The organism is Mycobacterium fragae, assembly GCF_002102185.1.
Lineage (GTDB): Bacteria > Actinomycetota > Actinomycetes > Mycobacteriales > Mycobacteriaceae > Mycobacterium > Mycobacterium fragae.
This window is the reverse complement of the sequence record NZ_LQOW01000005.1, coordinates 1-57,671: the sequence shown is the minus strand read 5'-3', so window position 1 is coordinate 57,671 and position 57,671 is coordinate 1. Positions and strand designations below refer to the sequence as shown.

Genomic DNA, 57,671 nt, shown 5'->3' with positions numbered 1-57,671 from the left:
GTGTCGACCCGTGGTTCGTCGCCCAGATCGGCGAGCTCGTCGAGTTGCGGCGTGAGTTGGTCGACGCCGCTGTCCTCGACGTGGATCTGCTGCGGCGCGCCAAGCACAGCGGCTTGTCCGACCGCCAAATCGCCACGCTGCGACCCGAACTGGCCGGCGAGGACGGGGTGCGATCGTTGCGGAGCCGGCTCGGCATCCACCCCGTGTACAAGACCGTGGACACCTGCGCGGCCGAGTTCGAGGCCAAGACGCCATATCACTACAGCAGCTATGAGCTCGACCCGGCCGCCGAGACCGAGGTCGCCCCGCAGACCGAGAAGCCCAAGGTACTGATCCTCGGGTCGGGGCCCAACCGTATCGGCCAGGGTATCGAGTTCGACTACAGCTGCGTGCATGCCGCAACCACGCTGAGCCAGGCCGGTTTTGAGACCATCATGGTCAACTGCAACCCGGAGACGGTGTCCACCGACTACGACACCGCCGACCGGCTGTATTTCGAGCCGCTGACGTTCGAGGACGTGCTGGAGGTGTTCCACGCCGAAGCACAGTCGGCCGCCGGTGGTCCGGGCGTGGCCGGTGCCATCGTGCAGCTCGGCGGGCAGACCCCGCTCGGGTTGGCGCAGCGGCTCTCCGACGCCGGGGTGCCGATCGTCGGGACGCCGCCGCAGGCCATCGATTTGGCCGAGGACCGCGGCGCATTCGGCGATGTGCTGTCCACCGCCGGGCTGCCCGCACCGCGCTACGGCACCGCGACGACATTCGCGCAGGCCCGCCGGATCGCGGCCGAAATCGGCTATCCGGTGCTTGTTCGCCCGTCCTATGTGCTGGGTGGCCGCGGCATGGAAATCGTCTACGACGACGACACGCTGCAGGGCTACATCGCCCGCGCCACCGAACTTTCACCCGAGCACCCGGTGCTCGTCGACCGCTTCCTGGAGGACGCGATCGAGATCGACGTCGACGCGCTCTGCGACGGCGATGAGGTCTACATCGGCGGGATCATGGAGCACATCGAGGAGGCCGGCATCCACTCCGGTGACTCGGCCTGTGCACTGCCCCCGGTTACGCTGGGCCGCAGCGACATTGAGAAGGTGCGAAAAGCGACCGAGGCCATCGCGCACGGCATCGGCGTAGTGGGCCTGCTCAATGTGCAGTACGCCCTGAAGGACGACGTGCTCTACGTACTGGAGGCCAACCCGCGGGCCAGCCGCACGGTGCCGTTCGTGTCCAAGGCCACCGCTGTCCCGCTGGCCAAGGCTTGTGCGCGGATTATGCTGGGCGCCAAGATCTCTCAGTTGCGCGACGAGGGAATGCTGGCGTCATCCGGGGACGGCGGCAGCGCGGCGTCGGATGCCCCGATCGCCGTCAAGGAAGCGGTGCTGCCGTTTCACCGGTTCCGTCGGGCCGACGGCTCGGGCATCGACTCGCTGCTGGGCCCGGAGATGAAATCGACCGGCGAGGTGATGGGCATCGACCACGACTTCGGCAGCGCCTTCGCCAAAAGTCAGACCGCCGCGTACGGCTCGCTGCCGGTTCAGGGCACCGTGTTCGTCTCGGTGGCCAACCGGGACAAGCGGTCACTGGTGTTTCCCGTCAAGCGGTTGGCCGATCTGGGCTTTCGGGTACTGGCCACCGAGGGAACCGCGGAAATGCTGCGCCGCAACGGGATTCCGTGTGACGAGGTCCGCAAGCATTTCGAGGCGCCGCAGCCAGGCCGTCCGCCGGTGTCCGCCGTCGACGCAATCAAGGCGGGCGAGGTCGACATGGTGATCAACACGCCCTACGGCAACTCGGGCCCACGCATCGACGGCTACGAGATCCGCTCGGCGGCAGTGGCAATGAACATTCCCTGCGTGACCACGGTGCAGGGCGCCTCGGCGGCCGTCCAGGGCATCGAAGCCGGCATCCGCGGCGTCATCGGTGTGCGCTCACTGCAGGAGCTGCACAGCGCGCTCGGCAACGGCGGCAACTAGCCGTGCCCGGGTTCGGTGCCCGGCTGCGTGACGCGATATCGCGTCGAGGGCCCTTGTGTCTGGGCATCGATCCGCACCCGGAACTGTTGCAGGCGTGGAATCTTCCGCTCAGCCCCGACGGGCTTGCGGCGTTCTGCGACATCTGCGTGCAGGCCTACGCCGACGTCGCCGTCGTCAAACCCCAGGTGGCGTTCTTCGAGGCGTATGGCGCCGCGGGATACGCGGTGTTGGAGCGCACGATCGCCGCGCTGCGCGAGGCCGGCGTGCTGGTGCTGGCCGACGCCAAACGCGGCGACATCGGCTCGACGATGGCGGCCTACGCCGCCGCCTGGGCGGGTGACTCGCCGCTGGCCACCGACGCCGTCACGGCCTCGCCGTATCTGGGATTCGGGTCGTTGACGCCGCTGCTGGACAGCGCGGCGGCGCACGGCCGAGGGGTGTTCGTGCTGGCGGCCACCTCCAACCCCGAGGGCGCAACGGTGCAGCGCGCCCAGACCGACGGCCGCACGGTGGCCCAGTCGATCGTCGACCAGGCGGCGGCGGTGAATCGGGCGCTGCGTCCAGAACCCGGTTGCGTGGGCGTCGTCATCGGAGCGACGGTGAGCGAAGCACCCGATGTCAGCGCACTGGACGGACCGGTGCTGGTGCCGGGCATCGGAACGCAGGGCGGGCAGGCCGAGGCGCTTCGCGGATTGGGCGGGGCCGCCCCCGGTCAGCTGCTACCAGCGGTGTCCCGCGACGTGCTGAGGGCGGGACCCGACGTCGGGGCGCTGCGGGCGGCCGGGGAGCGGATGCGCGACGCGCTGGCCTACCTCGCGGGCTAGCCTTCCGGGATTTCGACGATGACGTTGGTGGCCTTGACGACGGCTACCGCGATGCTGCCGGGCGCGAGTTTCAGTTCGCGCGCGGCCTCGGTGCTCATCAGGGACACGACGGTGTGAGGCCCGCATTGCATCTCGACGTGGGTCATCACCTTGTCGGTGACCACGTTGGTGACCAGGCCGACGAAGCGATTACGCGCCGAGCTGCCGACGCCGAGGGGATTGCGCGGCAGCGGGGGCGCGTTGCTGCGCAGAAATTTGGCCAACACATCCCCGGCGATCACCTTGCGGCCGGAGGCGTCCTGGGTGGCCGACAAAGTGCCCTGGTCGATCCAGCGCCGGACGGTGTCGTCGCTGACTCCCAGCAGCTCGGCCGCCTCGCGGATCCGCATCATTGGCACGGCTAGATCCTAGGCGGATCGACCCCTACGACCGCTACTACAGGCCGTAGTTGACCGTCTGATGTGGCCGAACGCGCCGGCCGACACGCGCGACACGCCGTGACGTGCGTAATTGCCGAATTTTCTGCTTTGCGCGGCTCAGCGGCAATCGCGGAGACGTGTCGTGTTTAGCTGCACCGCCGGGTCGGCAGCCTGAAAACCCCTGGTAGACACCGGTATCCGGGTCGACGGCATGGTCCCGCCGCCGCCGAAACCGCGCCCCGCATATGCTCGGCCGCTGCCCTCACCGATGCCGCCGACCGAGCCCACACGCTGGGCCTTCATGGCCCCAACCAGGGGGGCGGGTTAGATTTCGTCTGACGGCGTGGGTACGGTCGTCTGCGCTGGCTGGAGTACCCGGCTAAGACAAACAAAGATCGATGAGACGGAGGAATCGTGGCCCTTCCCCAGTTGACCGACGAGCAGCGCGCGGCCGCGTTGGAGAAGGCTGCCGCCGCACGTCGAGCGAGAGCCGAGCTCAAAGACCGGCTGAAGCGCGGCGGCACCAACCTCAAGCAGGTGCTAAAGGACGCTGAGACCGACGAGGTCTTGGGCAAGATGAAGGTTTCCGCGCTGCTGGAGGCCTTGCCGAAGGTGGGCAAGGTCAAGGCGCAGGAAATCATGACCGAGCTCGAAATCGCCCCGACCCGCCGCCTGCGTGGGCTCGGCGATCGTCAGCGCAAAGCACTGCTGGAAAAGTTCGACTTCTCCTAATCCGGGAGGGTCGGTGACCGCCGACGGAGGACCGGACGGCGGGCGCGACGAACGCCTGAGGCCGCTGGCCACAGGACGCGTGGTCGTGCTGTCCGGTCCCTCCGCGGTCGGGAAGTCGACGCTGGTCAAGTGCCTGCGTGAACGGATTCCCGACCTGCACTTCAGCGTGTCGGCGACGACTCGGGCGCCGCGACCGGGTGAGGTCGACGGCGTCGACTACCACTTCGTCAGCCCGGCCCGATTTCAGCAGCTGATCGACGCGGGCGCCCTGCTGGAGTGGGCCGAGATCCACGGAGGGCTGCACCGCTCGGGCACGTTGGCCCAGCCGGTCCGCGACGCCACCGCCGCCGGGCACCCGGTCCTCATCGAGGTCGACCTGGCCGGGGCTCGCGCGATCAAACAGGCAATGCCCGAGGCGATCACCGTCTTCCTGGCCCCGCCAAACTGGGAGACGCTGGAGGCGAGATTGACCGGCCGGGGAACCGAGACGCCCGAGGTGATCCAGCGTCGGCTCGCCACCGCCCGCGCCGAGCTGGCGGCTCAGGGCGACTTCGACGAGGTCGTGGTCAACGCTCGATTGGAGACTGCGTGCTCTGAATTGGTATCCTTGCTGGTGGAAAACGCGCCGGGTACGGCGTGATCGCCATCCAGACTCGATTCACCACTAGTTGTTCACCGCTCGACCACCTTGCCCGAAGCCAGGAGAAAGTCTTACGTGAGTACTTCGCAAACCGACGCGCAGTTGGCCGCCGTCCCCGATCAATTCGACCCGGCGTCGGGAATGGTCGGTTACGACGCGCCGCTGGGCATCACCAACCCGCCCATCGACGAGTTGCTGGACCGCGTGTCGAGCAAATACGCGCTGGTGATCTACGCGGCGAAGCGGGCTCGCCAGATCAACGACTACTACAACCAGCTCGGCGAGGGCATCCTCGAATACGTCGGTCCGCTGGTCGAGCCGGGGCTTCAGGAGAAGCCGCTGTCGATCGCACTGCGCGAGATCCACGCCGACCTGCTTGAGCACACCGAAGGCGAATAGCGGGATCGGGCGGGCGGCTATGGACCGCAAGCGGATCATCGTCGGCGTCTCCGGAGGCATCGCCGCCTACAAGGCCGCCACCGTCGTTCGCCAGCTCACCGAGGCGGGCCACCAGGTCCGCGTCATTCCCACCGAATCCGCGCTGCGTTTCGTCGGAGCCGCCACCTTCGAGGCGCTCTCCGGTGAGCCGGTGCACACCGGTGTTTTCGAAGACGTCCCGCTGGTGCCGCACGTCGCGATCGGCCAAGGCGCCGACCTCGTCGTCGTCGCGCCGGCCACTGCCGACCTGCTGGCCCGGGCGGTCCACGGCCGCGCCGACGACCTGTTGACCGCGACGCTGCTCACCGCACGATGTCCGGTTCTGTTCGCACCCGCAATGCATACCGAGATGTGGCTGCATCCCGCCACCCAAGACAACGTGGCCACGCTGCGCCGCCGCGGGGCAGTGGTGCTGGAACCGGCATCCGGGCGGCTCACTGGGGCGGACAGCGGCGCAGGTCGGCTGCCCGAGGCCGAGGAAATCACCACGTTGGCTCATCTGCTGCTGGAACGCCACGACGCCCTGCCGTACGACCTGGCCGGCTGCAGGGTGCTGGTGACCGCCGGCGGTACCCGCGAGCCGATAGACCCGGTGCGCTTCATCGGCAACCGCAGCTCGGGCAAGCAGGGCTACGCGCTGGCCCGAGTCGCCGCGCAGCGCGGCGCCGAGGTCACGCTGATCGCCGGTCACACTGCCGGGCTCGTCGATCCCGCGGGCGTCGACGTCGTGCATGTCAGCTCCGCGCAGCAGCTCGCCGAGGCGGTCTCCAAACACGCGCCCGAGGCGCATGTGCTGGTGATGGCGGCCGCCGTCGCGGACTTCCGGCCGGCACAGGTGTCGGCGGCCAAGATCAAGAAGGGCACCAACCAGCCGCCCACCATCGAACTCGTCCGCAACGACGACGTGCTGGCCGCCGCGGTGCGCGCCCGCGCCGACGGGCAGCTGCCCAACATGCGGGCGATCGTCGGCTTCGCCGCCGAGACCGGCGACGCCAACGGCGACGTGTTGTTCCATGCTCGCGCCAAGCTGCGCCGCAAGGGCTGTGACCTGTTGGTGGTCAACGCCGTCGGCGAGGGAAAGGCCTTCGAGGTCGACAACAACGACGGCTGGTTGCTGGCGTCCGACGGGACCGAGTCGGCGCTGCAGCACGGCTCCAAGACGCTGATGGCCAGTCGTATCGTGGACGCAATCGTCGCCTTCCTGCAGGGCGGCAGCGGGTAACTGCACAGCATGTGACCGCCGTGCCGGCCAGTCGGGCATGGCGATATACTTCGCCTAACTAAGCTTTGAGAGGATGGGGTTGTGAGCGAAAAGGGTCGGCTGTTCACCAGCGAATCGGTGACCGAGGGGCATCCGGACAAGATCTGCGACGCCATCAGCGACTCGGTGCTCGACGCGCTCCTCGCCGACGACCCACGCTCACGAGTTGCGGTCGAGACGATGGTCACCACCGGTCAGGTGCACGTCGCCGGCGAGGTGACGACCTCTGCCAAAGAGGCGTTCGCCGAGATTCCCGACACCGTCCGCAGCCGCATCCTCGAGATCGGCTACGACTCGTCCGACAAGGGCTTCGACGGCGCATCCTGCGGGGTGAACATCGCCATTGGTGCGCAGTCACCCGACATCGCCCAGGGCGTTGACACCGCCTACGAGGCGCGGGTGCAGGGCGAGGCCGACCCGCTCGACGCTCAGGGCGCTGGTGACCAGGGCCTGATGTTCGGCTATGCGATCAGCGACACCCCTGAGATGATGCCGCTGCCGATCGCGCTGGCCCACCGGCTGTCGCGGCGGCTGACCGAGGTCCGCAAGAACGGTGTGCTGCCCTACCTGCGCCCGGACGGCAAGACTCAGGTCACCATCGCCTACGAAGGCAACACCCCGGTGCGGCTGGACACCGTCGTCGTCTCCACCCAGCACGCTCCAGAGGTCGACCTGGACAACATGCTGGCTCCCGACATCCGGGAGAAGGTGCTCAACACCGTGCTCGACGACCTGGCGCACGACACCCTGGACGCTTCCGACGTGCGGCTGCTGGTCAACCCGACCGGAAAGTTCGTGCTCGGCGGGCCGATGGGCGATGCCGGCCTGACCGGCCGCAAGATCATCGTCGACACATACGGAGGCTGGGCCCGTCACGGCGGCGGCGCCTTCTCCGGCAAAGATCCATCCAAGGTGGACCGGTCGGCCGCGTACGCGATGCGCTGGGTGGCCAAGAACGTCGTCGCAGCGGGCCTGGCCGAGCGGATCGAGGTGCAGGTGGCCTACGCCATCGGCAAGGCCGCCCCGGTCGGACTGTTCGTCGAGACGTTCGGCACCGAGACCGTCGACCCGATCAAGATCGAGAAGGCCATCGGCGACGTGTTCGACCTGAGGCCGGGCGCGATCATCCGCGACCTCGACCTGTTGCGCCCGATCTATGCGCAGACCGCCGCCTACGGCCACTTCGGCCGCACCGACATCGAGCTGCCGTGGGAGCAGCTGAACAAGGTCGACGACCTCAAGCGCGCGGTCTAACGCGAGCGCTAGGCCGTAAACCGGTAGTCGTCGAGGTCGAAGCGCCGGCTACGCCAATACGCCTCCACCGTGGTGGTCGGCCGCAGCGGCACGTCGCCGTTCTTGTCGAAGTAGTAGCTGTTGGCCTGCCGGCAGCTGTCCTGCCAGAACACCTGGCGGTGCCGGCGGCGCATCATCTCCGCGAAGTACCGATCGTTGGCCTCCTCGGTGACCTCGACGCGGGTAGCGCCGTCACGACAGGCCCGCTTCAGGCACCGCACAATGTGGTGGGTCTGCGACTCGATCAGGGCGAAATACGAGGACCCGACATAGCCGTACGGGCCGAACACGCTGAACAGGTTCGGGAAACCTGGAATGCTGACGCCCTCGTAGGCCTGCAGCCGGTGCTCGTCCCAGAACTGGCTCAGCGACCGGCCGCCGCTGCCGGTGACCGCGAACGTCGGCACGTTGTCGGTGTCCATCACCTTGAACCCCGTCGCCAGCACCAGTACGTCGATGTCGTGGCCGACGCCGTCGGCCGTGACCACCGCCGACGGCGTGATCTTGTCGATCGGCTCGGTCACCAACCGCACGTTGTCACGGTTGAACGTCGACAGGTAGGTGTTGTGAAAGCCCGGCCGTTTGCAGCCGACGGCATAACGCGGAGTGAGCTTTTCACGCAGCACCGGGTCTTCGACCTGTTGGCGCAGATAGGACCGCCCGGCCCGCTCCATCCACTTGGCCAGCGGGAACACCGTGAAGTACTGGGCCGGGATCGGGAACGTCGCCTCGACGAAGGCCTGGCTGAGCAGCCGCTGCACAGCCTTGCCGCCGGGCAGCCGCATGGCCCACCGCACCGGCCGCGGCAGCGGCACGTCGAACTTCGGGAAACACCAGATCGGCGTGCGCTGAAAGACGGTGAGCTGCTTGACAATCGGCGCGATCTCGGGAATCACCTGAACCGCTGAGGCGCCCGTGCCGATGACCGCAACACGTTTGCCGGTGAGGTCCTGGTCGTGATCCCAGCGGGCGGTGTGCATGGTGATGCCGTCGAAGGAGTCGACGCCGGCGATGTCAGGCAGCTTGGGCACGGTGAGTACGCCGCTGGCGTTCACCAAAAACCGTGCGGTGATCACGCCGCCGGGATCGGTCTGCACCCGCCACAGCGCGTGCTCGTCGTCGAACTCCGCGGACAAGACCTTGGTGTTGAAGCGGATCTTCGGACGAAGGCCGTATTTGTCGGCACAGTGCTCGGCATACGCCTTCAGCTCTTTGCCGGGCGCGTAGGTCCGTGACCAGTCCGGCCGCTGTTCGAACGAGAACTGGTAGGAAAACGACGGAATATCAACGGCGATACCGGGATAGGTGTTCCAGTGCCAGGTGCCGCCGACACCGTCACCAGCCTCGATCATCAGGTAGTCGCCCAGTCCGGCCTGGTCGAGCTTGATCGCGGTGCCGATGCCGGAGAATCCGGCGCCGACGATGATCGTCTGGTAGTCGGGTGTCATGCTCGCCTTCGTCCGATCATGTCCACCATCGTATCCGCCCGGCGAACCACACCGGGATCGACGTGAGCGCCAGGTTTGCCGAAAAATTCGGATCTAACGTCGATCTCGGTGCTGGCTTTACGCGCGCGAGTGCAGTGCCTTCTTCAGTGCGGCCAATCCGCGGTCCGTGGCCTCGGTGGCGGCGGGTACCACGCCGGCGTAGCCGACGTAGCCGTGCACCATCGTCTCGGCGTTGTGCACCTCGACGGGCACACCCGCGGCCGCGAGCAGCTCGCCGTAGCGGATGCCGTCGTCGCGCAGCGGGTCGTGCCCGGCCACGGCGATATAGGCCGGCGGCAGGTCGGCCAGGTTCTTCGCCCGCCCCGGCGCCATCCCGGGCGGTGGGTCGGAAAGGTCGACTTCGCCTGCGTACCAACGAGAAAACATGGCGACCTCATCGCGGCCGAGGATGGGCGCCGAGGCATTTTCGCGAAAGGACGGCAGCGACGAGTCCCACAGCGTGGATGGGTACCACAACAACTGGAAGGCGATCGGCGGGCCGTCGTTGTCGCGGGCCCGCTGCGCGACGACGGCAGCGATCGTGCCGCCCGCGGAGTCCCCGGCCACCGCCAGTCGGGTGCTGTCGGCGCCGAGCTCGTCGCCGCACCGGGCCACCCATTGCGTTGCCGCCCAAGCGTCATCCACCGCGGCGGGATACGGATACTCGGGGGCCAGCCGATAGTCGACGGACACCACTACCGCGTCGGCGCCGACGGCGTGCTGGCGGCAGGCGGCGTCGTGGGTATCCAGATCGCCAACCACAAATCCGCCGCCGTGGAAGAACACCACCAGCGGTAGTACGGCATCCGTTGGGGGCCAATAGATCCGGAGGCCGATGGGGCCGCCCGCGCCGTCGATGGCGCGGTTTTCCACTCGCACCTCGGGGTGTACCGAGCGGCGCGGCAACTGCCGCAGCCGTCGGCGCGCCTCCTCGACGCCGGCGTCAAGCGACATTTCGTACGGCACCTTATCCAGTACCTTCAGCAGGATGGGGTCAATGGCGGGTCGGACGTCGTCGGGCATGCAGACACCCTATGCACCGCGCATCGTGGTCGGAGGGTGGGTGGTCGCGGGCTGGGCCGGGGTCGGCTACGGGCTGTTCCTGACCGTCACAGCGTTACGCTCGCCGCCGGGCGCCGAGCTGACGGGGCAGTTCGGCGCCCAGCCGGCGTTCAAGGCGTCGATGGCGCTGCTGCTGGCGGCCGCGGCGGCGGCACATCCGAATGTCCGCGAGCGGCGCTGGTTGATGCCCGCGCTGGTGTTGTCGGCGCTCGGCGATGCGCTGCTGGCCATCCCGTGGTGGACGATGTCGTTTGTGCTCGGCCTGGCGTCGTTTCTGTTGGCGCACCTGTGTTTTCTGGGCGCATTGATTCCGCTGGCGCAACGGTCGTGGCCTCGCCTGGTGGCGGTGGGCCTCACGTGCGTGGCGTGCGCGGCGCTGCTGGTGTGGTTCTGGCCGGGGCTGGTCCGCGAACGGCTGGTGGTGCCGGTGATCGTCTACATCGTCGTGCTGGCCGCCATGGTGTGCGCGGCGTTGCTGGCGCGGCTGCCGACGATCTGGACGGCGGTGGGCGCGGTGTGTTTCGCGGGGTCGGACGCGATGATCGGCATCGGCCGGTTCGTGCTCGACAACGAGGCGTTGGCGGTGCCTATCTGGTGGGCGTATGCGGCGGCGCAGATCCTGATCACCGCCGGGTTCTTCTTCGGCCGCGCGGACACCGCCGTCGAGCCGTGAGCACCACCCGGCAGCGCGCCGAGCACGAGCCGATCGCCCGGGTGCTGCCGATGTTGTCGGTGCCGCACCTGGACCGCGAATTCGACTATCTGGTGGGCGCGGACCAGTCCGACGACGCCCAACCCGGTGTGCGGGTTCGGGTCCGCTTCCACGGCCGCCTGGTCGACGGGTTTGTGCTGGAACGCCGCACCGATACCGACCACATCGGCAAGCTGGCGTGGCTTGACCGGGTGGTATCACCCGAACCGGTGCTGACTGCCGAGGTCCGCCGCCTGGTCGACGCGGTCGCCGCCCGCTACGCCGGAACCCGCGCCGATGTGCTGCGCCTGGCGGTGCCGGCCCGGCACGCCCGGGTGGAACGTGAAACCATAACGGCCCCAGGCAAACCCGTCGTCGGGCTGATAGACGCGTCTGGCTGGGAGGTATACGGCCGGGGTGAGAAGTTCCTCGCCGCGCTGGCCGAGTCGCGGGCGGCCCGGGCGGTCTGGCAGGCGCTGCCCGGCGAGCCCTGGGCGGTCCGCTTCGCCGAGGCCGCCGCCCAGACGGTGCAGGCCGGGCGCGGGGTGCTGGCGATCGTGCCCGATCAGCGCGACGTGGACACGCTGTGGCAGGCGGCGACGGGACTACTGGATGAGTCCGGGGTGGTGGCGTTGTCCGCAGGCCTGGGACCTGCGGCACGCTACCGGCGTTGGCTCGCGGCGCTGCGCGGTGGCGCACGGATGGTCATCGGCACCCGCAGCGCGGTGTTCGCCCCGGTGACCGACCTGGGCCTGGTCATGGTCTGGGACGACGGCGACGACACGCTGGCCGAGCCGCGGGCACCGTATCCGCACGCCCGCGAGGTGGCGATGCTGCGCGCCCACCAGACCCGCTGTGCGGCGCTGATCGGCGGTTATGCCCGTACGGCGGAGGCGCATGCGCTGGTGCGCAGCGGATGGGCGCATGACGTGGTCGCGGCGCGCCCGGTGGTGCGCTCCCGCACGGCGCGGGTCGTCGCGCTCGAGGACGGCGGATACGCCGAGGAACGCGACCCGGCGGCCCGCACTGCGCGGCTGCCGTCGGTGGCGTTGAGGGCGGCCCGCTCGGCGTTGGAGGCCGGTGCGCCGGTGCTGGTGCAGGTGCCGCGGCGCGGCTATGTGCCGGCCCTGGCCTGCGGGCGCTGCCGCGCGATCGCGCGTTGCCGGCACTGCACCGGCCCGCTGTCGCTGGACGAGCGCGACGGCTCAGGGCCGGTCTGCCGGTGGTGTGGCCGGGTCGATCCCGCCCTGCGGTGCGCACGCTGTGGGTCGGATGCGATACGCGCGGTCGTCGTCGGCGCGCGGCGCACCGCCGAGGAACTCGGCCGAGCATTCCCCGGGACGACGGTGATCACCTCCGGCGGCGACGCCGTCGTGGCTGCCGTCGGCGCTGGTCCGGCCCTGGTGGTGGCCACCCCGGGGACCGAACCGGTGGCCTCCGGCGGATACGGCGCAGCGCTGCTGCTGGACAGCTGGGCACTGCTGGGTCGACAGGACCTGCGCGCCGCCGAGGACACGCTGCGCCATTGGCTGGCCGCCGTGGCGCTGGTGCGCGCCCGCGGCGACGGCGGAGTGGTGGCGGTGGTCGCCGAGTCGTCGATCCCGACCGTGCAAGCACTGATCCGGTGGGATCCGGTCGGGCACGCCGACGCCGAGTTGGCCGCCCGTGCCGACGTCGGCCTGCCGCCGAGTATGCACATCGCCGCGCTCGACGGCAGTGCCGACGCGGTCGCGGCGCTGCTCGACGAGGTCCGGCTGCCCGACGGTGCCGAGCGGCTCGGACCGGTGCAGTTGCCGCCCGGCGCGCGCCGTCCCGCCGGCGTCGACGCCGGTGTCCCGGTCACCCGGATGTTGGTGCGGGTTCCGCGCGACCGGGGTCTGGCGTTGGCGGCGGCGCTGCGCCGCGCGGTGGCGGTGCTCAGCGCACGCCAAGACCACGAGCCGGTCCGGGTGCAGATCGATCCGCTGCACATCGGCTAGGCGGCGCGGCTCAGCGTTTACGTGCGGTGAGGACCAAGTACTCCCACTGCATTACGCCGTCGCTGATGTGATGCTCCGCGAGCTCGACGAGCTGGGCGTCGAGTGTGTCGGCCAGCACGCGATTGTCTCCGATGCACTGGTATGCGTTAATCGTTGGGCCGTAATGGTTTTTGAAGTACTCGTGGACTGCTTGGGCGCTGCCGAAGCGGTTGACCGGCAACATGCCCCGCCGCGCGCTGACCTCGCTGACCCGGTCACCCAGCAACCCGACGGCATAGTCGGGCCGTCCCCACAATGCCTCCGGCGGCATGCCCGGCAGAACGGTCGGCCGATACGGACGGAGGGTGTCGAGCATCCGGCCGAAAAAGCCGTCGGGGGTCCAGCTGATCACCCCGATCGTCCCTCCGGGCCGGCAGACCCGGACCAGCTCGTCGGCCGCACGCTGATGATGCGGCGCGAACATGACGCCGATCGCGGAGATCACCGCGTCGAACTCACCGTCGGCGAACGGAAGCGCTTCCGCGTCGGCTTCCAGCCAGTCGAGCGTCACACCTTCTGCTGCGGCCCTGGCTCGGGACCGGACCAGCAGTTCCGGAGTCAGGTCGCTGGAAACAACACTCGCTCCCGTCCTGGCGGCAGGGATCGAGATGTTGCCTGACCCGGCGGCAACGTCGAGCACCCGATCGCCGGGACCGATTCCGGTGGCACCCACCAGGACCGGGCCGAGCGGGGCCATCAACTCCTCGGCCATGAGCGCATAGTCGCCCAGCGCCCACACCGCTTGAGCGGTGGTCGCCATTGCGTGGTGGGTGTCGGTGGTCATCGGGCCTCCAGAATAGAACGGATGATGACGCGATAGTATCATTAGGAAACAATTGATGGAGTCTATAGTAGACGTCTGCTATAGTTGGTCCTCCGGACAAGCGGAGGAATCAATGCCGGCCGAAGACCCGACGGCAACCGACGAGTCACTCGACGCGATCACCGACGCGCTGCTCACGGCGTCTCGCCTGCTCGTGGCGATCTCGGCCCATTCGATCGCTCAGGTCGACGAGACCATCACGATTCCGCAGTTTCGGGCCCTGGTGATTTTGTCCAACCGGGGTCCGATGAACCTCGCCACACTGGCGGGCGTGCTGGGCGTACAACCATCGGCAACCGGCCGGATGGTCGACCGGCTCGTCGGCGCCGGGCTGATCGACCGCTTGCCGCATCCGACCTCGCGACGCGAACTGCTGGCCGCGCTCACCAAGCGGGGACGTTCGGTGGTGCGGCAGGTCACCGAGCATCGGCGTGCTGAAATCGCGGCCATTGTGGAGCAGATGCCGCCGGCCGAACGCCGCGGGCTGGTGCGCGCGCTGACCTCATTCACCGCTGCCGGAGGCGAGCCCGCGGCGTACGTGGAGGACGTCGACGCATAAGTGCCGGCCCAGCGGGGTACGCAGATGTTCGGCCAGCGAGCCAGGAGTAGGAGCCAGGTATGCCGCTCAACGTCGCCCAGAAGCTGATCGACTCCCACCTGGAATCCGGTGAGATGACGCCGGGTGAGGAGATCGCCATACACATCGACCAGACGCTGACCCAGGATGCGACCGGCACGCTGGTGATGCAGGAACTCGAGGCGCTGGGACTCGACCGGGCCCGCACCGAGGTGAGCGTGCAGTACGTCGACCACAACCTGTTGCAGACCGACGAGAAGAATGCCGAGGACCACGAGTACCTGCGCACCGCCGCACAACGGTTCGGGCTCTGGTTCTCCAAGCCCGGCAACGGGGTGTCGCATCCAACGCACATGCAGCGTTTCGGGATTCCCGGCAAAACCATGGTGGGGTCGGATTCGCACACCCCGGCGGCGGGTTCACTGGGCATGCTGGCCATCGGTGTGGGCGGACTGGAGGTCGCGCTGGCCATTACCGGGCGACCTCTGCACATACGCATGCCGGAGGTGTGGGGCATCCGCCTGGAAGGCGAGCTGCCCGAGTGGTGTTCGGCCAAGGACGTGATTCTGGAGATGCTGCGCCGCCACGACGTCAAGGGCGCAGTGAACCGGATCATCGAGTACTACGGGCCCGGGCTGGCCAGCCTGACCGCGATGGACCGCCATGTGATCGCGAACATGGGCGCCGAACTAGGCGCTACCACAACGGTTTTCCCCAGTGATGAGGCCGTCCGTGACTTTCTGCGCGCCGAGGACCGTGAGGACGCCTGGGTTGAGCTGGTCGCCGACGACGGCGCCGGCTACGACGTCGAGGACAGCATCGACCTGTCGAAAATCGAGCCGCTCATCGCGAAGCCGTCCTCGCCGGGCAACGTCGTGCCGGTCCGCGAGGTCGCCGGTGAGGAGATCGCGCAGGCGGTGATCGGATCCAGCGCCAACCCCGGACTGCGCGATTTCGCGATCGCCGCCGCGATGGTGGCCGGACGCCAGACATCGCCGCAAGTCAGCTTCGACATCAACCCGACCTCGCGGGAAATCCTGACCGACCTGACCAAGATGGGCGCGACGACCCAGCTGGTGATCGGTGGTGCGCGCATCCATCAGGCCGGCTGCATGGGCTGCATCGGCATGGGCCAGGCACCCGCCGTCGGCCGCAACTCGCTACGCACGATGCCGCGCAACTTCCCGGGCCGCTCGGGCACCAAGGAAGACTCGGTATGGCTGTGTTCGCCGGAGACCGCCGCCGCATCGGCGTTGACCGGCGTGATCACCGATCCCCGTGACTGGGCGCGCGACGTGCAGATGGACTATCCGAAACTCGAGCTGCCCGAAAAGAGTTCGGTCAATACCGCGATGCTGGTGCCGCCGCTGGAAGCCGAGGAAGCACAGCAGGTCGAGCCGGTGAAGGGGCCCAATGTATCCGAGCTGCCAGAACTTTCGCCGTTGCCCGACGAAATAGAGGTGCCGGTCCTGCTGAAGGTCGGCGACAACATCTCCACCGACGAGATTTCTCCGGCCGGCGCCAGGGCGCTGCCATTTCGCTCCAACATTCCCAAGCTGGCGATGTTCAGCTTCACCCAGATCGATGAGTCCTACCCGGAACGGGCACAGGAGGCCGGCGAGGCCGGTCACATCATTGTCGGCGGCGACAACTACGGGCAAGGATCCTCACGCGAACATGCCGCGATCGCCCCGCGTTACCTTGGGCTGCGGGTAGTGATCGCCAAATCATTCGCGCGCATCCACTGGCAAAACCTCGCCAACTTCGGTGTGTTGGCGCTCGAGTTCGACAATGCCGACGACTACGACGCCATCGACCAAGACGACACGCTGCGCATCGCCGAACTTCGTGACACCCTGGCCGACAAGGACACCTTGCAGATCGAGAATGTCAGCAAGAAAAAGCATTTTACTGTGCGGCACCGGCTTTCACCGCGCCAAGTCAAAGATGTGCTCGCCGGCGGTCTGATCCCGCGACTGGCCGAAGACGACCAATAGGCGCCGATCACTTCACCTTTCGGCCAAGGAACGCGGCCAGCTGATCGGCCACCGGGCGGTCCGATGCGCACGGCTGTTCCTCGCCGAAGGGCTTCCCCTGACCGCGGAACTCGGCTTGGACGAATTGACGGGTGAAGGCCAGCTGCTCAGTCGCCAGCTCGGGATCGAGATCGGTGGCTTGGCCGGTGGCAGTTGCGAGATCCCATGCGTGGGCCAGCACATCGCTGGTGCGCATCGCGATGAACACCGCTCCGGGGATCTGCCCGAACGGCAGCTGGAACATCGTTGTCATACCGTCCGGACCGGCGAACACCTCATGGGCGGCGACCGCGCTGGCTTGGTGCGCTTCGGTCAGTTCGTCGGGTCGGGCGGGGGCCTGCTCGTAGCGGCCGGCCAACTGCGCCACGTGTTCGTTGCCGCCCACAACGTGCTCGATCAGATCCCTGACTTTCCATTCCGAACAGGGCGTCGGGTCGTCGAGCTGATCGGGTCTGACGTTGGCAAGAACGTTCGCGAACGCGTCCTGAGCACGTTGGTGAGCCACGAGCGGATCCATGTCCTGCCATGTTTCACCATCGATCGTCGGAGAATCAGCGGTTTCTCGCAATCCGACCGTCGCTCCCTACACTGTGCCCGTGCGTCTCGTCTTCGCCGGCACTCCCGAACCCGCGCTGCCCGCGCTGCGCCGGCTCATCGACTCGTCGCGCCACGAGGTGATCGCGGTGCTGACCCGACCGGACGCCGCCTCCGGGCGCCGCGGGCATCATCGTCCATCGCCGGTGGCCCGCCTGGCACTCGAGCACGGCATCCCGGTGCTGCGGCCCCCGCGACCCAACACCGCCGAGTTCGTCGGTGAGTTGTCCGAGTTGGCGCCGGACTGCTGCCCGGTGGTGGCCTACGGGGCGCTGCTCGGCGAGGAGTTGCTGGCGGTGCCGCCGCACGGCTGGATCAACCTGCACTTCTCGCTGCTGCCCGCCTGGCGTGGCGCCGCCCCGGTGCAGGCTGCGATTGCCGCAGGTGACACGGTGACCGGCGCAACCACTTTCCGGATCGAGCCGAGCCTGGATTCCGGACCCGTCTACGGCGTCGTCACCGAGGCGATCCACCCGAGCGACACCGCCGGCGATCTGCTTGCGCGGCTGGCGATTTCCGGCGCTGCATTGCTGGAGACCACCCTCGACGGCATCGCCGACGGGACAATCACGCCGGTGCCCCAGCTGGCCGACGGGGTCAGCATCGCCCCCAAGATCACCGTCGAGCAAGCCCGGGTGCGCTGGGACCTGCCGGCCCAGGCCATTGAACGGCGCATCCGAGCCGTCACACCGAGCCCTGGAGCGTGGACGCGCATCGGCGACGTGCGGATCAAACTGGGCCCCGTGCACGTCGACGCCGACGGGCCGAAGCCCTTGCAACCCGGTGAAATTCACGTGGACCGCCAGAGCATATGGATCGGCACCGGCTCGGATCCGGTGCGGCTGGGTGAAATCCAGCCGCCTGGAAAGAAATTCATGAACGCCACCGACTGGGCCCGCGGCGCCCGGTTGGACTCGGCGGCGAGGGCGACATGACCCAGAAGTCGCGCAGCCGGCCGCGACGCAAGCCGCTGGACCCGGCGCGCCGGGCCGCGTTCGACGTGCTGCGGGCGGTCACCGAGCGGGATGCGTATCCGAACCTGCTGCTGCCCACACTGTTGCGCGAACGCGAGATCACCGGTCGCGACGCCGCTTTCGCCACCGAGCTGACCTACGGCACCTGCCGGACCCGCGGCTTGCTCGACGCGGTCATCGGTGCGGCCGCAGGCCGGTCACCGGAGGCCATCGACCCGGTGCTGCTGGACCTGCTGCGACTCGGCACCTATCAACTGTTGCGTACGCGAGTCGACGCCCACGCCGCCGTGTCCACGACCGTCGAGCAGGCAGCAATCGAATTCGACTCCGCGCGTGCCGGTTTCGTCAACGGTGTACTGCGAGCGATCAGCGCCCATGACGAAAAGGCCTGGGTCGAGCAGTTGGCGCCGGACGCGGCGGCCGATCCGATCGGGCATGCTGCGTTCCGCCACGCCCACCCGCGCTGGATAGCGCAGGCCTTCGCCGACGCGTTGGGTCCGGCGGCCGGCGAACTCGACGCGGTGCTGGCCAGCGACGACCAGCGCCCGCAGGTGCACCTGGCTGCACGGCCCGGTGTGCTGACCGCTCAGGAGTTGGCCGACGCGGTGCAGGGCAGGGTCGGCCGGTATTCGCCGTACGCGGTGTACCTGCCCGCCGGCGACCCCGCCCAGTTGCCGGCGGTGCGCGACGGCCGAGCGCTGGTTCAGGACGAGGGCAGCCAGTTGGTGGCCCGCGCGCTGACGTTGCTGCCGGTCGATGGCGACGGCGGCCGCTGGCTGGACCTGTGCGCCGGGCCGGGCGGCAAGACCGCGCTGCTGGCCGCGCTGGGCGCGGCCTCGGGTGCTCGGGTCACCGCGGTGGAGCCGTCGCCGCACCGCGCGGATCTGGTCGAGGAGAACACCCGCGGGCTGCCGGTCGACGTGCTGCGCGCCGACGGCCGAAAGAGCGGCCTGGACCCGGGTTTCGACCGAGTGCTGGTCGACGTGCCGTGCACCGGGCTGGGTGCATTGCGCCGCCGGCCCGAGGCCCGTTGGCGGCGTCAGCCGGCCGACATTCCGGCGTTGACCAGGCTGCAACGCGAACTGTTGGGCGCCGCGATCACACTGACCCGGTCCGGCGGCGTGGTGCTGTATGCCACCTGCTCGCCGCACCTGGCCGAGACGGTCGGGGTCGTCGCCGATGCGCTGCGCCGCCACCCGGTCGCCGCGCTGGACGCCCGGCCGTTGTTCGACCCCGTCACGGATCTGGGGGAGGGCCCGTATGTCCAGCTGTGGCCGCACCGGCACGGCACCGACGCCATGTTCGCGGCCGCCCTACAAGTAGGCTGATCCGCATGTCAGCCACCCCCAACCGTCCGCTGATCGCGCCGTCGATCCTGGCCGCCGATTTCGCCCGGCTGGCCGATGAGGCCGCCGTCGTCGGGGGCGCCGACTGGCTGCATGTCGACGTGATGGACGCGCATTTCGTGCCGAACCTGACAATCGGGCTGCCGGTGGTGGAAAGCCTTCTCAAGCACACCGACATCCCGATGGACTGCCATCTGATGATCGAGAACCCGGAGCGCTGGGCGCCGCCGTACGCCGAAGCCGGCGCCTACAACGTGACCTTCCACGCCGAGGCGACCGACAACCCGGTCGCCGTCGCCCGTGACATCCGGGCCGCCGGCGCCAAGGCCGGCCTCTCCATCAAGCCCGGCACCCCGCTGGAGCCGTATCTGGACATCCTCAAGGACTTCGACACATTTCTCGTCATGTCGGTCGAGCCCGGGTTCGGCGGCCAGGATTTCATCCCCGAGGTGTTGAGCAAGGTGCGCACGGTGCGCAAGATGGTCGATTCGGGCGAGCTGACCATCCTGGTCGAGATCGACGGCGGCATCAACGCCGACACCATCGAGCAGGCCGCCGAATCCGGTGTCGACTGCTTCGTCGCCGGCTCGGCCGTCTACAACGCCGACGATCCGGAAGCCGCGGTCGAGGCTTTGCGGAGACAGGCCAGCGCCGCGTCACCGCATCTGCGCCGATGAGCACCCAGGCGGCCATCGGTTATGACGCCGCCATGCGACTCGCCATCGAGCACGCCGAGCTGGTCAAGGGCAGCACCTACCCCAATCCTCCGGTCGGTGCCGTCATCCTGGACCGCGAGGGGCGGGTCGTCGGCGCCGGCGGCACCGAGCCGGCTGGCAGCGCACATGCCGAAGTGGTGGCGCTACGCCGCGCGGGGCGGCTGGCCGCCGGCGGCACCGCGGTGGTCACGCTGGAGCCGTGCAATCACTACGGCAAGACGCCGCCGTGCGTGAACGCGCTGCTCGACGCGGGCATCGCCGCGGTGGTGTATGCCGTCGCCGACCCGAATCCGTCCGCCGCCGGCGGCGCGGCACGGCTCGCGGAGGCCGGGGTGCATGTCGTCACCGACGTGCACGCCGATCTGGTGGCGGCCGGACCGTTGCGGGAGTGGCTGCACAAGCAACGCACCGGGTTGCCGCATGTCACCTGGAAGTACGCCGCCAGCATCGACGGACGCAGTGCGGCAGCGGACGGCTCGAGCCAGTGGATCACCAGCGAGCCTGCGCGCGCGGACCTGCATCGCCGCCGAGCCGCGGCGGACGCCATCGTGGTGGGCACCGGCACGGTGCTCACCGACGACCCGGCGTTGACGGCCCGGCAGGCCGACGGCAGCCTGGCGCATCGGCAACCGCTGCGTGTGGTGGTGGGCAAGCGTGAAATACCTTCGGAAGCAAAGGTTCTCAACGACGATTCGCGCACCATGGTGATCCGCACGCACGATCCGGTCGAAGTGCTCAACGCGCTTGCGGATCGCACAGATGTCCTGGTCGAGGGCGGGCCCACGCTGGCCGGCGCGTTCCTGCGGGCCGGCGTCATCGACCGCATCCTGGCCTACGTCGCGCCGATCCTGTTGGGCGGGCCGATCACCGCGGTCGACGATGTCGGGGTGGCGAGCATCGCCCGGGCGCTGCGGTGGCGCTTCGACGGGGTCGAGCAGGTGGGCCCGGATCTGCTGCTGAGCCTGGTGCCGCGTTAAGCCGCTGTGCGTCCGGAGCGACGGCGCATCCCCGGAATCAGCATCGGCACCCGGCCCTGGTAGTCGCGGTACTGCTGTCCGAAGATCCGGACCAGATCGCGTTCCTCGAAAAATCGAGCGGCAATCAGGATGTATCCGGTGGTGGCCACCGCGAAGATCAGATGGCCCACGGTCATTCTCGGTGTGCCCCAGAACGCGAGCAGGAATCCCAGGTAGAGCGGATGCCGGACGACCCGGTAGAACAACGGCGTCGCGAAGGCATGCTCCGCGGGCCGCTGACCGCGCAGCCGGGCGAACACCTGACGCAGCCCGAAGAGATCGAAGTGGTCGATCAAAAACGTGCTCAACAACGCGATCACCCAGCCCGCCAGTCCGACAGCGATCAACAGCGCCCGCCAGGGCTGGGCGGTGACCCGCCACACGTCGTCGGTGATCGGGTGCCAGGCGACGAGCAGCGCGATCAGGCAGATGTTGGAGGCATGGACGTATGTCGACCGCTCCGCGCTGGCCGGCACGATGCGGGTCCACCAGCGTTTGAAGCCGGCCCTGGCCATGACGCTGTGCTGGACGGCGAACAGCGCCAGCAACGCGACGTCGACGATCACCGCGGTCGCGGTGAGAGTGCCGTCGCCCAGGCCGCCGCGATCGATGCTCTTGCCGACGATATGCACACCGCCGACCATGAAATCCGCGTCGGTGACAAACCCGATGGTGTACAGAAAGGCAACGAGGAAAATCAGGTATCCCGCGATGCCGTATAGGGCGGTGAGGACGCCGCCGGCCGTGGTGCCTGCCGGCTGAGGAGTGCTGGTGTCGGTGTGCGCCACGACGTGATTGTGCTCCAAATTTTGGTTGACCACGTCGTTTACACGAAGTATGCGCCGCTGCGGTTCGACGGCTAGGCCCGGGGCGCGACGGCCTCCGGCTCGGGCAGTTCCGGCTCTTCGGCGTGGACGCGACGGCTGCTGAGCAGCAAGCCCAGCAGCGCCCCCACCACGCACACGACCGCCGTGACCGTGAAGATGCCGCCGTACATCTCCGCGAACGAATCCCGGTACAGCACCGCCTGAGCTTGTAACCGCTCCAGCAGGCTGGCATCCGGCGGGACCGCCGCCGACTTGGCCGCCACGATCTGGTTGAACCGATAGAAGCCCCACGCGCTCAGCGCGGCGATCCCGACGAGCATGCCGGTCATCCGGGCCACGACCAGCAGCGCCGAGGCGATACCGTGCTGGGCCGACGGGACCACCCGCAGCGTGGCCGACGACAGCGGCCCGATCACCAGGCCCAGCCCGAGCCCGGCTATCGCGAGATCGGCATCCAGGGCGGGCAAACTGAACAACCCGAAAACATTGAGGCGCTGACTCAGCAGGTCGGCCGTCCACTTCGAAATCAGCCAATAACCGCCGGCTGCCATGAGCAACCCGGCGAATGTCATGATCCGGTCACCGATCCTGGTGGCGATCCAGCCGCCCACCACCGCTCCGATCGGCAGGGCGATCAGGAAACGCAGCAGCAGGATGGCCGCCTCGTTTTGATCCTTCCCGAGCACACCCTGGGCGAACAGCTCCACGTCGACCAGCGTCACCATCAGTGCTGCCCCGGCCGCGACCGATGCGCCCAGCGCAGCCAAAAACGGCCGGAAATGCACACCGGCAGGTTCGATCAACCGGGTGCGGGCGAAACGCTCCCACAGCGCGAAGGCCACCGCCGCGACGATGGCGCCGATCACCAGCGGCAACCCGTAGCTCGGCAGCGCCTGCTGGTTGTCCCGATCGGGGTTGTACAGCCCGATCACCGCCAGGCCCAGCGCGATCGCCAACAGCAACCCACCGACCAGGTCGAGCTTTTCCGGTTCGGTGCCGCGGTCGCGGGGCGGCAGACTGAACTGGATCATCACCATTGCGATTGCGGCGAGCGGCACATTGATCCAGAACACGTCCTGCCAGCGGCTGGTCAGCCAGACGATGAAGATCCCGTAGAGCGGGCCCAGCACGCTGCCCAGCTCCTGCGCGGCGCCGATGCCGCCAAGCACTCCGGCGCGGTTGCGCTGCGACCACAGGTCGGCGCCCAACGCCAGCGTGACCGGCAGCAGCGCGCCGGCGGCCAGGCCCTGGATGGTGCGGCCGACCACCAGCACGTGCAGATCGGTCGAGAGTGCAGTCACCACCGAGCCCAGCGCGAACATGGCCAGGCTTGCCTGTAGCAGCAGCTTGCGCCCGAACCGGTCGGACGCCCGGCCCAGCAGCGGCATCGCGGCCACGTAGCCCAGCAAATACCAGGTGACGATCGGCGTGATCCGCTCGAGCTTGTTGATCGGAATGCCGACGGTGGTGATGATGTCGCGCATGATGGTGACGACGACGTAGGTGTCGAGGGCGCCCAGCAACACGGCGAGGCTGCCCGCGCTGATCGCGATTCTGCGGTTGTTGCTCATCGACTCAGCTCACCGGCGGCTTGCTGACCTGGACCGGCTGACCCCAGTTCGACAGCGTCATCACGATGGAATTGCCGGCGCTTTGGTCCAGCTTGGCCTTCACCAGCTGATGATCACCTTTTTCCTGGATCCATGCGGTGGCCGGCATCAGGTCGGTGGCATGCAGTTGCGGCGCAAGCTGATTCACCGTGGGAGCCGGGACCTTCCCGGTGACACGAACGGTGTCCTGGCCGTTGACTGTCTCGCGGCCTTCGGCCTTTGCGTTGGTGAAGTGGGCCAGCACGTTGGCCAGCCCGGTCTCCGGGTTGAGGATCGACGAGGGGTCATAGATATTGGCCGCCGGACCGAAGTCGGTCCACTTGTTGGGAGTAAGCGCCGCGTACAAGATCTTGTCGTAGACCACGAACTTGGCGTCGACGTCCGAACCCGCCACGATGATCTTGGCCTCGCCCTTGGCGGCCGTGTCGGGCGCGATGGCGAGATCGCCGTCCAGCGTCTTGAGCGGCAGCCCCTTGACCTTGCCGTCCACCGACAGCCCCAGGTGCACGCTCTTGAGGTTCTTGGTGCTCTGACTGGATTGCTTGAGCAGGGTGGTGGCATCCGGTAACGGCGCACTGGACTGTTTCGAGGACGAACAGCCACCGACCAAAGCGGTGACGATAGTGAGGGCGGCAAGGACGGCAAGGACAGCATGGAACGAGCGACGACGCGTCTGCATAGGTGCATCGTAGAGGGTCTCGCTGACCGAACGTGGAAGCGCGAGGTGGTGGCGACTAGCGTGAGGCCGGTGTTCACCGGAATCGTCGAGGAATTGGGCGAGGTCCTCGGCAAGGAGGACCTGGGCGATTCGGCACGCTTTACCATCCGTGGCCCGGTCGTTACCGCGGACGCCGGCCACGGCGACTCGATCGCCGTCAACGGCGTGTGTCTGACGGTGGTTGAGGTGCAGCCCGGCGGTCAGTTCACCGCCGATGTGATGGGCGAGACGCTGAGCCGATCCAGCTTGGCCGGGCTGGATACGGGCAGCCAGGTGAACTTGGAGCGCGCCGCGGCGGTCAACAGCCGGCTGGGCGGCCATATCGTGCAGGGCCATGTCGACGGCACCGGCCGGATCCTGGCGCGCACGCCATCCGAACACTGGGAGGTGGTCCGGATCGAGCTGTCTGCCGAACTGGCCCGCTACGTTGTCGAAAAGGGCTCCATCACGGTCGACGGCATTTCGCTGACGGTGTCCGGGCTCGGCGGCCAACCCCAGAATTGGTTCGAGGTGTCGCTGATTCCGACCACCCGAGAATTGACCACGTTGGGCCGGGCGCCGGTGGGAACGCCGGTCAACCTCGAGGTCGACATCATCGCCAAGTACGTCGAGCGGCTCCTTGCAGCAAAATAGCGAAAGGCGTTGAGTGCATGAAGATTACGGTGTTCGGAGCAAGCGGGTTGATCGGTACCAAGGTGGTTGCACTTCTCGGTGGCGACGGCCACCAGGTCGTTGCGGCGTCGCGCTCGTCCGGCGCCGATGTGCTGACCGGCGATGGCCTGGCCGACGCGTTGAGCGGCGCCGACACTCTGATCGATGTGACGAATTCCCCTTCGTTCGAAGACGATCCGGTGATGGAGTTCTTCACGACGTCGACGACCAACCTGACGGCGGCGGCCAAAGCCGCTGGTGTCGGACACTACGTCGCGCTGTCGATAGTCAATTGCGATCGACTACCCGAAAGCGGCTACATGCGAGCGAAGGTCGCCCAGGAGAAACTCATCACCGAATCGGGACTGCCGTACTCGATCGTGCGTGCAACTCAGTTCGTCGAGTTCGTCGACGGCATCACCGCGTCACTGACGGTCGGCGACGAAGTACGCGTACCGGACGCGTTGATCCAGCCGATCTCCTCCGACGAGGTTGCGGCCAACGTCGCCCGGGTGGCCGCGGACGAACCGATCGGCGGAATCGTAAACATCGGCGGGCCGGAGAAGATCTCGTTCGAGCAGATGGCCCGCGAGAGTTTGGCCCGCCACGGCGACACCAAGGCCGTGGTTGTCGACCCGCAAGCCCGCTATTTCGGCACGCCGGTCGACGAGACCAGCCTGGTCATCAACGATTAGCTGAGCTAAACCGCTGGTAAGCGCTCTCTCTGGTGGCAACGTCCCGCTCAGCAAGCCGTGGCAATAACGGCGCCGGCCTCGTGGTTCATACTGGATGCAACACAAGTGCCCTGCACAGGGCGACGGACGGGTGGCATAGATGACGAGGTTGGACTCCGTCGAGCGGGCGGTTGCCGACATCGCGGCCGGTAAGGCTGTCGTCGTCATCGACGATGAGGATCGGGAAAACGAAGGCGACCTGATCTTCGCCGCCGAGAAGGCCACCCCGGAATTGGTGGCGTTCATGGTGCGCTACACGTCGGGATACTTATGCGTGCCGCTGGAAGGCGCAATCTGCGACCGGCTCGGCCTGTTGCCCATGTACGCCGTGAACCAGGACAAGCACGGCACCGCCTACACGGTCACCGTCGATGCGAGAGACGGTGTAGGAACGGGTATTTCGGCTTCCGACCGGGCCACCACGATGCGATTGCTTGCCGATCCGAGCAGTGTCGCCGAGGATTTCACGCGACCCGGCCACGTGGTTCCGTTGCGCGCCAAGGACGGTGGCGTGCTGCGCCGCCCCGGCCACACCGAAGCCGCCGTCGACCTGGCCCGGATGGCAGGGCTGGCGCCCGCGGGTGCGATCTGCGAGATCGTCAGCCAGAAGGACGAGGGCTCGATGGCGCAGACCGACGAACTGCGGGTCTTCGCCGACGAACACGATCTGGCACTGATCGCCATCGCCGACCTGATCGAGTATCGCCGCAAGCACGAGAAGCACATCGAGCGGATCGCCGAGGCCCGCATCCCGACCCGGCACGGAGAGTTCCGCGCGGTCGGCTACACGAGCATCTACGAAGACGTCGAACATGTGGCCTTGGTCCGCGGAGAGATCGCGGGGCCGAACTACGACGGCGACGACGTACTGGTGCGGGTGCACTCGGAATGCCTGACCGGCGACGTGTTCGGCTCCCGCCGCTGCGACTGCGGGCCGCAGCTGGACGCGGCGCTGGCGATGGTGGCGCGGGAAAACCGGGGCGTGGTGCTTTACATGCGCGGTCATGAGGGCCGCGGTATCGGCCTCATGCACAAGCTGCAGGCCTACCAACTGCAAGACGCCGGCGCCGACACCGTCGACGCCAACCTCAGGCTCGGATTGCCCGCCGATGCGCGGGATTACGGTATTGGCGCGCAGATCCTGGTCGATCTCGGCGTCCGGTCGATGCGGCTTCTGACCAACAATCCCGCCAAGCGAGTCGGGTTGGATGGATATGGACTGCACATCATCGAGCGGGTGCCGCTGCCGGTGCGAGCGAACGCGGAGAACATCCGGTATCTGATGACCAAACGTGACCGGATGGGCCACGACCTGATCGGACTGGACGACTACCACGAATCCGTCCATCTGCCAGGCGAATTCGGGGGAGCTTTGTGACGCGCCGGTGACGATGCAGAGCAAAGCGATGAGGAGGAGCGGCGCAATATGAGTGGTGGCGCCGGTGTGCCGGACATGCCGGCGCTCGACGCGTCCGCAGTCAAGCTGGCGATCGTGGCCAGCACCTGGCACACCACGATCTGTGATTCGCTGTTGGCCGGCGCCTGCAAGACGGCAGCCGAGTGGGGCGTTCACGACCCGACGGTGGTCCGGGTGCTCGGGGCCATCGAGATCCCGGTGGTGGCCCAGGCGCTGGCGCGAAGCCATGACGCCGTCGTCGCACTCGGCGTGGTGATCCGCGGGGCCACACCACATTTCGACTACGTCTGCGACGCGGTCACCCAAGGACTCACCCGGGTCTCACTGGATGAGTCGAAGCCCGTCGCCAACGGAGTGCTGACCACGGACACCGAAGAGCAGGCGTTGGACCGTGCCGGTTTGCCGACCTCCGCGGAGGACAAGGGGGCCCAGGCGACGGCGGCGGCGCTGAGCACCGCGCTGACCCTGCGCGACCTCTCCGAAAAGCCGTGAGCGCAGAGCCGGACTGGGACGCGGAAGTTCGCCCGCATCTGACACCGTATTTCGCCTATGCGGTGGCGTTCGTGATCGCCGCCGCGCTCGTCGCGGTGGGCCTGCTGCTCAAGATCAAGTCCAGCGGCGTGATCTTCCAGACCGCCGATCAGGTGGCGATGGCGATGCTGGGCCTCGTTCTCGGCGGGTTGGTGCTGCTGTTCGCCCGGCCACGACTACGGGTGGGCGCCGCGGGACTATCGGTGCGCAACCTGCTCGGCGATCGCCTGGTGCCGTGGTCGGAGGTGGTCGATGTGTCATTTCCGGCCGGAGCGCGTTGGGCGAGGATCGATTTGCCCGACGACGAGTACATCCCGGTGATGGCGATTCAGGCCGTCGACAAGGACCGCGCCGTGGATGCCATGGACACCGTACGGACACTGCTCAAGCGGTATCGGCCGGACCTGCGGGCTCGGTGAAGACCGAGCGTGCGTCCAGGGCGCCGACACGCCGATGACCTTCGCCCTGAGCGCACGCTGGAAGCCGTGAGTGCACGTTCGAACCCGTCGCCTAGCCGACTAGCCTGGAAACCGTGCCTGATCCCGCCACATACCGCCCCGCGCCCGGGTCCATCCCGGTCGAGCCGGGCGTGTACCGGTTCCGGGACCAGCACGGACGGGTGATCTACGTCGGTAAGGCCAAGAGCCTGCGCAGCCGGCTGACCTCGTACTTCGCCGACGTCGCGAGCCTCAACCCGCGCACCCGGCAGATGGTGACCACCGCCGCCAAGGTCGAGTGGACGGTGGTCAAGACCGAGGTCGAGGCGCTGCAGCTGGAGTACAACTGGATCAAGGAGTTCGACCCGCGGTTCAACGTCCGCTATCGGGACGACAAGTCGTATCCGGTGCTGGCGGTCACGCTCAACGAGGAGTTCCCGCGGTTGATGGTCTATCGCGGCCCCCGGCGCAAGGGCGTGCGCTATTTCGGGCCGTACTCGCATGCCTGGGCTATCCGGGAAACGCTGGACCTGCTGACCCGGGTCTTTCCCGCGCGCACGTGTTCGGCGGGAGTGTTCAAGCGGCACAAGCAAATCGACCGGCCATGTCTGCTCGGCTATATCGACAAATGCTCCGCCCCGTGCATCGGGCGGGTCAGCGCCGAGCAGCACCGTCAGATCGTGCTGGATTTCTGCGACTTCCTGTCCGGCAAAACCGAGCGGTATGCCCGCAGCCTGGAACAGCAGATGAACGCCGCCGCCGAGCAACTCGACTTCGAACGCGCGGCACGGCTTCGTGATGACCTCGGGGCATTGAAGCGGGCCCTGGAGAAGCAGGCCGTGGTGCTTGGTGACGGCACCGACGCCGACGTGGTGGCATTCGCCGACGACGAGCTGGAAGCAGCGGTGCAGGTGTTCCATGTCCGCGGCGGGCGTGTTCGCGGCCAGCGCGGCTGGATCGTCGAAAAGCCCAGCGATCCCGGTGATTCCGGCGTGGCCCGGCTGGTCGAGCAGTTCCTGACCCAGTTCTACGCCGACCAGGCCGAACTCGACGGCGCCGCCGACGAATCCGCCAACCCGGTGCCCCGTGAAGTGCTGGTGCCCTGTCTACCGCCCAACGCCGAGGAGCTGGCCACGTGGCTGTCGGAGCTGCGCGGTTCACGGGTCGTGCTGCGAGTGCCGCGGCGCGGGGACAAACGGGCATTGGCCGAGACCGTGCAGCGGAACGCCAAAGAGGCTCTGCAGCAACACAAACTCAAGCGCGCCGGTGACTTCACCGCCAGATCCGCTGCGCTGCAGAATATTCAGGAAGCGCTGGGGCTGGCCGAAGCACCGCTTCGCATCGAATGCGTGGACATCAGCCATGTGCAGGGCACCGACGTGGTGGGCTCTTTGGTGGTGTTCGAAGACGGGCTGCCGCGCAAGTCGGACTATCGCCATTTCGCCATCCGGGAAGCCGCCGGTCAAGGCCGGTCCGACGACGTCGCCTCGATCGCCGAGGTGACCCGACGCCGGTTCATGCGTCACCTACGTGACCAGCAGGACCCCAATATGCTTGCCCCCGAAGGACGGTCGCGGAAGTTCGCCTATCCGCCGAACCTGTACGTCGTCGACGGCGGTGCCCCGCAAGTCAACGCGGCCAGCGCGGTGCTCGACGAACTCGGCATCACCGATGTCGCGGTGATCGGCTTGGCGAAGCGGCTGGAAGAGGTGTGGGTGCCGTCGGAGCCGGACCCGATCATCATGCCGCGCAACAGCGAGGGCCTGTATCTGCTGCAACGCGTGCGCGACGAGGCGCACCGATTCGCCATCACCTATCACCGCAGCAAGCGGTCCAAACGGATGACGGCGTCGGCGCTGGACGCCGTGCCCGGGCTGGGTGAGCATCGCCGCAAGGCGCTGGTCACTCACTTCGGGTCGCTGGCGCGTCTGCGGCAAGCCACCGTAGACGAGATCACCGCCGTTCCGGGGATCGGCGTCGCGACAGCGACCGCGGTGCTCGATGCGCTGCGAGCGGAGGACCGGCTTCCCGAACGGGCATCGGGATGACGGGCGACGGTATGGACCTGGCAAGCCACGAAAACGGGTCTGGCACAAACAATTCCGGCATCGACGTCGTGTTGGTCACCGGGCTGTCGGGCGCCGGACGCGGCACCGCGGCAAAGGTGCTCGAGGACCTCGGCTGGTATGTGGCCGACAACCTGCCGCCCCAGTTGATCACCCGGATGGTGGACTTCGGGCTGGCAGCGGGATCGCGGATCACACAACTGGCCGTGGTGATGGACGTCCGCTCGCGCGGGTTCACCGGTGACCTGGACTGGGTCCGCAATGACTTGGCCACCCGCAATATCACCCCGCGTGTGCTGTTCATGGAGGCCTCCGATGACATGCTGGTGCGCCGCTACGAGCAGAATCGTCGCAGCCACCCGCTGCAGGGAGAGCAAACATTGGCCGAAGGCATCGCCGCTGAGCGCGAGATGCTGGCTGCGGTGCGGGCGAATGCCGATTTGATCATCGACACGTCGACACTTTCGGTGCGCGAGCTGCGGGAAAGCATCGAACGGGCATTCGGCGGTGAGGCCGTCGCCCACACCAGCATCACCGTGGAGTCGTTCGGTTTCAAGTACGGTCTGCCGATGGACGCCGACATGGTGATGGACGTGCGATTCCTGCCCAATCCGCACTGGGTCGACGAATTGCGCCCGCACACCGGCCAACATCCCGCAGTTCGTGACTACGTGCTCGGCCAGACTGGCGCGGCAGAGTTCCTGGAGACCTACCATCAGTTGCTGTCCCTGGTTGTCGACGGCTACCGCAGGGAGGGGAAGCGCTACATGACCGTCGCCATCGGATGTACCGGCGGCAAGCACCGCAGCGTCACCATCGCCGAGGCATTGGCGCGGATGCTGGAGTCCCAGGAGTCCGAGGCGCAACTGTCGGTGCGGGTACTGCACCGGGATCTGGGCCGCGAATGAGTCCGGGAACAAGTCCCAGCATTGTCGCGCTGGGCGGCGGACACGGCCTGTATGCGACGTTGTCGGCTGCCAGGCGGCTGACCCCGCACGTCACCGCCGTCGTCACCGTCGCCGACGACGGCGGCTCGTCGGGCCGGCTGCGCAGCGAACTCGATGTGGTGCCACCGGGCGATCTGCGAATGGCGTTGGCGGCGTTGGCATCCGACAGCCCACACGGGCGGCTTTGGGCCACCATCCTGCAGCATCGGTTCGGCGGCAGCGGTGCGCTGGCGGGGCACCCGATCGGCAACCTGCTGCTCGCCGGTCTCAACGAGGTGCTGGCCGACCCGGTCGCAGCGCTCGACGAGCTCGGTCGCATCCTCGGTGTGCGGGGCCGAGTGCTGCCCATGTGCCCGATCGCGCTGCAGATCGAGGCCGACGTTTCGGGCCTGGAGGCCGATCCGCGGATGTTCCGGTTGATTCGCGGGCAGGTGGCGATCGCCACCACACCGGGTAAGGTCCGCCGGGTCCGGCTGCTTCCCGGCGACCCGCCGGCCACCCGGCAGGCCGTCGACGCGATCATGTCCGCCGATCTGGTGGTGCTGGGGCCGGGATCCTGGTTCACCAGCGTGATCCCGCACGTGCTGGTGCCCGGGCTGGCCGCGGCGCTGCAAGCGACCAGCGCACGGCGGGCGCTGGTGCTCAACCTGATGGCCGAACCGGGCGAGACGGCCGGCTTCTCGGTCGAACGGCATCTGCACGTGCTCGCGCAGCACGCGCCGGATTTCACCGTCCACGACGTCATCATCGACGCCGAGCGGGTACCGAGTGAGCGCGAGCGTGATCAATTGCGCCGCACCGCAACCCTGCTGCATGCGCAGGTGCAATTCGCCGATGTCGCCAGGCCTGGTACACCTTTGCACGACCCGGGCAAGCTGGCCGCGGCACTGGATGGGGTCGGCGTGCGTGAGAGCGGTCCGGCACCACCCTCGGCGAGGACCACCGAAGCGCTGCCGATCAAGAGTGAACGTCAACAAACCGGCGCAGACGGACCGAGGGGTGACGACGCGTGGCGATGACGGTCGAAGTCAAAGACGAGCTGAGCCGCCTGGCGGTGAACTCGGTGAGCGCGCGGCGTGCCGAGGTGACGTCCCTGCTGCGATTCGCCGGCGGGCTGCACATCGTGGGTGGCCGGGTCGTGGTCGAGGCCGAAGTGGACCTGGGCAGCATCGCGCGACGGCTGCGCAAGGACATCTTCGAGCTGTACGGCTATAACGCCGTCGTACATGTGTTGTCGGCCAGCGGTATTCGCAAGCAGACCCGGTATGTTCTGCGCGTCGCCAACGACGGTGAGGCGCTGGCCCGCCAGACCGGTCTGCTCGATTTGCGCGGGCGCCCGGTGCGGGGGTTACCGGCCCAGGTCGTCGGCGGCAGTGTCGCCGATGCGGAAGCCGCTTGGCGCGGCGCGTTCTTGGCGCACGGTTCGCTGACCGAGCCGGGACGCTCGTCGGCGCTGGAGGTCAGCTGCCCCGGCCCGGAGGCGGCGCTGGCCCTGGTGGGCGCCGCGCGTCGGCTCGGGGTCAGCGCGAAGGCGCGCGAGGTGCGTGGCGCCGATCGGGTGGTGGTACGTGACGGCGAGGCGATCGGGGCGCTGCTGACCCGCATGGGCGCCCAGGACACCCGGCTGATCTGGGAAGAGCGCCGAATGCGTCGCGAAGTGCGGGCGACCGCCAACCGGCTGGCCAATTTCGACGACGCCAATCTGCGGCGCTCGGCACGCGCGGCGGTGGCGGCGGCGGCCCGGGTAGAACGCGCGCTGGAAATCCTCGGCGATACTGTGCCCGACCACCTGGCTGCGGCGGGCAAGCTGCGCATCGAGCACCGGCAGGCCTCCCTGGAGGAGCTGGGCCGGCTGGCCGACCCTCCGATGACCAAAGACGCTGTGGCCGGCCGCATTCGACGCCTGCTGTCGATGGCCGACCGCAAGGCGAAGCAAGAGGGTATCCCGGACACCGAATCGGCAGTGACCCCGGATCTGCTGGAAGACGCTTAGCGTCGATTCACGCTATCCGCCAACTGATTTCAGGTTAGAATTTTCCACTTCAAGCCTGGAACGAGGTCATCATGGGATTCATCGCACCGGAACTTCCCGACGTCGACCACGACACGTGGGCCACGCAGCCGTGGCGCAACCGGGTCCAGGTCTGCAGCCGCCACTGGGCCGAACACGGCTTCGGCACGCCGTATGCGATCTATCTGCTGTACCTGCTGAAAATCGGCGTGTACATCGCCGCGCCCGCCGCGATCATCTCGCTCACTCCCGGTTTGGGCGGCCTCGGCAACATCGGCCAGTGGTGGACGCAGCCGATCGTGTACCAGAAGGTCGTCGTCTTCACCCTGCTGTTCGAGGTGCTGGGCCTGGGGTGTGGATCCGGCCCGCTGACCGGACGGTTCTGGCCGCCGATCGGCGGATTCCTGTACTGGTTGCGGCCCAACACGATTCGGCTACCGCCCTGGCCGGACAAGGTGCCGTTCACCGCCGGCGACACCCGCACCGTCGTCGACGTCGTGCTCTATGCCATCGTGCTGGTTTCCGGGGTGTGGGCGCTGCTTTCTCCCGGACACAGCGGCCCGGCCACCAGCAGCGACGCCGTCGGGCTGATCAACCCGGTGCTGGTGGTTCCGATCATCGTCGCGCTGGCGCTGCTGGGGCTGCGCGACAAGACGATCTTCCTGGCCGCTCGCGGCGAACACTACTGGCTGAAGCTGTTCGTGTTCTTCTTCCCATTCGTCGACCAGATCGCCGCGTTCAAAATCATCATGCTCGGGCTGTGGTGGGGCGCGGCCACCTCCAAGCTCAACCACCACTTCCCGTACGTGGTGGCGGTGATGACCAGCAACAACGCCCTGCTGCGACCCAAGATGTTCACCTGGTTCAAGCACCAGCTCTACCGTGACCCGGTCAACGACCTGCGCCCGTCCTGGTTGCCGAAACTCATGGCGCACGTTGGCGGAACCACAGCGGAATTCATCGTGCCCGGGATTCTGGTTTTCTTCGCCGACGGTCAACCGTGGCGGTGGGCCCTGATCGCGTTCATGGTGATCTTCCACTTCAATATCATTTCCAACCTCCCGATGGGAGTTCCGTTGGAATGGAACGTGTTCTTCATCTTCTCGCTGTTCTACCTGTTCGGGCACTACGGATCGATCACCGTCTACGACATCAGCTCACCGCTGCTGCTCGCCGCCTTGATCATCGTGCTTGCTGGGGCTCTGATCGCGGGAAATATGTTCCCGCAGCAGATTTCGTTCCTGCCCGCCATGCGTTACTACGCCGGGAATTGGGCCACCAGCATCTGGTGCTTCCGCCCGGGCGCGGAGGAGAAGGTCGAAAGCCATGTAATCAAGAGTTCGCAGCTGGTGGCCAAGCAGCTGGCCAAGCTGTACGGCCCGCAGACCGCCGAAGTCATGGCCGACAAGGTTCCGGGGGCGTTTCGAGCCATGCACCTGCACGGTCGGGCGCTCAACGGTCTGCTGCCCCGCGCGCTAGGGGGAGAGGCCAACGAGGCCGACTACAGCATTCGCGAAGGTGAAGTCGTTGCCGGGCCGCTCATCGGCTGGAACTTCGGCGAAGGCCACCTGCACAACGAGCAGCTACTGGAGGCGGTGCAGCGGCGCTGTCAGTTCGACGAGGGCGAGGTCCGGGTGATCATCCTGGAAGGCCAGCCCATCCAGACGCAGCGGCAGTGGTATCGCATCGTCGACGCCAAGGCCGGGCTGATCGAGGCGGGCTATGTCGACGTCGAGGACATGCTGAGCCGCCAACCATGGCCGGAAGCTGGCGACGAGTTCCCCGTCCACGTCACGACGCACCGTACCGACACCGCGCCGCGATGACTCCCAATGGCCACAGCCGCCACACCGGCACCGCCAGGCGGGTGTGACCGACCGGACCTCGCGACCCCATAGCCACACGATTAGGCTGGCCCGTGGATCACATCAGCAACTAAGGAGACGACAGACGTGACGGTCCGGGTAGGCATCAACGGCTTCGGTCGAATCGGGCGGAACTTCTACCGGGCCCTACTGGCGCAGCAGGAGCAGGGCATCACCGACGTGGAGGTGGTGGCCGTCAACGACATCACCGACAACGCGACGTTGGCGCACCTGCTCAAATTCGACTCGATCCTGGGCCGGCTGCCTCAGGACGTCAGCCTCGAAGGGGAAGACACCATCGTCGTCGGCAGCGCCAAGATCAAGGCGCTGGCGGTCAGGGAAGGACCGGCCGCAATGCCGTGGGGGGATTTGGGTGTGGACGTCGTCGTCGAATCCACCGGGCTTTTCACCAACGCCGCCAATGCCAAGGGCCACCTGGAGTCCGGCGCCAAGAAGGTGATCATCTCCGCGCCGGCCACCGACGAGGACATCACGATCGTGCTGGGCGTCAACGACGACAAGTACGACGGCAGCCAGAACATCATCTCCAACGCGTCGTGTACGACGAACTGCCTGGGTCCGCTGGCCAAGGTGCTGCACGACGAGTTCGGCATCGTCAAGGGCCTGATGACCACCATCCACGCCTACACGCAGGACCAGAACCTGCAGGACGGACCGCACAAGGATCTGCGCCGCGCCCGCGCTGCCGGGCTGAACATCGTGCCCACCTCCACCGGGGCGGCCAAGGCGATCGGGCTGGTGCTGCCCGAGCTGAAGGGCAAGCTCGACGGCTATGCGCTGCGGGTGCCGATCCCGACGGGCTCGGTCACAGACCTGACCGCCGATCTGTCCAAGTCGGCCACTGTCGAGGAGATCAACACGGCGTTCAAGGCCGCCGCCGAGGGCAGGCTCAAGGGCATCCTCAAGTACTACGACGTGCCGATCGTCTCCAGTGACATCGTCACCGATCCGCACAGCTCGATCTTCGACGCCGGCCTGACCAAAGTGATCGACAACCAGGCCAAGGTGGTGTCCTGGTACGACAACGAGTGGGGCTACTCCAACCGCCTCGTCGATCTCGTCGCCCTGGTCGGCAAGTCGCTCTAACCGTGTCCATCCCCAACCTGGAAGACCTTCTCGCAGACGGAGTTTCGGGTCGCAGCGTCCTGGTGCGCTCGGACCTCAACGTCCCTCTGGATGACGGTGACATCACCGACCCCGGCCGGATCAGCGCGTCGGTACCGACGCTCAAAGCACTGAGCGACGCCGGCGCCAAGGTGGTGGTGACCGCGCATCTGGGCCGGCCCGAAGGAAAGCCCGACCCGAAACTGTCGCTGGCGCCGGTCGCGGCCGCGTTGGCCGGGCAGCTGGACCGAGACGTGCCGTTGGCCGGTGACGTCGTCGGCCCCGACGCGCAGGCCTGCGTGCAGAGGCTGAGCGACGGGGACGTGCTGCTGCTGGAGAACATCCGCTTCGATCCGCGCGAAACCAGCAAGGACGACGACGAACGGCTGGCGTTGGCGAGGCAATTGGCCGAACTCGTTGGGGCCCAAGGCGCTTTCGTGTCCGACGGTTTCGGCGTGGTGCACCGCAAGCAGGCCTCGGTCTACGACGTGGCCACTCTGTTGCCGCACTACGCCGGCAAACTTGTCGCCGCGGAAGTCGCTGTCCTCGAGCAGCTGACCAGCTCCACGCGGCAGCCGTATGCCGTGGTGCTCGGAGGTTCGAAGGTGTCCGACAAGCTCGGTGTGATCGAACAGTTGGCCACGCACGCCGACAGCATCGTGATCGGCGGCGGCATGTGCTTCACATTCCTTGCCGCGTTTGGCCTTTCGGTGGGCAAGTCGCTGCTGCAGACCGAGATGATCGACACCTGCCGCCGGCTGCTGGACACCTACGCCGACGTGCTGCGCCTACCGGTCGACATTGTGGTGGCCGACGAATTTGGCGCCGATTCGCCACCCGAGATCGTGGCCGCCGATGCGATCCCGGAAGGCAAGGTGGGGTTGGACATCGGGCCCGGGTCGGTGACCCGGTTCACCGCGTTGCTGTCCAACGCCGAAACCATTTTCTGGAATGGCCCGATGGGCGTGTTCGAGTTCCCGGCATTCGCCGCGGGCACAAAGGGTGTCGCCGAAGCCATCGCGGCCGCGACCGGCAAGGGCGCATTCAGCGTGGTCGGCGGCGGCGACTCCGCAGCTGCAGTGCGCGCGCTGGGCCTGCCCGAGGACGGCTTCTCGCACATCTCCACCGGCGGCGGCGCGTCGCTGGAATACCTCGAGGGCAAAGAGCTGCCCGGGCTAGAAGTGCTGAGCAGATAAGGAATCCGATGAGCCGCAAGCCGCTGATTGCCGGCAACTGGAAGATGAACCTCAACCACTTCGAAGCGATCGCCTTGGTGCAAAAGATCGCCTTCTCGTTGCCGGACAAGTACTACGACAAGGTGGACGTCGCAGTGCTGCCGCCGTTCACCGACCTGCGCAGCGTGCAGACCCTTGTCGACGGCGACAAGCTGCGGCTGACCTACGGCGCGCAGGACCTTTCGCAGCATGACTCCGGCGCCTACACCGGTGATATCAGCGGGGCCTTCCTGGCCAAGCTGGGCTGCAGCTACGTCGTCGTCGGTCACTCGGAGCGGCGCACCTACCACGGCGAGGACGACGCGCTGGTGGCCGCCAAGGCGGCTGCCGCGCTCAAACACGAGCTGACCCCGATCATCTGCATCGGCGAGCACCTGGAGGTCCGGGAAGCCGGTGAGCATGTCGCCCACTGCCAGGACCAGCTGCGCGGGTCGCTGGCCGGGTTGTCCGCCGAGCAGATCGGCCGCGTCGTCATCGCCTATGAGCCGGTATGGGCGATCGGCACCGGTCGGGTTGCCGGCGCCGCCGATGCCCAGGAGGTGTGCGCGGCCATCCGCAAGGAACTGGGCGCGCTGGGGTCACCACAGATCGCCGACACCGTTCGGGTGCTCTACGGAGGTTCGGTGACCGCCAAGAACATCGGCGACATCGTCGCGCAGGACGACGTCGATGGTGCCCTGGTCGGTGGCGCGTCGCTGGACGGCGAGCAGTTCGCCACCCTGTCCGCCATCGCCGCCGGGGGCCCGCTCCCGTAGAGCGCAGATGTCTTGACCTCAACCGCAGTTGAGGCCGTAGCGTCAACGGCTATGTCCAATGCGTATGGCCACGCAATCGCGGAGGCGTATGAGCGTCTCGACCGCCTCGGCTATGAACGCGGGGAGAGGGAATTCGCCAACCACGGCCCGATGGCCGCAGAAGCCTTGTGTACCTTGGGCTTTGGCGACGAGATAGCCGCCTGGGTGGAAGACTACAAACGCCGGGTGAGCCATCACGATCCACCGGAGCCCCGGTTTCGGATCGACCCGTCAGACGAGCAGTCCTGGCGGGAGGCGTTGGGACGATTCGACCGCGTGGGGGATTGGGAGGAGCTGTTCCGCCGCGAACTTACCGACAGGCCGTGGCGTGAGGTGCTGGCCCGATGGTGGCCGCGGCTGGTACCGGGACTGATGGCCGCTTTGACCCATGGGCTGATCCGCACCGCCCATGCGGTGCGCTGCCTGGCCGCCACCGAACACCCCGGCGAGCTGGCGCTGACAGAGTTGGCGCGCGGACTGGCGTACTGGGCCGCGCGCTACACGGCACTGCCCGGTGAGGTGACCAACGGCGAGCAGTCCCTCGCCGAAGCGATCGAAGGGCTTGGCCGGGTGTCGAGGCCGTCGCGGCTGGCCGATCTGCAGAGCAACCCAGGTTACGGCGAGGCGTTGTCCGCGCTGCGGCCGTCGCCTGCGGGGTGGCGGCTGAGCGAGATGACGTCGACCTTCGCCGGTGTTTACCTGGCGCACCCGGAGGTACAGCCGGTGCCGATGATTCACGGCGTGACCGCGCCGGCCGCCATGCGGATCGCGCTGGCGCATCTCCCTGAGGAGCAACAGGTGCCGTCGGTGGCCGCCATGTGGCGCGTCCACGTCGCGCTGCTGCTGATGTTCACCCAGGACGCGGGCACCGAACGTGACAGCCTTGCCGTCGCGTCGGGTGCCGGAGCGCCGTCGTGGCATGACCTGTTCGGCCGTGCACTGGAGAACGGCGACGAACACGTGATCAAGTTCACCGAAGCCTGTTACCGGGAGAACGCGTTGCAGCCCGACCCGCGCTTCCCCGCGGCGGTCCAGGCGGCGCTGGACCGCATCCATTTCAGGTGGTCGACCGCCGCCCGGTAAGGTGGCCGCCATGGAATTGGCCCTGCAGATCACCCTGGTGGTCACCAGCGTGCTCGTGGTGCTTCTGGTGCTGCTGCACCGTGCCAAAGGTGGCGGACTGTCGACGCTGTTCGGCGGCGGCGTCCAGTCCAGCCTGTCCGGGTCGACCGTGGTGGAGAAGAACCTCGACCGGTTGACCCTGTTCGTCACCGGTATCTGGCTGGTGGCCATCGTGGGCATGGCGCTGCTGATCAAATACCGCTGACCCGGCCGCGCCGGTCGTCACTGATCGTCGAGGCGGTCCACGATCCGGCCGGCCACCTTGCGCGCGGCTTTGCCGATCGGCTCCGGAATCACATGACCCGGGCTGGCGTCGAAGCTGGACTCATCGAGCATGTCCTTCACCATCTGCATGGCGATCCGCCCGCGGTTCGGAGTGCCGGCTTTGAGTGCGGCGTAGAGCTTCTTCACCTGATCCTTTTGGACCTTCGCAGGCATCGGAGGCTCGTGTTGATCGACGACGCACTCGATGATCACCGGCCCGTCCCAGGACATCGCCTCGCGCAACTGATCCGGGCACCGGGCCGGGTCGTCGATGCGGACGCCGCGTCCACCGCACGCCTCGGCGAATTTGACGAAATCGAAGGGAGCCATATCAACGCCGTATTCGGGGTTACCGAGGAAAACCATTTGCTCCCACTTGATCAGCCCCAGTGTGCGGTTGGCCAGCACCACCACCTTGATCGGCAGCTGGTGCTGCACACAGGTCAGGAAATCGCCGAGTTGCATGGTCAGCGAACCGTCTCCGGTGAACACCACCACCTGCCGGCCCGGGTAGGCCGTCTGTGCGCCAATGGCATAGGGCAACCCCGCCGCCATCGAGCAGTTCGTTCCGCTGAAGCTGAACTGTTGCCGGGCGCGCAACTTGATCTGGCGTGCCGCCCAGGTGGTGACCGTGCCCGAGTCCCCGCAGATGATCGCGTCGTCGGTCAGCACGTCGTTCAGGTACCACGCCGGAACCTGCGGCTTCATGGGTAGGTCGGTGCGCGTGCCGCGCTCACGCATCAGCTCCCACCAATCCCGCATGCCCTGCTGGGCCTTTTCCAAAAACGATCGGTCGTCGTTGCGCGGCAGGAATGCGAGCAGTTCGGTCAGCGTCGCTTTGGCATCGCCGCACAGGGCGACGTCGACCGGGTGCCGAAGGCCGATGCGCTCCGGCTTGTCGTCGATCTGCACGCAGCTGACCTGGCCGGGCGTGGGGTAGTACTCGGTGTAGGGCATGCTGCTGCCGACGATCAGCAGCGCGTCGGCCTGCTCGAGCGCTTCCTCGCTGGGCTTACTGCCCACCAGCGCGATCGGACCGGTGGTGAACGGGCTGTCATCGGGGACACAGTCCTTGCCCAACTGCGCCTTGATGATCGGCGCCCCGAGCTTGTCGGCTACCTGCTCGAGTTCGGCACCCGCTCCGCGAGCACCGGCACCGGCCAGAATCGCGATGCGGTGCTTGTCTTCGAACGCCGCCGCTGCGCGACGGAGCAGATCGCGCTGCGGAACCCGGATCGGAGGCTGATACACGGCAGAGGTGTGTCCGGGCACGTTGCGCTGAAAGCGTGTGCCGCTGTCGGCGTCTGCGGCCTGGAAATCGATGGGGAAACCGATGTGCGCGGGACCGCGTTCGGAAAGCGCTGTCCGGCAGGCGAAATCGACGACATTGTGCACGTGCTGTGGCCCCATGATCCGCTGGTTGTAGAGCGCGACATCGTTCATCCAGTAGTCGATGTTGATGTCCTGCAGGTAGGCGGTGCCGATCAGGTCGTGATAGGTCATCCCGGTGATGGCCAGGATTGGTGCCTGCTCCACTTTGGCGTCGAGCATGCCGTTCATCAGGTGCACCGCACCCGGGCCGGACGTGGAGAAGCACACGCCGAGCTTGCCGGTGAACTTCGCGTAGCCGACGGCGGCCATCGCGGCCACTTCCTCGTGGCGGACGTGAATATAGGTGATCTGGTCGTGTTTCTTGCGTAACGCGTCCATCAGCCCGTTGATGCCGTCGCCGGGCAAGCCGAACACGGTGTCGACGCCCCACTCGAGCAGTCTGTCGACCATGACGTCGGCCGCAGTCTGTTGCTCACTCACCTTGTACTCCTTGCTGGTTCGAGGTTTCTGCGTGGACCGTCCGGGCCGGAGCCCTCGGCAAGCTCAAGCAGCTGCGCGAGGTGGAGCGCCTGCCTTCCGGCGAGCTGACCGATCTGCTCGCGGCAACTGAATCCGTTGGCCACGATGACTGTTCGAGGATCTGCGGCGCGAACCGCCGGCAAAATGACGCGCTCGCCAGCCGCAACCGAAACCTTATGGCGTTCGCCCGCCTCGAAGCCGAAGCTGCCTGCCATCCCGCAGCAGCCGGAATCCGGATGGTCGACATCGAGCTGCATGGCGTCGAAAAGCCTTGCATCGCACTCGGGTTTGAGCACCGCATGATCGTGGCAGTGGGTCTGTACAAGGGCCCGCAGATGCAACGGTGGCGGCTGGTAGCCGCGTTGGCACAGATATTCGCCGAGGCTCATGGTCGCGGCGCATAGTCGCTGCGCGTCCGCGTCGTCGGGAAAGAGGTTGGTGAGCTCGTCGCGAAACACGGCTGCGCAGCTGGGCTCCAGAACGATCAGCCGGAGCCCGGCGGAGATCGGCTCGGCCAAGTCGTCGAGGATGCGTCGCAGCCAGCGCTTGGCGGTGCGCAGCATCCCGTAGTCATAAAGCGGCCGCCCACAGCACAGCTGCCGTTGCGGAATGTTCACCGAACACCCGGCCGCTTCGAGCACGCGTACCGCCGCGGCGGCGATCTCCGGCTGGAAGTAGTTGGTGAAGGTGTCCGGCCACAGCAATACCGGGTCCCCGTGGTCGGCGCGTCGGCCCGAAAACCAGGCCCGAAAAGTCTTGTGCGCGAAGCGTGGTGCATCGCGTTGCGGCGCGATACCGGCCGCGGCTTTCCCGACCCGGGACAGCCCGGGAGCGTGCAGGGCCGCGTTGGCCAGACGTGGGGCATGTGAGGCGAGCCGGGCCCAGATCGGGATCAACCCGAGGGCGTAGGCGCTGCGCGGGCGCAGCCGATGCCGGTAATAGTGCGATAGGAACTCGGCCTTGTAGGTCGCTATGTCGACGCCGACCGGGCAATCGGACTTGCAACCCTTGCAGGACAGGCATAGGTCGAGCGAGTCTTTGACGTGCTGGTCACGCCAGCCCGGTCCGTCGGCCAGGTGCCCGCTCATCATTTCGAAGAGCAGACGTGCCCGCCCCCGCGTCGAATGCTGCTCCTCACGGGTGACCATGAAGCTCGGACACATGACGCCGCCCGACGTGTGACGGCACTTGCCGATACCGAAGCAGCGGTTGGTCGCGTCGACGAATCCCTTTTCGTCGTCGGGGTAGGCGAAGACCGTCCGCACGTGACGTGGTCGATAGTCGGGGCCCACCGCGAGGTTCTGGTCGGGACCGTACGGTCGCACCACCTTGCCCGGGTTCATCCGGCCTTCGGGGTCCCAGATCTGCTTGAACTCGTCGAACGCCGAAACCAATTGCGGGCCGAACATTTTCGCCAGCTGGTTGGCGCGCAGCTGACCGTCTCCGTGTTCCCCGGACAGTGAGCCGCCGTATTTGATCACCAGATCGCCTGCCTCGTCGAGAAAACGCCGGAAATCGTCGACCGCGGGCGCGGTCCGCAGGTCGAGGTCCAGGCGGTTGTGCATGCAGCCCTGGCCGAAGTGGCCGAACAGCACGCAGTGGTAGCCGTAGCGCTTGAGCAGTTGGCAGTAATCCCGGATGTAGTCACCGAGATTCTCGGGTGCTATGGCGGCGTCCTCCCAGCCGGCGAGCCCGGCGTGCTCACCGGGGATGCGGGTGAATTCGATGGTGCTGCGCCGCACCTCCCAGACCTGCTCTTGCTGGTCGGGGTCGGTGAAAAGCTTGGGTTGACCGGCGGTGAGCCGGTCGGCGGCGGTCCGGGCCGCATCCTCGACCTCCTCGGCACTGTCGCCGCCGTATTCGGCGAGCAGCCACGCTTGGCCGTCCGGCAGCTGGTCCATTCCCGGGATGTGCTGATCATGCTTTTCCAGGTTCTCCAGCACGCCGGCGTCGAAGCATTCCAGCGCGATGAGCGCGGGGTGATGCAGCGGGTCCATGTGATCAGCGGCGGTGGCGGCGTCGGGGTGGCCGACGACCAATAGCGCGCGATAGGCGGGCAACGGAATCAGCCGAACGGTCGCCTCGAGCACGAACACACACGTCGACTCCGATCCGACAAGTGCCTTGGCCACGTCAAAACCGTTCTCCGGCAACAACGAATCGAGGTTGAAACCGGAGACGCGACGGGGAATACGCGGGTAGCGTTGGCGAACCTCTTCCGCGTAGCGCTGGATCAGATCGTCGAGGCGACGGTAGATGTCGCCGCATCTGTCCGGTTGGGCCCGCAATGCGGCCAGCGCCTCGGGGGTTGTGCGCCCGACGGTCATGCGGTGACCGTCTACGGTGACCACATCCATCGTGATCACGTTGTCGACCGTCTTTCCGCCCACCACGGAGTGCGTGCCACAGGAGTTGTTGCCGATCATTCCGCCCAGCGTGCACCGGTCATGGGTGGCCGGGTCCGGGGCGAAGGTCAGGCCGAAAGGTTCGGCCGCTTCGTGGAGTTCGTCGCAGATCACGCCCGGCTGCACCCGCGCGATCCGGCGAGCCGGGTCGATCTCGACGATCCGGTTGAGCCGCTTGGAGAAATCGAAGACCACCGCCGCGTTCACCGTCTGTCCCGCCAGCCCGGTGCCACAGCCGCGGGCGAAGACGGCCGCCTGGTGTTCGCGACAGACCCGCAACGCGGCCAGCACGTCGTCGGCGCTCTGCGGAACCACCACGCCGGTGGGCACCTGCCGGTAGATCGAGGCGTCGTTGGCGTATAGGGCGCGGGCCCCGTCGTCGAACCGGACCTCGCCGGTCACCGCGCGTTGCAAGTCGACAGCCAACCGGCCCCGATCCACGATCGAATGCCCGCCCGCCATCGACAGCCCTCCTCGTGAGCCAGCGGTACCCGGAGGGCGGGTCTTTCAAACGATGGCTACCGAGCCGTTCGATTCCGCAAGGCGTTCAACATCCCACGTATTGCATGCTCGGTGGTCGAGACCGGTGTCATCACGGTCTCGCCCACACCCACGATGTAGTCGATCCGCTCGACGATGGCCTCGATCGGCGCGACGAGCGTGACCAGCCGGCCCATCAAGTCGTCGATTCTGCTCAGCGTGGCCTCGAAGTGGTCGAGGCCGCCATCCAGGCGTTCCACCGCGCCGTTCAAGCGCGCGAGCGAACTGTTCAGATCTTTCAAGGTTTCGCCCAGCCCGCCTAGAAGGTCTTCGAGTTGCCCCACCGTGACGTCGGCGTTCATCGCTGCCTGCGTGAGTGTCTTGATCCGCTCTCGCGGGGGTCGGTTGCGGGCGGTTTTATCAGCCATGCCGATCATTATGGCTATGGCGGGAACCCTCGTCACTGTTCCCGCATCTGATCGGATATGCAGCAGCGGCAGTGTGACCATTACTGGCAGGTGATGGTGACGACGCGCGCCGCAGAATCCGATATCGCGCGCCGGCTGGAGGAGTATGCGGCCGGCTATTGCGATCGGCAGGCGGAAGGTCCCTAGTCAGCCGGAAGCTTGGCCGCCGCCTCGGTGTCGAGAAACCAGATCGTCTTCTCCCGTCCGACCGCGCCGGCCGCCGGCACGGAAACCGGGTCGGCGCCGCCGATGGCAGCGGCCACCACGTCGGCCTTCTCCGCGCCGGACACCATCAGCCAAACCTGATGCGATCGCCGGATTGCGGGCAGTGTCAGCGTGATTCGCTGCGGCGGGGGTTTCGGTGAATCGTCGACGCTGACCACGAGACGGCTGCTCTCGCGCACGGCGGCACTGTCCGGGAACATCGAGTTGATGTGGCCCTCGGGCCCCACTCCGAGCAGATGAACGTCGAAATCCGGTGCGGGTTCTCCCGGTTCGGCGTTGGCGGCGAGCAGCTGCTCGTAGGCCAGCGCGGCGGCGGGAAGATCGTTACCGAACTCGCCGTCGCTGGCCGGCATCGTGTGAACGTTGCGAGCCGGGATGTCGACATGGTCCAGCAAAGCTTCGCGTGCCTGCTTGTCGTTGCGGTCGTCGTCGCCTTCGGGGACGTAGCGCTCGTCGCCCCAGAACAAGTGCACCTTGGACCAGTCGAGCCGCTGCCCGTGCGTGCCCAGGTACCCCAACAGGCGGTTGCCGTTGCCGCCGCCGGTCAGCACGATCAGCGCCCGCCCACGGGCGGCTACGGCCGCATCGATGACGCCGATCAATCGCTCGCCCGCTCCAGCGGCGAGCGCGTCACTGTCGGGGAACCTCTCGACTGTTGTGCTCATACGTACTCCACGCGGTCGATGCCTTCGAGTGCTGAGAAGTAGATCGGGTCCGGGTCCAACCGGCGCAGATCCTCGGCCAGGCACTCGCGGGTCTCCCTGCGCGGCAACGGAACGAGCGCATCCGGCCTGGCGGTGCGGCTCAACGTCGCGGTCAGCCCTTCCTGCGGTCTGCTGAGCGTCACCGTTTCGGTGTTGCGGACCAGTTCGACTTTGAGCTCACCGACCGCGCGGCGCACGGGCCCGTCGATCCGGCTCGCCAGCCAGCCCGCGAGAACGTCCAGCGCGGGCTCGGTTTTCAAGCCGGACACCAGCGCCGAGATGATCGGCTCATGCGGCGGCTGGTCGATCGCCGAGGTGAGCAGCGCCCGCCAGTAAGTGATGCGGCTCCACGCCAGGTCGCTGTCACCGGCGGTGTATCCGGGCAGCCTGCTCTTGATGGCCGACAGCGGGTCGACGCCGTTGGTTGCGTCCGTGAGGCGCCGAATCGCCAGTCTGCCCAAGGGATCCTGGGCCGGCACCGCGGGGGCGATATCCGGCCACCAGACGACCACCGGGATGTCGGGCAACAGGAAGGGTACGACGACGCTGCTGTCGTGTCCCGCGAGCGGACCTGACAGTCGCAGCACCACGACCTCCCCGGCGCCGCTGTCACCGCCGACTCGCAGTTGCGCGTCCAAGCGCGCATCGTCGGCATCCGCATCTCCGGTCATCACCACGATCACCCGGCTGGGATGCTCGTGGCTCGCCCAATTGGCCGCCTCGATGGATTCGTCGAGCACAGCGTCGCCGTCCGGCGCGATCACCAATGTCAGTACCCTGCCCAGCGTTACGGCCCCGACCTTCTCGCGCAGCTCGTCGAGCTTCTTGTTTACCGCGGTGGTGCTGGTGTCGGGAAGCTCGACAATCACGGCCGCCGCCATTCCCGGTCCGTCCGGCGCAGCATCTCGAACGACGATGCCGGACCCCAGGTGCCCGCCTCATAGGGCTCGGGCTTGCCGTGTGCGGCCCAATGGTCGAGAACCGGATCCAATATGTCCCAAGCCAATTCGACTTCCTCGTTTACCGGGAACAAGGACGGCTCGCCGAGCAGCACATCGAGGATCAGCCGTTCGTAGGCTTCGGGCGAGTCCTCGGCAAACGCGGAACCGTAGGAGAAATCCATGTTGACGTCGCGAACTTCCATGGCGGTGCCGGGCACCTTGGACCCGAACCGCAACGTCACGCCTTCGTCTGGTTGCACCCGGATCACCAGGGCATTCGCGCCCAGTTCGTCGGTCATGGTGGCGTCGAACGGAAGATGTGGTGCTCGTTTGAAGACCAGGGCGATTTCGGTTACCCTGCGGCCCAAGCGTTTTCCGGTGCGCAGGTAAAACGGCACGCCGGCCCAGCGACGGGTGTCGACTTCCAGCGTGATGGCGGCGAAGGTCTCGGTTGTCGAGTCTTTGGAGAAACCCTCTTCGTCGAGCAGTCCGACTACCATCTGACCGCCTTGCCAACCGGCGGTGTACTGGCCGCGGGAGGTGGTCTCGTCCAGCGGCTCGACGAGTTGGATCGCGGACAAGACCTTGATTTTCTCGGTCTGCAATTCGGACGGCTGAAAGCTCACTGGCTCTTCCATGGCGGTCAATGCCAGGAGTTGCATCAAGTGGTTCTGGATCACATCGCGGGCCGCGCCGATTCCGTCGTAATAGCCGGCGCGCCCGCCTAGTCCGATGTCTTCAGCCATGGTGATCTGTACGTGGTCGACGTAGTGCGCATTCCAGATCGGGTCGAACAACTGGTTGGCGAACCGCAGCGCCAGGATGTTCTGAACCGTCTCCTTGCCGAGATAGTGGTCGATGCGGAACACCGATTCCTCGGGGAAGACGCTGTTGACCACTTTGTTGAGCTCGCGTGCGCTGTCCAAGTCGTGGCCGAACGGCTTTTCTATCACCACCCGACTCCAGCTGCCCTCCGGTGGCCGGGCAAGGCCGGCCTTGTGCAACTGTTCGCACACCGCGGGAAAGCTCTTCGGCGGGATCGCCAAATAGAAACCGTGATTGCCGCCGGTCCCGCGTTGGACGTCGAGCTTCTCCAGGACTTCGGCCAGTCGGGCGAACGCGTCGTCGTCGTCGAAGGTGCCCTCCACAAACCGGCATCCCTCGGCCAGCCGGTCCCATATCACCTGCCGGAACGGTGTGCGCGAGTGCGCTTTGACCGCCTCGTAGACCTCCTTGCTGAAGTCCTCGTCGTCCCAGTCTCGGCGGGCGAATCCGACCAGGGCGAAGGTGGGTGGCAGCAAGCCGCGGTTGGCCAGGTCGTAGATGGCCGGTACCACTTTTTTGCGGGCCAGGTCGCCGGTGACACCGAAAATCACCAGTGCGCACGGCCCGGCGATCCGGGGCAGGCGCTTATCCCGTTTGTCCCGCAGCGGGTTTCGCCATTGTTCGACGCGGGCCCGGCTGCCGGCCGGGCTCATTTGGTCGCAGAGTCGAGCTGAGCCTGCGTCTCCTTGAGCAGCTCGTTCCAGGACTCCTCGAACTTCTTCACGCCTTCGTCCTCGAGGACGACGAACACGTCGGTCAGGTCGACCCCGACCGCCTCGAGCTTGTCGAACACCTCCTGGGCCGCGGCGGCGGTGCCGGTGACAGTGTCGCCGGTGATCACGCCGTGGTCGGCGACGGCCTCAATCGTCTTCTCCGGCATGGTGTTCACCGTGTTCGGGGCGACCAGCTCGGTGACGTACAACGTGTCGGAGTAGTCGGGATTCTTGACGCCGGTCGACGCCCACAGAGGTCGCTGGACCCGGGCGCCGTCGGCTTTGAGCTGCTCGAAACGATCCCCGCCGACGAACACCTCCTGGTAGGCGGCGTAGGCCAGTCGCGCGTTGGCCACCCCGGCCTGTCCACGAAGCGCCAGCGCCTCCTCGGTGCCGATCTTCTCCAGACGCTTGTCGACCTCGGTGTCGACCCGCGAGACGAAAAACGATGCCACGGAGTGGATCTTGGACAAGTCGTGTCCGGCCTGCTTGGCCTTTTCCAGGCCGTTCAGGTAGGCGCCCATCACCGCTCGATGCCGCTCGACCGAGAAGATCAGCGTGACGTTGACCGAGATCCCTTCGGCCAGCGTTGCGGTGATGGCGGGCAGGCCGGCCTCGGTGGCCGGGATTTTGATGAACAGGTTCGGCCGGTCGACGATCTTCCACAACTCGATGGCCTGCTTGGTGGTCTTGTCGGTATCGTGTGCCAGCCGCGGGTCGACCTCGATCGACACCCGGCCGTCGACGCCGTCGGATGCCTCCCACTGGGGCTTGAGCACGTCGCAGGCGTTGCGCACGTCGTCGGTGGTGACGGTGCGGACGACGGCGTCTACGTCGGCGCCGCGCTCGGCCAGCTCGGCCAGTTGGGCGTCATAGATGTCGCTGTCCGCCAGCGCCTTCTGGAAGATCGTCGGGTTGCTGGTGACGCCGACGACCTCCTTGGTGTCGATGAGTTCCTGCAGGTTTCCGGACTGGATCCGGTCCCGCGACAAGTCGTCCAGCCAGATGGATACGCCGGCCGCAGTCAGAGCGGCGAGGTTGGGATTCTGAGTCATCAAACTGACCTTCCTTCTCAGTTGTCCAGTGCTCGTTCGGCGGCGGCGACGACCGCTTCGTGGGTGAAGCCGAATTCGCGGAACAGCGTCTTGTAGTCGGCGGACGCGCCGTAGTGCTCGATCGACACGATCTCCCCGGTGTCACCGACCAGTTTGTGCCAGCACTGCGCGACACCGGCCTCGACGGCGACCCGAGCGGATACGCTCGGCGGCAGCACCTTGTCGCGGTAGTCGTAGGGTTGCGACTCGAACCACTCCAGGCACGGCATTGACACCACGCGCGCCACAATATCCTTGTCCGCCAATGCCTTTTGGGCGGCCACAGCGATCTGTAGCTCTGAGCCGGTGGCGATGAGCACGACGTCGGGTTCGTCGCCGCCCGGGTCGCCCAATATGTAGCCGCCCCGCGCGACTCCCTCCCGGCTGGTGCCCTCGAGTACCGGCAAGCCCTGTCGGGTCAGGCAGAGCCCGACCGGGCCGCTGCCGTTGCCGCGGGCGAGGATGGTGTGCCAGGCGTAAGCGGTCTCGTTGGCGTCGCCCGGGCGAACTACCGACAGGCCTGGAATCGCGCGCAGCGCCGAGAGGTGCTCGATCGGCTGGTGCGTGGGCCCGTCTTCGCCCAGACCGATCGAGTCGTGCGTCCAGACGTAGATGGTGTCGATGTCCATCAGCGACGCCAGCCGCACCGCCGGGCGCATGTAGTCGGAGAATTGCAGGAACGTGCCGCCGAACGCGCGGGTCGGGCCGTGCAGCACGATGCCGGACAGGATCGCGCCCATCGCGTGCTCACGAACACCGAAGTGCAACACCCGTCCGTACCACGACGCGGTGAACTCTTTGGTGGAAATCGACGGCGGCCCAAACGAATCCGCGTCGTTGATCGTGGTGAGGTTGCTTTCGGCCAGGTCAGCCGAACCGCCCCACAGCTCAGGCAGTTTCGGCGCCACCGCGTTGAGCACCGCACCGGATGCCTTGCGAGTGGCGATCTCGTCGGATCCGGGCTCCCAGTGCGGGATGTCGGCGTCCCACCCGTCGGGAAGCTCCTCGGCGGTCAACCGGTCCAGTAGCGCCTTGCGCTCAGGCTCGCGCTGCGCCCAGGCGTCGAATTCCGGCTGCCAACGCTCATGCGCCTCTCTGCCCCGGTCCACCAGCTTGCGGGTGTGGGCTAGCACCTCTTCGCGAACCTCAAACGTCTTCTCGGGATCGAAGCCGAGCACCTTCTTGACGGCGGCCACTTCCTCGTCGCCGAGGGCCGCGCCGTGCGCCTTGCCGGTGTTCATGGCGTTGGGGGCCGGATACCCGATGATCGTGCGCAGCTCGATGAACGACGGCCGGTCGGTGACGGCCTTCGCATTGGCGATGGCCTCCTCGATGGCGACAACGTTCTCGCCGCCCTCGACTCGCTGCACGTGCCACCCGTAGGCCTCATACCGGGCGGCGGTGTCCTCGCAGAGCGCGATGTTGGTGTCGTCCTCGATCGAGATCTGGTTGTGGTCGTAGAAAACGATGAGGTTGCCGAGTTGCTGCACCGCCGCCAACGACGACGCCTCCGACGTCACGCCCTCTTCGATATCGCCGTCGGAGGCGATCACATAGATGTGGTGGTCGAACGGACTGGTGCCCGGGGCGGCGTCGGGATCGAACAGGCCGCGCTCGTAGCGGGACGCCATCGCCATCCCCACCGCCGACCCCAGGCCCTGGCCCAACGGGCCGGTGGTGATCTCCACGCCCCTGGTGTGTCGGAACTCCGGATGCCCTGGAGTCTTGGATCCCCAGGTGCGCAGCGACTCGATATCGGAGAGCTCCAGACCGAAGCCGCCGAGGTAGAGCTGGATGTAGAGGGTCAGGCTGCTGTGCCCGGCCGAGAGCACAAACCGGTCGCGCCCCAGCCAGGTGGTGTCGCTGGGGTCGTGGCGCATGGTCCGCTGGAAAAGCGTGTAGGCCAGCGGAGCCAGGCTCATCGCCGTCCCCGGATGGCCGTTGCCGACCTTCTGAACCGCATCGGCGGCAAGCACCCGGATGGTGTCAACTACGGCCGAGTCGATCTCGGTCCAGTCATCGGGATGGTGCGGTTGGGTGAGCGTGGAGATGTCTTCGAGTGTTGTCACGAACGCGGTCCTCGGGTCGGCAAATGGATCCCTCCCTACCCTAGTGCGGGATCCTGCGTCGCTGCAGATGTCGTAGGAGATGGGTGTACCACGTCGGGGCGGGTATGAACCGTGAGTCGACCCTGCGATGCAAGCGGCGCAGGCAGGCGGTCTACCATCGCCTGTAGTAGAAGCTGCGCGCCGTGCGACCCGAGGAGTCATTGCGTGAGCATTCGCGAGCGCGTCGCGCCGAGCCGAGTCAGCAACACGCTGGTGGGGTATTTGGCGCTGACCAAGCCGCGGGTCATCGAGCTGTTGTTGGTCACCGCGATACCGGCGATGCTGCTCGCCGACCGCGGCATGGTGAACCCGTTGCTGATTCTCAACACCCTGATCGGCGGGATGCTGGCGGCCGGGGGCGCCAACACGCTGAACTGTGTGGCCGACGCCGACATCGACAAGGTGATGAAGCGCACCGCGCGCCGGCCGTTGGCGCGAGCGACCGTGCCGACCCGCAACGCCCTGGTGTTCGGGGTGGCGTTGAGTGTCGCTTCGTTCTTCTGGCTGTGGTGGACGACGAACCTGCTCTCGGGGCTGCTGGCCGTGGCCACGATCGTGTTCTATCTGTTCGTCTACACCTTGTTGCTCAAGCGACGCACCTCGCAGAACGTGGTCTGGGGCGGCGCGGCCGGCTGCATGCCGGTGATGATCGGCTGGTCGGCGGTCACCGGCACCATCGGCTGGCCGGCGTTGGTGATGTTCGCGATCATCTTCTTCTGGACGCCGCCGCACACCTGGGCGCTGGCGATGCGGTACAAGGACGACTACCGAGCCGCCGGGGTGCCGATGCTGCCGGCGGTCGCGACCGAGCGTCAGGTCACGAAGCAGATCCTGGTCTACACCTGGCTCACGGTGATTGCGACGCTGGTGCTGGCGCTGGCCGCCGGGTGGCTCTACACGGCGGTCGCGCTGGTGGCCGGGGTGTGGTTCCTGGCGATGGCGCACCAGCTCTACGCCGGGGTGCGCCGCGGCGAGGCGGTCAAGCCGCTGCGGCTGTTCCTGCAGTCGAACAATTACCTGGCCGTGGTGTTCTGCGCGTTGGCGCTCGATTCGGCGATGGCGCTGCCGACTCTGCTGGGTATGTGATCACCGGCACGCTCTCCTAAGGGCGATACCCCCTACCCCGTCGGGGTCTTGTTCTACGACAGGGCGTCGTATTGAATTCTGCCACCAGCCCTGATTAGCCCGACCCGCAGGAGTGCCTGTGATGACCGCGCCGGTGTGGATGGCGTCGCCGCCTGAGGTGCATTCGGCGTTGCTGAGCAGCGGTCCGGGACCGGGATCGTTGTTGGCGGCGGCCGCGGCATGGTCCTCGCTGAGTACTGAATATGCTTCCGCGGCTGAGGAATTGAGCGCATTGCTGGCCACCGTGCAGGCGGGAGCGTGGCAGGGGCCGAGCGCCGAGTCGTATGTGGCCGCGCATGGGCCGTATCTGGCGTGGTTGATGCAGGCCAGCGCCAAGAGCCTGGCGACGGCGGCCCAGCATCAGACGGTGGCCGCGGCCTACACGATCGCGTTGGCGGCGATGCCGACCCTGGCGGAGCTGGCCGCCAACCATGCCGTCCACGCGGTGTTGGTGGCCACGAATTTCTTCGGCATCAACACGATTCCGATCGCGCTCAACGAGGCCGACTACGTGCGGATGTGGATCCAGGCCGCTACCACGATGACGACTTATCAAGCGGTTGCCGGCACGGCGGTGGCATCGACGCCGTCCACCGCCCCGGCCCCGCAGATCCAGAAGGCCGACAGCACCAGCGACAGCGGCGGCGACGGCAGCGGCATCATCGACAATGACGGCGGGGATCCAACGCAGCTGAGTTGGTACATCAATCGAATCACGGAAATCACGGACACGTTGGGCCGGGATTTCAGCGAGTTTCAAACGAATCCCGCTGCGGCGTTAGCTCAGCTGGCGAACGACATTCCGGCGCTGATCGCCGACGAGATCGGCCATCTGGGTGAATTCATCAACACGTTCGCCCCCCAGTTGTCGACGGCCGCGCTTGCCCTGGCCGCAACTCCGGTCGGGGCGGTGGGCGGCCTGGCAGGGCTGGCCGGACTGGCAGCCCAACCGCAACCTGTTGCAGCGCCCGCGCCATCCGAGGCGGCGTTGCCGGCCGTCGAACCCAAGGCGGCTGCGGCGATCACCCCGGCGACTGCCGTGACGGCGTCGGCTCCCACGACGGCTCCTGCGCCTGCACCCGCGCCCACGTCCGTCACCGCCGCCGGCTCTGCGCCACCACCCGCCGCTACCGCCGTAACAGGTTTCGGCTACCCCTACCTGGTGGGTGGTGGTCCCGGTATCGGGTTCGGCTCGGGGATGAATGCCAGTGACAGTGCCAGGAAGAAGTCGCAGGAGCCAGATGCCGCGGCCGCGGCGGCCTCGGCATCGAACCGGGAGAGGACCCGTGCGCGCCGGCGCCGGCGGGCGGAGCTGCGCGGTTACGGCGACGAGTTCATGAACATGGATATCGCGGTCAAGCCGGACTGGGAGCCACCAGATGCGAGTACCGCTGCATCGGATCAGGGTGCGGGGCAGCTGGGCTTCGCGGGAACCACGCGCCAGGGAAGCGCGACAGTGGCAGCGGGGCTGAACACACTGCCCGACAGTGCATTTGGCGATGGCGCGCGCATGCCGATGCTACCCAACACGTGGGAGGAGAAGGAGGAGCGGTGATGAGTTTTTCGGACTCGTCGTATTTGGTTGTGGGCGGCCGATGACGGCGCCGATATGGATGGCTTCGCCGCCGGAGGTGCATTCGGCGCTGTTGTCGAGCGGTCCGGGTCCCGCAGCGTTGTTGGCAGCGTCGGGCGCGTGGAGTTCGTTGAGTGCCGAATACGCTTCGGCGGCTGCCGAATTGAGCGAGGTGCTAGCCGCAGTGCAGGCAGGGGCGTGGGAGGGCCCGAGCGCGGAAAGCTATGTGGCGGCGCACGGGCCGTATCTGGCATGGCTGACACAGGCCAGCGCAAACAGCGCCACGGCAGCCGCCCAGCATCAGACGGCGGCGGCGGCCTACACGACCGCGTTGGCGGCGATGCCCACGCTTGCGGAGCTGGCGGCGAATCATGCCATTCACGCGACGTTGGTGGCCACGAACTTCTTCGGGATCAACACCATCCCGATCGCGCTGAATGAAGCCGACTACGTACGCATGTGGATTCAAGCCGCAGAGACGATGAGCACCTACCAGATGGTCGCCGGGTCCGCTGTGGCCGCCGTCCCCGCGACCATGCCTGCGGCGCCGATCGTCAACCCGGGCGGTGAAGCCGGTGCTGTGGCAACGCAGATGGCGGCCGCGGTCCCGGCCACTGAGACCGGTGCGCACCTCAACAGCGCGGATGCCTCCGCCACGCAGCAGCAAGCCACGATGGCAGCCACCGCCGGCTCGTCGTGGCAAGACCAGCTGGCAAGCAGCCTCTCGGACATCACGCAGAATATTCTTTGGCCACTTGGCAAGTTGCTCTACCCCGATGGATGGCCCATTCCCGCGGTCCCCTTTGCCAATGCCGTCAGCGCTATGCTGATGCAAATCCCCGGAATGTCCCCAGCGCTAGCTACCGCGCTGGCCTGGTTCATCTTCCATTCGTTGATGCTCGTTTGGCCCTTGGTGCAAGCGGCCCCCGCATTATTGCTGGCCGCTGTTCCCGCTACGGCCGCGGCGTTCGGCGGAATGGCCGGACTGGCTGGACTGGCCGGGGTGGCGGGGGTGGCCGGCGTCTCCGGTATGGCAGTTCCCCCTGAAGTGGATATGCCGGCCGCCGCGGCCACAGCCGCACCTACGGGCGCTGCACCTGCGCCGCTGACGGTGAGCGGTAGCGAAACAAGTACGACGAACGCGTCGACGACGTCGAGCGCTGCGACGCCGAGCCCAGCCTCAACGATGGCCGGCGGACCGGCGGGCGGCGACCCCGGAGCCGGCTTCGGCCCGACCACTTCGACGACCGAGGGCTTGTACGCGGTGAGTGCGTCGGGATTGTCGGCGCAGAGCAGTGCCGGCAGTGGGGCGAGCAGGAAAGCCCAGAGACCGGTTTCGGAGAACGATGACGCGTCGGCGAGTGCGGCGGCGTCAGGCCGGGATCGGGCGCACGGGCGCCGGCGCCGGCGGACCGGATTGCGTGGGTACGGCGACGAGTTCATGGAGATGAATATCGAGGTCGAGCCGGACTGGGACGTGCCACCGGACCGCCAGCCGGCGTTGGCGTCGGATCGGGGCGGGGGCAGGTTGGGCTTCGCCGGCACTGTCGGCAAGTCCTCGAGCGCGCAGGCGGCGGGGCTGAGCACGTTGGGCGAGAACGGATTCGGCACAGCACCGACGGTGCCGATGGTCCCGAAGAGCTGGCAAACCGACGGCGACGACGAGGCGGGCGACCTTAGAGAGGACGGTTAGACGCCGGCACCGCACCTTGCTCAGGCCGGATGATGCCGAATCCCCGACAGCGCCAAAGCAACACAGGGGCTGCGCGGGCTTGAAATACCCGCCGTCATCGTATTGAATACCCCGTAATGAAAATCATGTTCATTAGGCTGCTGGGTGAGGGCTCGATGAGGGAGGTTGCCTGACATGACGTTGCGAGTGGTCCCGGAAGGCCTGGCCGCTGCCAGTGCCGCCGTCGAAGCGTTGACCGCGCGCCTGGCGGGCGCGCACGCCGGCGCGGCTCCGCTGATCACGGCCGTGGTTCCTCCTGCTGCCGACTTCGTGTCGCTGCAGAGCGCGGCCGAGTTGAGCGCGCACGGTGCGCAGCATGCGACGGTGGCAGCCCAAGGTGTGGAGGAACTCGGCCGCTCCGGGGTCGGCGTGGGTGCGGGGGGCGCCAGCTACGCGGCAGGCGACGCCGCCGCGGCGTCGTCTTATCTACTCGCCGGCGGCTGATGACCGCGCCGGTGTGGATGGCTTTGCCGCCAGAGGTCCATTCGGCGTTGCTGAGCAGTGGTCCCGGGCCAGGATCATTACTGGCAGCCGCGGCAGCGTGGAATTCGTTGAGCGCTGAATATGCTTCGATTGCAAACGAACTCACTGCCGTGTTGGCCGGGGTGCAGGGCGGTGCATGGGAGGGACCGAGCGCAGAGTCGTATGTCGCTGCGAATGTGCCATTCCTGGCCTGGCTGACGCAGGCCAGCGCCGACAGCGCGGGAGCGGCCGCCGGGCATGAGACGGTGGCCGCGGCCTACACGACCGCGTTGGCGGCGATGCCGACCCTGCCCGAGTTGGCTGCCAACCATGCTGTGCATGCGGTGTTGGTGGCGACGAATTTCTTTGGGATCAATACGATTCCGATCGCGCTCAACGAGGCCGATTACGTACGGATGTGGGTCCAGGCCGCCACCACGATGGCCACCTATCAGATGGTCGCCGGCACCGCTGTGGCGTCGACACCACAAACCACCGCCGCGCCGCCGATCCAGAAATCCACTGCCTCAACCCAAGACTCCGGAAATCCCTTCCCCGACCCCAAGGTCGACAACCCGCTGGATGAGGCCATCGCGAACATCCTGAAGAACTTCGGAATCAATTGGAATCCCGCTGAGGGCACGGTAAACGGACTCCCGTACGACGCATATACGAATCCAGCCGACCCGATGTGGTGGGTTGTTCGGGCCCTCGAACTGTTTGAGGACTTTCAACAGTTCGGCGTATACCTGATGCAAAATCCGGCGTTGGCTTTTCAGTACCTGGTTGCCCTGGAGATGTTCGACTGGCCGACCCACCTAGCCCAGCTTGCGCCCTTTTTGGGGACGCAGCCGGCGTTGCTGGCGGCAGGAGCCCTCATTGCGGTCGCCCCCTTCGCGGCTGTAGGCGGCTTCGCGGGGCTGGCCGGGCTGGCCGCACTGCCTCAGCCTGTGGTCGCGCCGGCACCGGCGCCCGTCGTCGAGGAGCCCATCTTGGCGCCGGCGCTCGGATCGACCCCGATTGCCGCGCCGGCGGCGGTCCCCGCGACGGCCCCCGCGCCCGCGCCCACTCCGACGGCGAGCACAGTGGCCAGTCCGGCGCCGCCGGCGGTACCGCCGCCTCCGCCAGGACCGGGTTTTGTGCCCCCCTACGTCATCGCTCCGCCCGGCATCGGGGTCGGCTCCGGGATGCGCACGAGCGCCGGTGCCCCTGCCGGCGCCAAGAAGAAGACACCGGAATCCGATACGGCCGCGGCCGCGACTTCCGCGCGCGAGGCGGCACGAGCCCGTCGCCGTCGGCGCGCGTCGCAGAGTGGATACGGCGACGAGTTCGCGGACATGAATATCGGGGTCAACCCCGACTGGGGCCGACCGCCGGATGATCCATCGACGGTGGCCTCCGACCGGGGCGCGGGAACACTGGGATTCGCCGGGACGGTCTCGAAGGGGGCAGCCCAGCCGGCCGGGCTCACCGCGCTCGCCGACGACGAATTCGATGACGCCCCGAGGATGCCGATGGTGCCGGGCAGTTGGGATTCTGACGCCGCCGAGGGGGAGGGGGATGACGGCTGAGTGTTCTTGTGTGACAACGGTAATCGATAAGAAAGGATGTTGGCGATGAGTTTGTTGGATGCTCATATTCCGCAGTTGGTGGCGTCGCAGTCGGCGTTTGCGGCCAAGGCGGGGCTGATGC

51 protein-coding genes and 1 pseudogene (1 of these 52 running past the window's edge) are annotated in these 57,671 nt (G+C 67.1%); 36 read left to right on the top strand and 16 right to left on the bottom strand.

What is annotated here, in order from left to right:
- On the top strand, window positions 1-1,973 hold the 3' portion of the coding sequence (gene carB / locus AWC06_RS02960) for a carbamoyl-phosphate synthase large subunit (RefSeq protein ID WP_085194233.1). Its footprint begins 1,375 nt before the window's first position; 1,973 of the gene's 3,348 nt are visible here — the last part of the coding sequence; the start codon falls outside the window, past its left edge; it ends in the stop codon at window positions 1,971-1,973.
- A gap of 2 nt (window positions 1,974-1,975) precedes the next feature.
- Complete coding sequence (pyrF, locus tag AWC06_RS02955) at window positions 1,976-2,797, top strand: orotidine-5'-phosphate decarboxylase (RefSeq protein WP_085194231.1); 822 nt, start codon at window positions 1,976-1,978, stop codon at window positions 2,795-2,797.
- Here the strand turns inward: pyrF and AWC06_RS02950 are convergent.
- The gene (locus tag AWC06_RS02950) at window positions 2,794-3,195 is read right to left on the bottom strand and encodes a TOBE domain-containing protein (protein ID WP_139819881.1); all 402 of its coding nucleotides are present in this window, start codon (window positions 3,193-3,195) and stop codon (window positions 2,794-2,796) included. The genes pyrF and AWC06_RS02950 overlap by 4 nt on opposite strands.
- A 435-nt stretch (window positions 3,196-3,630) precedes the next feature.
- On the opposite strand from AWC06_RS02950, the gene mihF reads away from it, so the two are divergent.
- From mihF to metK, 5 genes are all read left to right on the top strand, one after another.
- Complete coding sequence (mihF, locus tag AWC06_RS02945) at window positions 3,631-3,948, top strand: integration host factor, actinobacterial type (protein ID WP_003932123.1); 318 nt, start codon at window positions 3,631-3,633, stop codon at window positions 3,946-3,948.
- 13 nt (window positions 3,949-3,961) lie between these two features.
- Window positions 3,962-4,588, top strand: coding sequence for a guanylate kinase (gene gmk / locus AWC06_RS02940; RefSeq protein WP_139819880.1), 627 nt, complete (start codon window positions 3,962-3,964; stop codon window positions 4,586-4,588).
- A 75-nt stretch (window positions 4,589-4,663) separates the two neighbouring features.
- On the top strand, window positions 4,664-4,987 hold the full coding sequence (gene rpoZ / locus AWC06_RS02935; protein ID WP_085194227.1) for a DNA-directed RNA polymerase subunit omega: 324 nt from the start codon (window positions 4,664-4,666) through the stop codon (window positions 4,985-4,987).
- A gap of 19 nt (window positions 4,988-5,006) precedes the next feature.
- Entirely contained in the window at window positions 5,007-6,248 is a 1,242-nt protein-coding gene (gene coaBC / locus AWC06_RS02930) for a bifunctional phosphopantothenoylcysteine decarboxylase/phosphopantothenate--cysteine ligase CoaBC (RefSeq protein ID WP_085194225.1), read from the top strand.
- 81 nt (window positions 6,249-6,329) lie between these two features.
- Window positions 6,330-7,541 carry a methionine adenosyltransferase gene (gene metK, locus AWC06_RS02925; protein ID WP_085194223.1) on the top strand — a complete coding sequence of 404 codons (1,212 nt, stop codon included), beginning with the start codon at window positions 6,330-6,332 and terminating at the stop codon, window positions 7,539-7,541.
- An 8-nt stretch (window positions 7,542-7,549) separates the two neighbouring features.
- Here metK and AWC06_RS02920 read toward each other — a convergent pair whose 3' ends face one another.
- Window positions 7,550-9,028, bottom strand: a complete 1,479-nt coding sequence (locus AWC06_RS02920) for a flavin-containing monooxygenase (protein ID WP_085194221.1) — start codon at window positions 9,026-9,028, stop codon at window positions 7,550-7,552.
- Between the two features lie 117 nt (window positions 9,029-9,145).
- Entirely contained in the window at window positions 9,146-10,090 is a 945-nt protein-coding gene (locus AWC06_RS02915) for an alpha/beta hydrolase (RefSeq protein WP_085194219.1), read from the bottom strand.
- Between AWC06_RS02915 and AWC06_RS02910 the strand changes: the two genes are divergently transcribed.
- The gene (locus tag AWC06_RS02910; protein WP_085194218.1) at window positions 10,089-10,802 is read left to right on the top strand and encodes a lysoplasmalogenase; all 714 of its coding nucleotides are present in this window, start codon (window positions 10,089-10,091) and stop codon (window positions 10,800-10,802) included. The genes AWC06_RS02915 and AWC06_RS02910 overlap by 2 nt on opposite strands.
- 50 nt (window positions 10,803-10,852) lie before the next feature.
- A complete protein-coding gene (locus AWC06_RS02905) occupies window positions 10,853-12,799 on the top strand; it encodes a primosomal protein N' (protein ID WP_085194582.1) in 1,947 nt (648 codons plus the stop codon).
- A gap of 10 nt (window positions 12,800-12,809) precedes the next feature.
- Here AWC06_RS02905 and AWC06_RS02900 read toward each other — a convergent pair whose 3' ends face one another.
- Window positions 12,810-13,622 carry a class I SAM-dependent methyltransferase gene (locus tag AWC06_RS02900; protein WP_085194216.1) on the bottom strand — a complete coding sequence of 271 codons (813 nt, stop codon included), beginning with the start codon at window positions 13,620-13,622 and terminating at the stop codon, window positions 12,810-12,812.
- Window positions 13,623-13,734: 112 nt separating this feature from the next.
- Between AWC06_RS02900 and AWC06_RS02895 the strand changes: the two genes are divergently transcribed.
- Both AWC06_RS02895 and AWC06_RS02890 read left to right on the top strand, forming a co-directional pair.
- Window positions 13,735-14,220 (top strand): MarR family transcriptional regulator, encoded by a 486-nt coding sequence (locus AWC06_RS02895; protein ID WP_085194214.1) that lies wholly within the window; start codon window positions 13,735-13,737, stop codon window positions 14,218-14,220.
- 59 nt (window positions 14,221-14,279) lie between these two features.
- Window positions 14,280-16,235, top strand: coding sequence for an aconitate hydratase (locus AWC06_RS02890; RefSeq protein WP_085194212.1), 1,956 nt, complete (start codon window positions 14,280-14,282; stop codon window positions 16,233-16,235).
- 7 nt (window positions 16,236-16,242) lie between these two features.
- Here the strand turns inward: AWC06_RS02890 and AWC06_RS02885 are convergent, their stop codons facing one another.
- Window positions 16,243-16,791 (bottom strand): TIGR03086 family metal-binding protein, encoded by a 549-nt coding sequence (locus AWC06_RS02885; RefSeq protein ID WP_085194210.1) that lies wholly within the window; start codon window positions 16,789-16,791, stop codon window positions 16,243-16,245.
- 79 nt (window positions 16,792-16,870) lie between these two features.
- Here AWC06_RS02885 and fmt point away from each other — a divergent pair, with 79 nt between their 5' ends.
- From fmt to ribD, 4 genes are read left to right on the top strand one after another with little or no spacing between them, the layout of a single operon-like run.
- Window positions 16,871-17,803: a methionyl-tRNA formyltransferase gene (gene fmt / locus AWC06_RS02880; RefSeq protein WP_085194208.1), complete on the top strand. Its 933-nt coding sequence runs from the start codon at window positions 16,871-16,873 to the stop codon at window positions 17,801-17,803.
- Window positions 17,800-19,170, top strand: a complete 1,371-nt coding sequence (locus tag AWC06_RS02875) for an RsmB/NOP family class I SAM-dependent RNA methyltransferase (protein ID WP_085194206.1) — start codon at window positions 17,800-17,802, stop codon at window positions 19,168-19,170. Before fmt ends, AWC06_RS02875 begins: the two co-directional genes overlap by 4 nt.
- A 5-nt stretch (window positions 19,171-19,175) precedes the next feature.
- Window positions 19,176-19,865 carry a ribulose-phosphate 3-epimerase gene (gene rpe / locus AWC06_RS02870; RefSeq protein WP_085194204.1) on the top strand — a complete coding sequence of 230 codons (690 nt, stop codon included), beginning with the start codon at window positions 19,176-19,178 and terminating at the stop codon, window positions 19,863-19,865.
- On the top strand, window positions 19,862-20,881 hold the full coding sequence (gene ribD / locus AWC06_RS02865) for a bifunctional diaminohydroxyphosphoribosylaminopyrimidine deaminase/5-amino-6-(5-phosphoribosylamino)uracil reductase RibD (RefSeq protein WP_085194202.1): 1,020 nt from the start codon (window positions 19,862-19,864) through the stop codon (window positions 20,879-20,881). Before rpe ends, ribD begins: the two co-directional genes overlap by 4 nt.
- On the opposite strand, the gene mddA is transcribed toward ribD, so the two are convergent.
- From mddA to AWC06_RS02850, 3 genes are all read right to left on the bottom strand, one after another.
- Window positions 20,878-21,708 (bottom strand): methanethiol S-methyltransferase, encoded by an 831-nt coding sequence (gene mddA, locus AWC06_RS02860; protein WP_227371076.1) that lies wholly within the window; start codon window positions 21,706-21,708, stop codon window positions 20,878-20,880. The genes ribD and mddA overlap by 4 nt on opposite strands.
- A gap of 71 nt (window positions 21,709-21,779) precedes the next feature.
- Entirely contained in the window at window positions 21,780-23,318 is a 1,539-nt protein-coding gene (locus AWC06_RS02855; protein ID WP_085194200.1) for an MFS transporter, read from the bottom strand.
- A 4-nt stretch (window positions 23,319-23,322) separates the two neighbouring features.
- The gene (locus AWC06_RS02850; protein WP_085194198.1) at window positions 23,323-24,036 is read right to left on the bottom strand and encodes an LppX_LprAFG lipoprotein; all 714 of its coding nucleotides are present in this window, start codon (window positions 24,034-24,036) and stop codon (window positions 23,323-23,325) included.
- A 69-nt stretch (window positions 24,037-24,105) separates the two neighbouring features.
- Between AWC06_RS02850 and AWC06_RS02845 the strand changes: the two genes are divergently transcribed.
- The 15 genes from AWC06_RS02845 (at window position 24,106) to secG (ending at window position 39,215) form a co-directional block, all read left to right on the top strand.
- On the top strand, window positions 24,106-24,708 hold the full coding sequence (locus AWC06_RS02845; RefSeq protein ID WP_085194578.1) for a riboflavin synthase: 603 nt from the start codon (window positions 24,106-24,108) through the stop codon (window positions 24,706-24,708).
- A gap of 17 nt (window positions 24,709-24,725) precedes the next feature.
- Window positions 24,726-25,421: an SDR family oxidoreductase gene (locus AWC06_RS02840; RefSeq protein ID WP_085194196.1), complete on the top strand. Its 696-nt coding sequence runs from the start codon at window positions 24,726-24,728 to the stop codon at window positions 25,419-25,421.
- Window positions 25,422-25,560: 139 nt separating this feature from the next.
- Entirely contained in the window at window positions 25,561-26,838 is a 1,278-nt protein-coding gene (locus AWC06_RS02835; protein ID WP_085194194.1) for a bifunctional 3,4-dihydroxy-2-butanone-4-phosphate synthase/GTP cyclohydrolase II, read from the top strand.
- 48 nt (window positions 26,839-26,886) lie between these two features.
- The gene (ribH, locus tag AWC06_RS02830) at window positions 26,887-27,369 is read left to right on the top strand and encodes a 6,7-dimethyl-8-ribityllumazine synthase (RefSeq protein WP_085194192.1); all 483 of its coding nucleotides are present in this window, start codon (window positions 26,887-26,889) and stop codon (window positions 27,367-27,369) included.
- Window positions 27,366-27,827, top strand: coding sequence for a PH domain-containing protein (locus tag AWC06_RS02825; protein ID WP_085194190.1), 462 nt, complete (start codon window positions 27,366-27,368; stop codon window positions 27,825-27,827). The genes ribH and AWC06_RS02825 overlap by 4 nt, the downstream gene beginning before the upstream one ends.
- A gap of 113 nt (window positions 27,828-27,940) precedes the next feature.
- Window positions 27,941-29,893, top strand: coding sequence for an excinuclease ABC subunit UvrC (gene uvrC, locus AWC06_RS02820; protein WP_085194188.1), 1,953 nt, complete (start codon window positions 27,941-27,943; stop codon window positions 29,891-29,893).
- Window positions 29,894-29,904: 11 nt separating this feature from the next.
- Window positions 29,905-30,819, top strand: a complete 915-nt coding sequence (rapZ, locus tag AWC06_RS02815) for an RNase adapter RapZ (RefSeq protein WP_085194576.1) — start codon at window positions 29,905-29,907, stop codon at window positions 30,817-30,819.
- Window positions 30,816-31,877, top strand: a complete 1,062-nt coding sequence (locus AWC06_RS02810; protein ID WP_085194186.1) for a YvcK family protein — start codon at window positions 30,816-30,818, stop codon at window positions 31,875-31,877. The genes rapZ and AWC06_RS02810 overlap by 4 nt, the downstream gene beginning before the upstream one ends.
- The gene (gene whiA / locus AWC06_RS02805; RefSeq protein WP_085194574.1) at window positions 31,874-32,851 is read left to right on the top strand and encodes a DNA-binding protein WhiA; all 978 of its coding nucleotides are present in this window, start codon (window positions 31,874-31,876) and stop codon (window positions 32,849-32,851) included. Before AWC06_RS02810 ends, whiA begins: the two co-directional genes overlap by 4 nt.
- Before the next feature lie 71 nt (window positions 32,852-32,922).
- On the top strand, window positions 32,923-34,695 hold the full coding sequence (locus AWC06_RS02800) for a DUF3556 domain-containing protein (protein WP_085194184.1): 1,773 nt from the start codon (window positions 32,923-32,925) through the stop codon (window positions 34,693-34,695).
- Window positions 34,696-34,821: 126 nt separating this feature from the next.
- Window positions 34,822-35,841 carry a type I glyceraldehyde-3-phosphate dehydrogenase gene (gene gap, locus AWC06_RS02795; protein ID WP_085194182.1) on the top strand — a complete coding sequence of 340 codons (1,020 nt, stop codon included), beginning with the start codon at window positions 34,822-34,824 and terminating at the stop codon, window positions 35,839-35,841.
- Between the two features lie 2 nt (window positions 35,842-35,843).
- On the top strand, window positions 35,844-37,055 hold the full coding sequence (locus AWC06_RS02790; RefSeq protein WP_085194180.1) for a phosphoglycerate kinase: 1,212 nt from the start codon (window positions 35,844-35,846) through the stop codon (window positions 37,053-37,055).
- An 8-nt stretch (window positions 37,056-37,063) separates the two neighbouring features.
- The gene (tpiA, locus tag AWC06_RS02785) at window positions 37,064-37,849 is read left to right on the top strand and encodes a triose-phosphate isomerase (RefSeq protein WP_085194178.1); all 786 of its coding nucleotides are present in this window, start codon (window positions 37,064-37,066) and stop codon (window positions 37,847-37,849) included.
- 51 nt (window positions 37,850-37,900) lie between these two features.
- Window positions 37,901-38,971 carry a questin oxidase family protein gene (locus AWC06_RS02780; protein WP_085194176.1) on the top strand — a complete coding sequence of 357 codons (1,071 nt, stop codon included), beginning with the start codon at window positions 37,901-37,903 and terminating at the stop codon, window positions 38,969-38,971.
- 10 nt (window positions 38,972-38,981) lie between these two features.
- A complete protein-coding gene (secG, locus tag AWC06_RS02775; RefSeq protein WP_085194572.1) occupies window positions 38,982-39,215 on the top strand; it encodes a preprotein translocase subunit SecG in 234 nt (77 codons plus the stop codon).
- Window positions 39,216-39,232: 17 nt separating this feature from the next.
- On the opposite strand, the gene AWC06_RS02770 is transcribed toward secG, so the two are convergent.
- From AWC06_RS02770 to tkt, 8 genes are all read right to left on the bottom strand, one after another.
- Window positions 39,233-41,086, bottom strand: coding sequence for a thiamine pyrophosphate-dependent enzyme (locus tag AWC06_RS02770; protein WP_211281879.1), 1,854 nt, complete (start codon window positions 41,084-41,086; stop codon window positions 39,233-39,235).
- A complete protein-coding gene (locus AWC06_RS02765; RefSeq protein ID WP_085194174.1) occupies window positions 41,083-43,992 on the bottom strand; it encodes an FAD-binding and (Fe-S)-binding domain-containing protein in 2,910 nt (969 codons plus the stop codon). Before AWC06_RS02765 ends, AWC06_RS02770 begins: the two co-directional genes overlap by 4 nt.
- Before the next feature lie 56 nt (window positions 43,993-44,048).
- Entirely contained in the window at window positions 44,049-44,447 is a 399-nt protein-coding gene (locus AWC06_RS02760; protein WP_085194173.1) for an ATPase, read from the bottom strand.
- 173 nt (window positions 44,448-44,620) lie between these two features.
- Window positions 44,621-45,367 (bottom strand): 6-phosphogluconolactonase, encoded by a 747-nt coding sequence (gene pgl, locus AWC06_RS02755; protein ID WP_085194172.1) that lies wholly within the window; start codon window positions 45,365-45,367, stop codon window positions 44,621-44,623.
- Window positions 45,364-46,275: a glucose-6-phosphate dehydrogenase assembly protein OpcA gene (gene opcA, locus AWC06_RS02750; RefSeq protein WP_085194568.1), complete on the bottom strand. Its 912-nt coding sequence runs from the start codon at window positions 46,273-46,275 to the stop codon at window positions 45,364-45,366. The genes pgl and opcA overlap by 4 nt, the downstream gene beginning before the upstream one ends.
- Window positions 46,272-47,825, bottom strand: coding sequence for a glucose-6-phosphate dehydrogenase (zwf, locus tag AWC06_RS02745; protein ID WP_085194170.1), 1,554 nt, complete (start codon window positions 47,823-47,825; stop codon window positions 46,272-46,274). The genes opcA and zwf overlap by 4 nt, the downstream gene beginning before the upstream one ends.
- Entirely contained in the window at window positions 47,822-48,943 is a 1,122-nt protein-coding gene (tal, locus tag AWC06_RS02740; protein WP_169715278.1) for a transaldolase, read from the bottom strand. Before tal ends, zwf begins: the two co-directional genes overlap by 4 nt.
- Before the next feature lie 14 nt (window positions 48,944-48,957).
- Entirely contained in the window at window positions 48,958-51,048 is a 2,091-nt protein-coding gene (gene tkt / locus AWC06_RS02735) for a transketolase (RefSeq protein WP_085194166.1), read from the bottom strand.
- 204 nt (window positions 51,049-51,252) lie between these two features.
- On the opposite strand from tkt, the gene AWC06_RS02730 reads away from it, so the two are divergent.
- From AWC06_RS02730 to esxG, 6 genes and pseudogenes are all read left to right on the top strand, one after another.
- Window positions 51,253-52,173 carry a heme o synthase gene (locus AWC06_RS02730; protein WP_085194165.1) on the top strand — a complete coding sequence of 307 codons (921 nt, stop codon included), beginning with the start codon at window positions 51,253-51,255 and terminating at the stop codon, window positions 52,171-52,173.
- Between the two features lie 121 nt (window positions 52,174-52,294).
- Window positions 52,295-53,767, top strand: a complete 1,473-nt coding sequence (locus AWC06_RS02725) for a PPE family protein (RefSeq protein ID WP_085194163.1) — start codon at window positions 52,295-52,297, stop codon at window positions 53,765-53,767.
- Between the two features lie 40 nt (window positions 53,768-53,807).
- Window positions 53,808-55,478: a PPE family protein gene (locus AWC06_RS02720; protein ID WP_085194161.1), complete on the top strand. Its 1,671-nt coding sequence runs from the start codon at window positions 53,808-53,810 to the stop codon at window positions 55,476-55,478.
- 174 nt (window positions 55,479-55,652) lie between these two features.
- Entirely contained in the window at window positions 55,653-55,961 is a 309-nt protein-coding gene (locus AWC06_RS02715) for a PE family protein (RefSeq protein WP_085194159.1), read from the top strand.
- The gene (locus AWC06_RS02710; RefSeq protein WP_085194157.1) at window positions 55,961-57,550 is read left to right on the top strand and encodes a PPE family protein; all 1,590 of its coding nucleotides are present in this window, start codon (window positions 55,961-55,963) and stop codon (window positions 57,548-57,550) included. Before AWC06_RS02715 ends, AWC06_RS02710 begins: the two co-directional genes overlap by 1 nt.
- Before the next feature lie 45 nt (window positions 57,551-57,595).
- Window positions 57,596-57,671, top strand: a pseudogene (esxG, locus tag AWC06_RS22885) (type VII secretion system protein EsxG); the annotation flags it as partial.

What these genes read in the sequence shown, in the direction of transcription:
- AWC06_RS02710 (WP_085194157.1), top strand. Translation starts at nt 55,961, where the DNA reads ATGACCGCGCCGGTGTGGATGGCTTTGCCGCCAGAGGTCCATTCGGCG.
- AWC06_RS02910 (WP_085194218.1), top strand. Translation starts at nt 10,089, where the DNA reads ATGCAGACACCCTATGCACCGCGCATCGTGGTCGGAGGGTGGGTGGTC.
- AWC06_RS02855 (WP_085194200.1), bottom strand. Translation starts at nt 23,318, where the DNA reads ATGAGCAACAACCGCAGAATCGCGATCAGCGCGGGCAGCCTCGCCGTG.
- rapZ (WP_085194576.1), top strand. Translation starts at nt 29,905, where the DNA reads ATGGACCTGGCAAGCCACGAAAACGGGTCTGGCACAAACAATTCCGGC.
- pgl (WP_085194172.1), bottom strand. Translation starts at nt 45,367, where the DNA reads ATGAGCACAACAGTCGAGAGGTTCCCCGACAGTGACGCGCTCGCCGCT.
- AWC06_RS02800 (WP_085194184.1), top strand. Translation starts at nt 32,923, where the DNA reads ATGGGATTCATCGCACCGGAACTTCCCGACGTCGACCACGACACGTGG.
- AWC06_RS02890 (WP_085194212.1), top strand. Translation starts at nt 14,280, where the DNA reads ATGCCGCTCAACGTCGCCCAGAAGCTGATCGACTCCCACCTGGAATCC.
- AWC06_RS02725 (WP_085194163.1), top strand. Translation starts at nt 52,295, where the DNA reads ATGACCGCGCCGGTGTGGATGGCGTCGCCGCCTGAGGTGCATTCGGCG.
- AWC06_RS02720 (WP_085194161.1), top strand. Translation starts at nt 53,808, where the DNA reads ATGACGGCGCCGATATGGATGGCTTCGCCGCCGGAGGTGCATTCGGCG.
- AWC06_RS02760 (WP_085194173.1), bottom strand. Translation starts at nt 44,447, where the DNA reads ATGATCGGCATGGCTGATAAAACCGCCCGCAACCGACCCCCGCGAGAG.
- whiA (WP_085194574.1), top strand. Translation starts at nt 31,874, where the DNA reads ATGACGGTCGAAGTCAAAGACGAGCTGAGCCGCCTGGCGGTGAACTCG.
- AWC06_RS02715 (WP_085194159.1), top strand. Translation starts at nt 55,653, where the DNA reads ATGACGTTGCGAGTGGTCCCGGAAGGCCTGGCCGCTGCCAGTGCCGCC.
- AWC06_RS02875 (WP_085194206.1), top strand. Translation starts at nt 17,800, where the DNA reads ATGACCCAGAAGTCGCGCAGCCGGCCGCGACGCAAGCCGCTGGACCCG.
- AWC06_RS02900 (WP_085194216.1), bottom strand. Translation starts at nt 13,622, where the DNA reads ATGACCACCGACACCCACCACGCAATGGCGACCACCGCTCAAGCGGTG.
- secG (WP_085194572.1), top strand. Translation starts at nt 38,982, where the DNA reads ATGGAATTGGCCCTGCAGATCACCCTGGTGGTCACCAGCGTGCTCGTG.
- AWC06_RS02920 (WP_085194221.1), bottom strand. Translation starts at nt 9,028, where the DNA reads ATGACACCCGACTACCAGACGATCATCGTCGGCGCCGGATTCTCCGGC.
- rpe (WP_085194204.1), top strand. Translation starts at nt 19,176, where the DNA reads ATGTCAGCCACCCCCAACCGTCCGCTGATCGCGCCGTCGATCCTGGCC.
- AWC06_RS02835 (WP_085194194.1), top strand. Translation starts at nt 25,561, where the DNA reads ATGACGAGGTTGGACTCCGTCGAGCGGGCGGTTGCCGACATCGCGGCC.
- tpiA (WP_085194178.1), top strand. Translation starts at nt 37,064, where the DNA reads ATGAGCCGCAAGCCGCTGATTGCCGGCAACTGGAAGATGAACCTCAAC.
- AWC06_RS02780 (WP_085194176.1), top strand. Translation starts at nt 37,901, where the DNA reads ATGTCCAATGCGTATGGCCACGCAATCGCGGAGGCGTATGAGCGTCTC.
- AWC06_RS02840 (WP_085194196.1), top strand. Translation starts at nt 24,726, where the DNA reads ATGAAGATTACGGTGTTCGGAGCAAGCGGGTTGATCGGTACCAAGGTG.
- coaBC (WP_085194225.1), top strand. Translation starts at nt 5,007, where the DNA reads ATGGACCGCAAGCGGATCATCGTCGGCGTCTCCGGAGGCATCGCCGCC.
- ribH (WP_085194192.1), top strand. Translation starts at nt 26,887, where the DNA reads ATGAGTGGTGGCGCCGGTGTGCCGGACATGCCGGCGCTCGACGCGTCC.
- ribD (WP_085194202.1), top strand. Translation starts at nt 19,862, where the DNA reads ATGAGCACCCAGGCGGCCATCGGTTATGACGCCGCCATGCGACTCGCC.
- AWC06_RS02885 (WP_085194210.1), bottom strand. Translation starts at nt 16,791, where the DNA reads ATGGATCCGCTCGTGGCTCACCAACGTGCTCAGGACGCGTTCGCGAAC.
- AWC06_RS02915 (WP_085194219.1), bottom strand. Translation starts at nt 10,090, where the DNA reads ATGCCCGACGACGTCCGACCCGCCATTGACCCCATCCTGCTGAAGGTA.
- zwf (WP_085194170.1), bottom strand. Translation starts at nt 47,825, where the DNA reads ATGAGCCCGGCCGGCAGCCGGGCCCGCGTCGAACAATGGCGAAACCCG.
- AWC06_RS02765 (WP_085194174.1), bottom strand. Translation starts at nt 43,992, where the DNA reads ATGGCGGGCGGGCATTCGATCGTGGATCGGGGCCGGTTGGCTGTCGAC.
- AWC06_RS02850 (WP_085194198.1), bottom strand. Translation starts at nt 24,036, where the DNA reads ATGCAGACGCGTCGTCGCTCGTTCCATGCTGTCCTTGCCGTCCTTGCC.
- AWC06_RS02810 (WP_085194186.1), top strand. Translation starts at nt 30,816, where the DNA reads ATGAGTCCGGGAACAAGTCCCAGCATTGTCGCGCTGGGCGGCGGACAC.
- AWC06_RS02905 (WP_085194582.1), top strand. Translation starts at nt 10,853, where the DNA reads ATGTTGTCGGTGCCGCACCTGGACCGCGAATTCGACTATCTGGTGGGC.
- AWC06_RS02895 (WP_085194214.1), top strand. Translation starts at nt 13,735, where the DNA reads ATGCCGGCCGAAGACCCGACGGCAACCGACGAGTCACTCGACGCGATC.